Origin of the sequence: Aquimarina macrocephali (assembly GCF_051627225.1) — a bacterium.
Taxonomy (GTDB): Bacteria; Bacteroidota; Bacteroidia; order Flavobacteriales; family Flavobacteriaceae; genus Aquimarina; species Aquimarina macrocephali.
In genome coordinates this window covers 3287713-3345383 of the sequence record NZ_CP151795.1, presented here as the reverse complement: position 1 = coordinate 3345383, position 57671 = coordinate 3287713, and the positions used below count along the sequence as shown (strand labels likewise).

Annotated in this window: 57 protein-coding genes (1 of these 57 running past the window's edge); 41 read left to right on the top strand and 16 right to left on the bottom strand. The window is 32.4% G+C overall.

Translation table 11 applies throughout. From position 1 onward, the window contains the following. Positions 1-47, bottom strand: partial view of a DUF1801 domain-containing protein gene (locus AAFU52_RS14440; RefSeq protein ID WP_024768946.1) — the beginning only. 316 nt of this gene lie to the left of the window's left edge; 47 of the gene's 363 nt are visible here — the first part of the coding sequence; the start codon lies at positions 45-47; its stop codon lies beyond the left edge, outside the window. Positions 48-805: 758 nt separating this feature from the next. Between AAFU52_RS14440 and AAFU52_RS14435 the strand changes: the two genes are divergently transcribed. The 10 genes from AAFU52_RS14435 (at position 806) to AAFU52_RS14390 (ending at position 7931) form a co-directional block, all read left to right on the top strand. Further along, positions 806-2326 (top strand): catalase, encoded by a 1521-nt coding sequence (locus tag AAFU52_RS14435; RefSeq protein ID WP_035090544.1) that lies wholly within the window; start codon positions 806-808, stop codon positions 2324-2326. 76 nt (positions 2327-2402) lie between these two features. Next, the gene (locus AAFU52_RS14430; RefSeq protein WP_024768947.1) at positions 2403-2942 is read left to right on the top strand and encodes an ankyrin repeat domain-containing protein; all 540 of its coding nucleotides are present in this window, start codon (positions 2403-2405) and stop codon (positions 2940-2942) included. Between the two features lie 201 nt (positions 2943-3143). Further along, on the top strand, positions 3144-3764 hold the full coding sequence (locus tag AAFU52_RS14425) for a hypothetical protein (RefSeq protein WP_438422392.1): 621 nt from the start codon (positions 3144-3146) through the stop codon (positions 3762-3764). Positions 3765-3873: 109 nt separating this feature from the next. Continuing rightward, positions 3874-4167 carry a winged helix-turn-helix domain-containing protein gene (locus tag AAFU52_RS14420; protein WP_024768949.1) on the top strand — a complete coding sequence of 98 codons (294 nt, stop codon included), beginning with the start codon at positions 3874-3876 and terminating at the stop codon, positions 4165-4167. Between the two features lie 52 nt (positions 4168-4219). Beyond that, positions 4220-4681 carry a Coq4 family protein gene (locus tag AAFU52_RS14415; RefSeq protein ID WP_438422391.1) on the top strand — a complete coding sequence of 154 codons (462 nt, stop codon included), beginning with the start codon at positions 4220-4222 and terminating at the stop codon, positions 4679-4681. Next, the gene (locus tag AAFU52_RS14410) at positions 4678-4989 is read left to right on the top strand and encodes a hypothetical protein (protein ID WP_438422390.1); all 312 of its coding nucleotides are present in this window, start codon (positions 4678-4680) and stop codon (positions 4987-4989) included. The genes AAFU52_RS14415 and AAFU52_RS14410 overlap by 4 nt, the downstream gene beginning before the upstream one ends. A 10-nt stretch (positions 4990-4999) precedes the next feature. Next, positions 5000-5284: a hypothetical protein gene (locus AAFU52_RS14405; RefSeq protein ID WP_024768952.1), complete on the top strand. Its 285-nt coding sequence runs from the start codon at positions 5000-5002 to the stop codon at positions 5282-5284. 12 nt (positions 5285-5296) lie between these two features. Continuing rightward, complete coding sequence (locus AAFU52_RS14400; RefSeq protein WP_438422389.1) at positions 5297-5944, top strand: DUF1361 domain-containing protein; 648 nt, start codon at positions 5297-5299, stop codon at positions 5942-5944. A gap of 30 nt (positions 5945-5974) precedes the next feature. Further along, positions 5975-7330 (top strand): cell envelope integrity protein CreD, encoded by a 1356-nt coding sequence (gene creD, locus AAFU52_RS14395; protein ID WP_438422388.1) that lies wholly within the window; start codon positions 5975-5977, stop codon positions 7328-7330. Between the two features lie 103 nt (positions 7331-7433). Next, on the top strand, positions 7434-7931 hold the full coding sequence (locus AAFU52_RS14390) for a DUF192 domain-containing protein (protein WP_024768956.1): 498 nt from the start codon (positions 7434-7436) through the stop codon (positions 7929-7931). A 117-nt stretch (positions 7932-8048) separates the two neighbouring features. Here the strand turns inward: AAFU52_RS14390 and secDF are convergent, their stop codons facing one another. The 5 genes from secDF to gyrB form a co-directional block, all read right to left on the bottom strand. Beyond that, positions 8049-11087 carry a protein translocase subunit SecDF gene (gene secDF, locus AAFU52_RS14385; protein ID WP_438422387.1) on the bottom strand — a complete coding sequence of 1013 codons (3039 nt, stop codon included), beginning with the start codon at positions 11085-11087 and terminating at the stop codon, positions 8049-8051. A 176-nt stretch (positions 11088-11263) separates the two neighbouring features. After that, complete coding sequence (locus AAFU52_RS14380) at positions 11264-11884, bottom strand: hypothetical protein (RefSeq protein WP_438422386.1); 621 nt, start codon at positions 11882-11884, stop codon at positions 11264-11266. 248 nt (positions 11885-12132) lie between these two features. Further along, positions 12133-13059 carry a malate dehydrogenase gene (mdh, locus tag AAFU52_RS14375; protein ID WP_024768958.1) on the bottom strand — a complete coding sequence of 309 codons (927 nt, stop codon included), beginning with the start codon at positions 13057-13059 and terminating at the stop codon, positions 12133-12135. A gap of 86 nt (positions 13060-13145) precedes the next feature. After that, positions 13146-14147, bottom strand: a complete 1002-nt coding sequence (locus AAFU52_RS14370) for a DUF6588 family protein (protein ID WP_438422385.1) — start codon at positions 14145-14147, stop codon at positions 13146-13148. An 89-nt stretch (positions 14148-14236) separates the two neighbouring features. Continuing rightward, positions 14237-16177, bottom strand: a complete 1941-nt coding sequence (gene gyrB / locus AAFU52_RS14365; RefSeq protein ID WP_024768960.1) for a DNA topoisomerase (ATP-hydrolyzing) subunit B — start codon at positions 16175-16177, stop codon at positions 14237-14239. A gap of 446 nt (positions 16178-16623) precedes the next feature. Here gyrB and AAFU52_RS14360 point away from each other — a divergent pair, with 446 nt between their 5' ends. Next, positions 16624-17640, top strand: a complete 1017-nt coding sequence (locus AAFU52_RS14360) for a M12 family metallopeptidase (RefSeq protein ID WP_438422384.1) — start codon at positions 16624-16626, stop codon at positions 17638-17640. 182 nt (positions 17641-17822) lie between these two features. Here the strand turns inward: AAFU52_RS14360 and asnB are convergent, their stop codons facing one another. Next, positions 17823-19502, bottom strand: coding sequence for an asparagine synthase B (asnB, locus tag AAFU52_RS14355; protein WP_438422383.1), 1680 nt, complete (start codon positions 19500-19502; stop codon positions 17823-17825). A 260-nt stretch (positions 19503-19762) separates the two neighbouring features. Here asnB and AAFU52_RS14350 point away from each other — a divergent pair, with 260 nt between their 5' ends. Next, positions 19763-20296, top strand: a complete 534-nt coding sequence (locus AAFU52_RS14350) for a DUF2911 domain-containing protein (protein WP_024768963.1) — start codon at positions 19763-19765, stop codon at positions 20294-20296. Positions 20297-22247: 1951 nt separating this feature from the next. Here the strand turns inward: AAFU52_RS14350 and AAFU52_RS14345 are convergent. Next, on the bottom strand, positions 22248-22877 hold the full coding sequence (locus AAFU52_RS14345) for a 7-carboxy-7-deazaguanine synthase QueE (protein ID WP_024768964.1): 630 nt from the start codon (positions 22875-22877) through the stop codon (positions 22248-22250). Between the two features lie 139 nt (positions 22878-23016). Beyond that, a complete protein-coding gene (locus AAFU52_RS14340; RefSeq protein ID WP_438422382.1) occupies positions 23017-23433 on the bottom strand; it encodes a RidA family protein in 417 nt (138 codons plus the stop codon). Positions 23434-23586: 153 nt separating this feature from the next. On the opposite strand from AAFU52_RS14340, the gene AAFU52_RS14335 reads away from it, so the two are divergent. The 11 genes from AAFU52_RS14335 (at position 23587) to AAFU52_RS14285 (ending at position 34098) form a co-directional block, all read left to right on the top strand. Further along, positions 23587-25122, top strand: coding sequence for a helicase HerA-like domain-containing protein (locus AAFU52_RS14335; protein WP_438422381.1), 1536 nt, complete (start codon positions 23587-23589; stop codon positions 25120-25122). Between the two features lie 40 nt (positions 25123-25162). Further along, positions 25163-25732, top strand: a complete 570-nt coding sequence (locus AAFU52_RS14330) for a hypothetical protein (protein WP_024768967.1) — start codon at positions 25163-25165, stop codon at positions 25730-25732. 11 nt (positions 25733-25743) lie between these two features. Continuing rightward, a complete protein-coding gene (locus AAFU52_RS14325) occupies positions 25744-26112 on the top strand; it encodes a cupin domain-containing protein (RefSeq protein WP_438422380.1) in 369 nt (122 codons plus the stop codon). Then, on the top strand, positions 26109-26948 hold the full coding sequence (locus tag AAFU52_RS14320; RefSeq protein WP_438422379.1) for an alpha/beta hydrolase: 840 nt from the start codon (positions 26109-26111) through the stop codon (positions 26946-26948). The genes AAFU52_RS14325 and AAFU52_RS14320 overlap by 4 nt, the downstream gene beginning before the upstream one ends. Positions 26949-27076: 128 nt before the next feature. After that, positions 27077-28090, top strand: a complete 1014-nt coding sequence (locus tag AAFU52_RS14315) for an SIMPL domain-containing protein (protein WP_438422378.1) — start codon at positions 27077-27079, stop codon at positions 28088-28090. Positions 28091-28155: 65 nt separating this feature from the next. Further along, positions 28156-29025: a 23S rRNA pseudouridine(2604) synthase RluF gene (gene rluF / locus AAFU52_RS14310; protein WP_024768971.1), complete on the top strand. Its 870-nt coding sequence runs from the start codon at positions 28156-28158 to the stop codon at positions 29023-29025. Between the two features lie 98 nt (positions 29026-29123). Beyond that, on the top strand, positions 29124-30080 hold the full coding sequence (locus AAFU52_RS14305) for a YybH family protein (RefSeq protein ID WP_161635243.1): 957 nt from the start codon (positions 29124-29126) through the stop codon (positions 30078-30080). 21 nt (positions 30081-30101) lie between these two features. Further along, on the top strand, positions 30102-30527 hold the full coding sequence (locus tag AAFU52_RS14300; RefSeq protein WP_024768972.1) for a VOC family protein: 426 nt from the start codon (positions 30102-30104) through the stop codon (positions 30525-30527). Positions 30528-30749: 222 nt separating this feature from the next. Continuing rightward, positions 30750-31571, top strand: a complete 822-nt coding sequence (locus AAFU52_RS14295) for a hypothetical protein (RefSeq protein WP_152538471.1) — start codon at positions 30750-30752, stop codon at positions 31569-31571. A 190-nt stretch (positions 31572-31761) separates the two neighbouring features. After that, entirely contained in the window at positions 31762-32682 is a 921-nt protein-coding gene (locus AAFU52_RS14290) for a sterol desaturase family protein (RefSeq protein ID WP_035090552.1), read from the top strand. A 51-nt stretch (positions 32683-32733) separates the two neighbouring features. Further along, the gene (locus AAFU52_RS14285; protein ID WP_438422377.1) at positions 32734-34098 is read left to right on the top strand and encodes an aldehyde dehydrogenase; all 1365 of its coding nucleotides are present in this window, start codon (positions 32734-32736) and stop codon (positions 34096-34098) included. Between the two features lie 57 nt (positions 34099-34155). On the opposite strand, the gene AAFU52_RS14280 is transcribed toward AAFU52_RS14285, so the two are convergent. After that, entirely contained in the window at positions 34156-34956 is an 801-nt protein-coding gene (locus AAFU52_RS14280; protein WP_438422376.1) for a class I SAM-dependent methyltransferase, read from the bottom strand. A gap of 144 nt (positions 34957-35100) precedes the next feature. Here AAFU52_RS14280 and AAFU52_RS14275 point away from each other — a divergent pair, with 144 nt between their 5' ends. The 18 genes from AAFU52_RS14275 (at position 35101) to AAFU52_RS14190 (ending at position 50728) form a co-directional block, all read left to right on the top strand. After that, entirely contained in the window at positions 35101-35922 is an 822-nt protein-coding gene (locus AAFU52_RS14275) for an SMP-30/gluconolactonase/LRE family protein (RefSeq protein ID WP_438422375.1), read from the top strand. Between the two features lie 312 nt (positions 35923-36234). Then, the gene (locus AAFU52_RS14270; protein WP_438422374.1) at positions 36235-36492 is read left to right on the top strand and encodes a hypothetical protein; all 258 of its coding nucleotides are present in this window, start codon (positions 36235-36237) and stop codon (positions 36490-36492) included. Between the two features lie 199 nt (positions 36493-36691). Then, complete coding sequence (locus tag AAFU52_RS14265; protein ID WP_438422373.1) at positions 36692-37540, top strand: helix-turn-helix domain-containing protein; 849 nt, start codon at positions 36692-36694, stop codon at positions 37538-37540. 108 nt (positions 37541-37648) lie between these two features. After that, positions 37649-38122, top strand: coding sequence for a hypothetical protein (locus AAFU52_RS14260; protein WP_024768978.1), 474 nt, complete (start codon positions 37649-37651; stop codon positions 38120-38122). A gap of 41 nt (positions 38123-38163) precedes the next feature. Next, positions 38164-38535, top strand: a complete 372-nt coding sequence (locus AAFU52_RS14255) for a DoxX family membrane protein (RefSeq protein WP_024768979.1) — start codon at positions 38164-38166, stop codon at positions 38533-38535. 490 nt (positions 38536-39025) lie between these two features. Next, positions 39026-39574, top strand: coding sequence for a carboxymuconolactone decarboxylase family protein (locus tag AAFU52_RS14250; RefSeq protein WP_024768980.1), 549 nt, complete (start codon positions 39026-39028; stop codon positions 39572-39574). 104 nt (positions 39575-39678) lie between these two features. After that, entirely contained in the window at positions 39679-40047 is a 369-nt protein-coding gene (locus AAFU52_RS14245) for a cupredoxin domain-containing protein (protein ID WP_024768981.1), read from the top strand. 87 nt (positions 40048-40134) lie between these two features. Next, on the top strand, positions 40135-40860 hold the full coding sequence (locus AAFU52_RS14240; RefSeq protein ID WP_438422372.1) for a hypothetical protein: 726 nt from the start codon (positions 40135-40137) through the stop codon (positions 40858-40860). A gap of 217 nt (positions 40861-41077) precedes the next feature. Beyond that, on the top strand, positions 41078-42346 hold the full coding sequence (kynU, locus tag AAFU52_RS14235) for a kynureninase (RefSeq protein WP_024768983.1): 1269 nt from the start codon (positions 41078-41080) through the stop codon (positions 42344-42346). Next, entirely contained in the window at positions 42346-43743 is a 1398-nt protein-coding gene (locus AAFU52_RS14230; RefSeq protein WP_438426641.1) for an FAD-dependent oxidoreductase, read from the top strand. Before kynU ends, AAFU52_RS14230 begins: the two co-directional genes overlap by 1 nt. A gap of 98 nt (positions 43744-43841) precedes the next feature. After that, on the top strand, positions 43842-44258 hold the full coding sequence (locus AAFU52_RS14225) for a RidA family protein (protein ID WP_024768985.1): 417 nt from the start codon (positions 43842-43844) through the stop codon (positions 44256-44258). 33 nt (positions 44259-44291) lie between these two features. Continuing rightward, positions 44292-45059, top strand: coding sequence for an IclR family transcriptional regulator (locus AAFU52_RS14220; RefSeq protein WP_024768986.1), 768 nt, complete (start codon positions 44292-44294; stop codon positions 45057-45059). A gap of 18 nt (positions 45060-45077) precedes the next feature. Continuing rightward, positions 45078-46520: an aldehyde dehydrogenase gene (locus tag AAFU52_RS14215; protein WP_024768987.1), complete on the top strand. Its 1443-nt coding sequence runs from the start codon at positions 45078-45080 to the stop codon at positions 46518-46520. 31 nt (positions 46521-46551) lie between these two features. Then, positions 46552-47331, top strand: coding sequence for an SDR family oxidoreductase (locus tag AAFU52_RS14210; RefSeq protein WP_438422371.1), 780 nt, complete (start codon positions 46552-46554; stop codon positions 47329-47331). A 132-nt stretch (positions 47332-47463) separates the two neighbouring features. Beyond that, positions 47464-47994 carry a 3-hydroxyanthranilate 3,4-dioxygenase gene (locus AAFU52_RS14205; protein WP_024768989.1) on the top strand — a complete coding sequence of 177 codons (531 nt, stop codon included), beginning with the start codon at positions 47464-47466 and terminating at the stop codon, positions 47992-47994. Between the two features lie 45 nt (positions 47995-48039). Next, positions 48040-49122, top strand: a complete 1083-nt coding sequence (locus AAFU52_RS14200; RefSeq protein WP_084050098.1) for an amidohydrolase family protein — start codon at positions 48040-48042, stop codon at positions 49120-49122. A 192-nt stretch (positions 49123-49314) separates the two neighbouring features. Then, positions 49315-49521, top strand: coding sequence for a hypothetical protein (locus tag AAFU52_RS14195; RefSeq protein ID WP_024768991.1), 207 nt, complete (start codon positions 49315-49317; stop codon positions 49519-49521). A 565-nt stretch (positions 49522-50086) separates the two neighbouring features. Beyond that, a complete protein-coding gene (locus AAFU52_RS14190; protein ID WP_024768992.1) occupies positions 50087-50728 on the top strand; it encodes an O-methyltransferase in 642 nt (213 codons plus the stop codon). Between the two features lie 66 nt (positions 50729-50794). On the opposite strand, the gene AAFU52_RS14185 is transcribed toward AAFU52_RS14190, so the two are convergent. From AAFU52_RS14185 to AAFU52_RS14160, 6 genes are all read right to left on the bottom strand, one after another. Then, complete coding sequence (locus AAFU52_RS14185) at positions 50795-52294, bottom strand: S8 family peptidase (RefSeq protein ID WP_438422370.1); 1500 nt, start codon at positions 52292-52294, stop codon at positions 50795-50797. Positions 52295-52640: 346 nt separating this feature from the next. Further along, complete coding sequence (locus tag AAFU52_RS14180) at positions 52641-52934, bottom strand: Sec-independent protein translocase subunit TatA/TatB (RefSeq protein ID WP_024768994.1); 294 nt, start codon at positions 52932-52934, stop codon at positions 52641-52643. Positions 52935-53023: 89 nt separating this feature from the next. Beyond that, complete coding sequence (locus AAFU52_RS14175; protein WP_024768995.1) at positions 53024-55333, bottom strand: M1 family metallopeptidase; 2310 nt, start codon at positions 55331-55333, stop codon at positions 53024-53026. Between the two features lie 64 nt (positions 55334-55397). After that, the gene (locus AAFU52_RS14170; protein WP_024768996.1) at positions 55398-55907 is read right to left on the bottom strand and encodes a DUF6702 family protein; all 510 of its coding nucleotides are present in this window, start codon (positions 55905-55907) and stop codon (positions 55398-55400) included. Between the two features lie 141 nt (positions 55908-56048). After that, positions 56049-56744: a hypothetical protein gene (locus AAFU52_RS14165; protein ID WP_024768997.1), complete on the bottom strand. Its 696-nt coding sequence runs from the start codon at positions 56742-56744 to the stop codon at positions 56049-56051. Between the two features lie 170 nt (positions 56745-56914). Then, complete coding sequence (locus tag AAFU52_RS14160; RefSeq protein WP_438422369.1) at positions 56915-57670, bottom strand: hypothetical protein; 756 nt, start codon at positions 57668-57670, stop codon at positions 56915-56917. Position 57671 lies beyond the last annotated feature (1 nt).

Sequence of the window (57671 nt, the reverse complement as noted above, 5' to 3'; positions counted from 1 at the left end):
TTAAAAGGTTCTGATTGTCTTAAAATATATTCTTCTGCTGGATTCATAAATCAAACATATTTTGAAGTTAAAATACTATTAAATTCACATTTACGAATTTTTAAGTCCTAAAATATCAATAAACAACCTCGGAGCAAGTCTCCTAGTAGGTTACAAAATAAAAAACAATACTTACGAAAAGAATTTAATAAAAAAACATCAACCTAACTGTATTTAAACGACCCCAATAATACAATAATCTACATTTATTTATGAAAAATCTTTATAAAAAACCTCTGCCGAAGTTCCATAAAACTTAACAAAACCTATCTTTTCATTCAAAAGATATGTATGCCATGTTATGTATAAATCATCATAAGACAAACAACCGTTTCTAAAGGATTAGAAAGAAAAGTCATAGAATCTGCATTATCACTAAGTCTCGAAAAAGGAATAAATGATTACACTATTTGGTCTGCAGTTGGCCTTGCGGTTAGAGAACAACAAGGTCTCAAACCATGTATAGAGTTCTAGTGATTCTTACAAATTGGATTCTATCGAGTATAGGTTTTTATTTCCTTTATATCTATCATCTATTAGAAACATATTCTTTACCATAAGATCCATAAGCAACTTTAGGTTTTTACATTAATTCTGCTAAGATATCCTTCAAAATTTATTGTCAATAATCTAAATTTATTAATTTATAAATATCAATAGATTTTAGCTATACTTTTATAATTTTTCAATACCAAAATAGAAGCTATTGGTTTTGTTTTCAAACTATTTTTGTTTTCAACTTTAATATGTTTTAAAAATCCATTTTATGATCACACAAAAGAAAACTTTAGCACTGTTTTTGGGATTAGGCTTCTCTTTGATTGGTTTTTCTCAAAAGATGACAACAAATTTTGGAGCTCCGGTTGGAGACAACCAAAATTCGCAAACTATGGGTGCAAGTGGCCCAGTCTTACTACAAGACATTCACTTAATAGAAAAACTTGCTGCTTTTGACAGAGAACGTATTCCAGAACGTGTTGTACATGCAAGAGGTACAGGGGCTTTTGGATATTTTGAAGCTTCTGCCGATATGTCTGAACACACCATGGCTGTTCCTTTTCAAAAAGCAGGAAAAAAAACAGAAGTCGCGGTTAGATTCTCTACAGTAGCACACGGTAAAGGATCTGCAGAAACAGCAAGAGATCCAAGAGGGTTTGCAGTTAAGTTTTATACAGAACAAGGTAATTATGATATTGTAGGAAACCATCTTCCTATATTTTTTATTAGAGATGCGATAAAGTTTCCTGATTTCATTCATACCGTAAAACCTTCTCCTGTAACAAATAAACAGGATCCAAATCGATATTTTGATTTTTGGAGTCTTTCCCCAGAGGCAACTCATATGGTTACACGATTATTTACTGATTTAGGAATTCCTAAAGGTTACCAGTATATGGATGGAAGTAGTGTTCATGGTTATAAATGGGTTAATAAAAAAGGAAAAGTGGTTTACCTTAAATATACATGGAAAACCAAACAAGGAGTACAAAACCTAACCCCTGCAGAAGCCTCTGCGATTCAAGCCAAAAATATTGGTCATGCTACCGAAAGTTTACGAAAGGATATTGAGGCAAAAAAATTCCCTCAATGGGATTTATTTGTACAATTCATCAAACCAGAAAATTTAAACAGTTTTGATTTTTGGCCTCTAGATGATACGAAACACTGGTCAGAAGAAAAATTCCCTTTGGTAAAAATAGGGACTATGACATTAAACAGAAACCCTGTTAACTTTTTTGAAGAAGTAGAATCAATAGCAATGGCTCCTGGTAACCTAATTCCCGGTGTCGAACCTTCTGAAGACAAAATGCTGCAAGGACGATTATTTTCATATTTTGACACTCAACGCCATAGGCTTGGTGGGAATTTTCAGCAGATTAAAGTTAACCAACCAAAAAACAAAGTAGTTAATTATAATTCTGATAGCTGGAATAGTTCTAGAAATAGTAGTTTTCCTAATCCAGACATAAATTACGAACCTAGTAATCATGTAGCTGTTTCTGAAGATAACAAATACAGAAATGCATCCTACAGCTCTTCTGAAAAAACTATAATTGTGCAAGCTCCAATAGAGAAAACAAATAACTATGGGCAAGCAGGAGAATTCTACCGTTCCTTAACCGATATAGAGAAAGAACATTTGATTTCGAACCTAGCTGGAGATTTAGGTCAGGTAAAAAGTAAAGATATTCAAAAGAAAATGATTACTCATTTTTATCGAGCCGACAAAGATTATGGTATGAGAGTAGCTAAAGCACTTGGCTTTTCTGCTAAAGATTTTAAATAAATAGCAACAATATAATGACCTTTAAAGAAATATAGTTTTATTTCCTTAAAGGTTTTTATCTCATAATTCTTCCGCAATGACAACAAACATAAATATAATTTTTAGTATACTCTTTTTACTCCTTATTACTCCTAATATTGTAAAAAGCCAAGACTTTACAGCTTTAGAACAAGTTATACGTGAAGGAAAACTAGATGTATTAAAAGAGGCTGTAAAAAGAAACAACGACTTATTAAGTTACCAAAATTCAAAAGGGTATTCATTATTAATACTTGCAACATATAATAATCAGTTAGAAATAGTGAATTATCTAATTTCTCAAAAGATTAATATTAATCTTTCAGATAAATCAGGAAATACCGCATTAATGGGGGTTGCTTTTCAAGGACACATAGAAATTGCAAGAACATTAATAAAGAATGATGTAAAAATAGATCAGCAAAATTATAACGGAGCCACTGCCCTTCATTTTGCTGCGACTTTTGGTAATAAAGATATAGCGGACCTCCTTATAGAAGCAAGAGCAAATAAAACTATAAAAAATAGTTTTGGAGACACCCCTTATGATGTAGCCATTAAGCAAGCCAATACAAAACTCGCGAGTATATTAAAATAAATTATCCTTGTGTTAAAAGAAAAAGAACCTGGTCTATTGGTTTTTTTTTTTATACATCCACACCTCCTATCCTTATTAAGTATTATAGTTTATTGGTGGTTATTTTAGTAGCTTCAGAATATCTTAAAGAACTTAATTCATTCGAAAACTTGCACAATTCAATATTTTGATTTTACTTTGTATTTCAAAGTACTTTTTAATATGAGCACAGAAGAATACTTAAAAGACATCACCGAGATCAAAGATATGATGAACAAATCATCCCGTTTTTTCTCGCTTAGTGGTTTATCAGGAATAATGGCAGGAATCTATGCACTTATTGGTGCTGCTGTTGCTTTTTATTTAGACAGTATTATCGGTAGAGGGTATCTAATTCTAAACAGTAAGCTTTTTTATTATATCCTGATAGATTTAGTCATCATAGCATTACTTAGTATTGTAACTGCTATTATTTTAAGCGTTAGAAAAGCCAAAAAAAATAATGAAACCTTATGGAATAGTGCTTCAAAAAGGTTGCTCACTGCTTTTTTAATCCCTTTAATCACAGGAGGTATATACATTATTATAAAAATATCCAGTCACCACTATGGTCTTACTGGTTCGTTAATGCTTATTTTTTATGGTCTTGCTCTGGTGAATGCTTCAAAATATACCATTGGTAACGTAAAATATTTGGGGTATACAGAAATTGTATTAGGTTTGATCTGTGCGCTCTACCCAGGATATGGTTTTTGGTTTTGGGTGCTTGGATTTGGTGTAATGCACATTATATATGGAAGCTTGATATACTTTAATGAGAATTCAAATTCGAAATCTGCATAGACAAAACATTAAATCTGATACGATACATTAGTTTTGATCTATACCTGAGTATTATCAAATAAGCCTGAATATAAAATTTGAAAAGTCTCTTCCCTTATGGGAATAAAGAATGAAAAATATAATTAACAATATAAACAAAGCTTTTGATCATCGAATTCGATTAGGAATTATGTCGATTTTGATTGTAAACGAATATGCTGATTTTAAAATGCTAAAAGAGCTTCTGGGAGCTACCGATGGCAATCTGGCAAGTCACACCAAAGCTTTAGAAAAAGACGAATATATTATGGTAGAGAAATCATTTATTGGCAGAAAACCTAACACAAGGTATAGTGTAACCAAAAAAGGTCGAGAAGCCTTTAAAAAACATGTAGAAGCTATTGAAAAATTACTAAAACAGTAGCTATATTTTTTTATCATTTTACTTTGAATTTCAAAGTACTTTTAACATCGCAATGAGAGCATATATATTAGAAACAATTTATGAATTAAGTAAAAAACCGTATCAGAAATGGTTTAAAAAACAACCTTCCTGGGATATTTCGGCAAAAACACTTATTACGTATCCCAAAGGAAGCCTTGGGTTTCATTTAGGCTGCTTTTTGCTACAACATGATTTTAGTCCACAACCAAAATTAGAAAACCATGATGTGTTTCATGTCTTAACCAGCACAGGTATCTCTGTCCCAGAAGAAGTAGCCATGCAATACTATCTTTTAGGCAATGGTAAACGCAGCATATATCTAATCTCTGTCATTTTTATAGGCACCCTACTTTACCCAGACAAAATCAAGCTTTTTAAAAAAGCATATCGAAAAGGCAAAGCTGCTTATCCTTTTCACCAACTGGATTACAAAAAGCTTTTACATCAACCTGTACAAACCTTAAAAACCACATTTTTAATCTCATCATTATGAAAATCATACAACCTATTAACAAGAGCGCTCTTATCGTAGCAACCATAAGCTTTCTTTTGGGAACTTTACTATTACTGTTTTTTCTAATTTCTCAATCTAGCATAGTTTTAGACATAGGTCTTTTTTACGTCATCATAGCATCAGTTCTTAATATAATCGTCTTTGTAGGACTCATTACTAATGCCATTATCAACTATCAGTACTACAAAGAGAATCTAACAACAATCATATTGGTTATTCTTAATATCCCAATTACTATTGGGTACATCATCATTGTCGCCAACAACCCTTTTCTAACATTTTTTTAATCTTATCATTATGAAAATAGAACACCCTATCAATAAAATTGCTATCACTTTAGCCTTAGTTAGTTTTCTTATCGGAACCTCTCTATTGCTACTTTATATATTCTTTAAATGGAGCACCCTTCTATATATAGGAATTAATTATGTTAGAATTGCTTTCCTTGTTAATGTAATTTTTTTGGCATTTCTAATTATCAATGCATTTTTCTTTTCAAAAGACACCAAAGAGAATCTAATCACAATTCTACTCTTTTTACTTAACATCCCTATTACACTTTTATATATCCAAATCGTATAAATACTAATTATTATGAATATTATAGAAAAACAAATGCCATTCATAAAACTATTTACGTTTTCAGTAACATTTAGTTTACTATTATTGGTAATCAGAGCCTTAAAAACAGAATCTTTTTTTTATCTATTCCTGGTCTGGAACCTCTTTTTGGCATGTATACCTTATGCTATTACGATACTACTAAGCATACGCAAAACAAATCAATTCATTTTCTGGCCAGGTTTTATGATATGGCTGGTATTTTTACCTAATTCTCCATACATCTTAACCGATTTACAACATATTAGATTAAGCAACTTACAATCAGTTTGGTTTGATGTTTTACTTATCCTATCCTTTGCCATCAATGGCTTGATCATCGGCTTTGTTTCTTTATGGATGATGCAGACATTGCTTCAGGAAAAATTTTCTAAAAAAATCACAAACCTCATCTCGTACTGTATTCTGCTATTGTGTGGTTTTGGGATATATCTGGGAAGAGTATTGAGATGGAACAGTTGGGATATACTTCAAAATCCATCAGGGATTTTATCAGATATCATAAAAAGAATCCTATTCCCTACCCAACATATTAATACCTGGGCATTTACGATAGGTTTTGGTGGTTTTTTGATCATCACATACCGAATGATTCAATATTATCAAGAAAAAAATAATTAAAAAAATACAATCACTATAAATATTATATCTATGGAAACCCAAAAACAAAAAAAGTCCTTTGGTCAATGGTTAAAGACCTCAATTACCGTTCGAATGTTAATGGTAGGAATACTAATCTTAGTATTATTAATCCCCCTTTCTTACATTAAAGATTTAATACGAGAGCGCTCCTATAGACAAGAAGAAGTTGTTAAAGAGATCAATCAAAAATGGGGAAATGAAGTATTACTATATGGTCCCATTCTTAAAATTCCTTATCAAATACATACCCTAAAAAAAACCTGGGATGACAAAACAAAATCGTATAACGAAGAAGATATTATTACGATAAAACATGCTTTTTTCTTCCCCAACACATTAGATATAAAAGCCAATATCGAATCTGAAACTTTAGGAAGAAGTATCTATGAGTCTGTAGTGTATACTGCCGATATGAAAATAACAGGTTCTTTTACTACTCCAAATTTTGAAACGCAGGATATTGCAGCGGCAGATATTTTATGGAATAAAGCTACTGTGCAAGTGAACTCAACAAACTTAAAAGGTATACGAAGTAATCTGGAACTAAAACTAGGAACAGATCAATATCCTTTACGATCTCGATATGCACAAAACTCATATACAAATACTCTGGAAACTAAATTTTTAAAAGAAAACTCTTTACCAAAAGAGAGTACGATCGACTTTAGCCTGGATCTCCTGATTAACGGAAGTGAACAATTACGATTCATCCCTGTGGGTCGTGAGACCAATGTATCCATGACATCAAATTGGGCCTCCCCGAGTTTTAATGGTAATTATCTACCCAATACCAAAACCAAAGAGATCTCTGACCAAGGTTTTAAAGCCAACTGGAAAGTATTACAAATCAATAGAGAATTTGAGCAAGAGTTTTTTGGAGAATTACCACATATTAACGCTTCTGCCTTTGGTGTGAAATTACTGATTCCTGTAGATGAATATCAAAAAAGTGAACGCGCTGCCAAGTATGGATACCTTGTGATTGCCCTTACCTTTCTGGTATTCTTTTTAATCCAGGCAATTAGTAAAATTCATATTCATCCATTTCAATATTTAATGGTTGGATTAGCATTAACCATGTTTTATACATTATTGATTTCTATATCAGAACATTCAAGTTTTTTACAAGCATATGCTATAGCTGGTAGCGCAGTAGTTTTACTAATTTCTATGTATTCGAAAGCAATACTTAAAAGCTACAAATTTATGGGGTTTATAGCCGCTTCTTTAGCAGCACTATATGCGTTCATATTTGTGATCATTCAATTAGAGAGTTATGCGTTATTAGTAGGAAGTATAGGATTATTCCTAATTCTGGGAACTATAATGATGATATCACGTAAAATTGATTGGAAAAACGATTAAACAAGACATACAAAATTAGCTGGTTAGTTAGTTGATAAAAGTCGTGCTTCAGATTTTTGAAGTGCGGCTTTTTTATCTACTTTTAGTTCTTATAAAAAAACAGATGAAAAAAACCATTTATATCTCTATCATAGCATGTACTACATTAAGTATGTTTTCGTGCAAAACAGATTCTAAAAACAATCAGAACCTGACTAAAGAGGTCACATTTACCAAAGAAGGTGAACTTTCTTTATTTGATCTAAAAGATTCAATCCCAAATCCAATAACCAAACTAGATATCGAAATTGCCGACTCCGACTACGAAAGAGAAACAGGTTTGATGTATCGCAAATCTATGCAGAAGGATCGGGGTATGTTATTTATATTTTCTGAAGAAGCTCCACATTCGTTTTATATGAAAAACACAAAGTTCCCTTTAGATATCATATTTATAAATGCAAAAAATAAAGTAGTAAGTATCCAAAAAAACGCACAACCTCTTAATGAATCTTCATTACCATCTGAAGGACCAGCACAATATGTGTTAGAAGTTAATGCTAAACTTACTGATACCTGGAATCTTAAAGCTGGTGATTCTATTTCTTTCACCAAGATGTAAAAAAAACAATCAAACCTCATAGATTTTCTAAAACCTATGAGACCTGATAATAACAATAAACAAAAATCCTTTCTAATTGCTTAGAAAGGATTTTTATAATTATAATTTCAAAAGAGATTACTTCTTCTCTTCGGTTTCTTTTTCTTTAGTCTTTAAACCAACTTTACGTACTGTATCATACATTACCGGAGTTGCGATAAATAGTGACGAATAAGTACCTATAATCACACCAATAATTAATGAGAACATAAACCCTCTTAAAGGCACTGCGAATATAAAGATCGCGATCAGTACCAATAATGTGGTTAAAGATGTATTTAAAGTACGACTTAACGTACTATTTAAAGCTCCATTAACGTTTTTATCTAATGGTCTTCCAGTATGCTCGTTGAAGAATTCCCTAATTCTATCAAATACAACCACGGTATCATTTAACGAGTATCCAATTACAGTAAGTATAGCTGCAATGAATGCCTGGTCAATTTCCATATTAAATGGCATAAATTTATAGGTTAGAGAGAATATCCCTAGTACTATCAATACATCATGGAATACTGCCGCAACCGCACCTAAACTAAACTGCCATCTTCTAAATCGCAATAAGATATATAGGAATACAACTATAAGAGACGCAAATACAGACCAAAATGCTGCTTGTTTAATATCATCGGCAATTGTTGGCCCTACTTTCATAGAATGCATAATACCTACTTGCTTATCATCCCCACCATTAGCAAATTGATCATAAGTTAATCCATCTGTTAAATACGGTTTTAAAGCTGTAAATAATTTGTTTGAAATTTCTGTATCTATTTCCTCTCCTGTTTCATCAACTTTATACTTTGTTGTAATCTTTAGTTGATTATTTGTTCCGTAGGTCTTTGCTTGTGCGCTTTCAAAAGCAGCAACAAGATCTTTCTCTACTACAGCAGGAACAACATCTTTTGCAAAACGAACAGTATACGTTCTTCCTCCTACAAAATCTACACCTTGATCCAATCCATTCGTAAATAAAGAACCAATACCTGCTACGATAATAATACCAGAAATGACATACGCAATTTTACGCTTCTTTAAGAAATTAACATTAACGTTCTTAAATAAGTTTTTGGTTGCTCCTGTAGAAAAAGCCAGCTCTTTACCATTTTTACCATAACCATCTATAAATAATCTGGTTACAAAAATCGCTGTAAACAATGAGGTTAAAATACCTATTAATAAGGTAGTCGCAAATCCTTTAATTGGTCCTGTACCAATAACTAATAAAATAAGACCTGTTAGACCTGTAGTTATATTTGCATCAAGTATTGATGATAATGCATTACTAAATCCATCCTTAATAGCATCTACCTGAGATTTACCTTTTGCTAGTTCTTCTCTAATTCGTTCAAATATTAATACGTTTGCATCAACCGACATACCAATCGTTAATACAATACCTGCAATACCAGGAAGCGTTAATACCGCTTTTAATCCTGCTAATACTCCAAAAATAAATAAGATATTAACCACCAAGGCCACATCTGCAAAAAGTCCTGCTTTACCATAGTAAAACACCATCCAGATCAGAATTAATACTAATGCTATTGCAAAAGACATTACACCACTATCAATAGCTTCTTGACCCAATGATGGCCCTACTACTTCACTTTGTATAATATCTGCAGAGGCTGGTAACTTACCTGCTCTTAATACATTTGCCAAATCCTGACCTTCTTCTATAGAAAAGTCTCCAGTGATTTCACTTCTTCCTCCACTAATCGCTCCTGTTGTAACTCCTGGAGCAGAATATACTATATCATCTAATACAACTGCTATCTGGCTACTTTGACTAAAAGCACGACCAGTCATTTCTTCCCATTTTTTAGCCCCTTTACCATCCATTTGCATGGTAACTGTTACTTTACCTAATTGGCTATATTCTTGTCTTGCATCTGTAATAACGCCACCACTTAGTTCTGGCTCATTATCTCTATTTCCTTTTATAGCATATAAATCTAAAAATTCAGAATCTTTTTCAGGTTTTCCCCAGGCAAACTTCACAAAACGTTGCTCTACCGGTAATAAAGCTTTTACCTTAGGGTCATTAAGATATGCCATAAACTGGTCTGCATTCTTCTTTTCTACAGTAGCTACTACGGGCCCACCTTGTCTTCCTTGTCCTACAATTAGGTCAAACAATGGATTTACCTGTGCTTCAATATCTGTAGAATCTTCTGCATCTTCTAATAAGTTTTCGATAGCTGCATCAGCATCAGTTGTTGTAGAATCAACTTTTGCAGTATCTACCTGAGTAGAATCCACAACCGTTTCACTAGTTTCAGTAACTTTTTCCTTTATTTTATCTACACCTTCAAGATCTTCTTTAATTAAGTTATTGGCAGCAATAAGATGATTAAAGACTTCTTCCATTTTATATACGTCCCAAAATTCTAATTGAGCTGTACTAGTTACCAAACTTTTTACTCTCTCTATATCTTTAGCACCAGGAAGTTCTACCAAAATACGACCAGATTCTCCTAAACGCTGGATATTAGGTTGTGTAACTCCAAACTTATCAATACGCTTACGTAATACTTCGAATGCAGATATTACAGACTCGTCAATCTTACGTTTCAGGATAGGTTTAACCTGCTCATTGGTCATATCATAAGTGATATCATCACTTAGATTTTTGTTTGCAAAAATATCTGGTGATGCTAACTTTGCATCTGGAATTTTTTCAAATTCGGTAAAGAAATCATCGATATAATTATTTTGACTATTTTTCTGCACCTCATCGGTAGCAAGCAAAGCTTGATTAAACGATGGGTCTTTAGATTTATTAGCTAGCCCACTTAAAATATCTTTTACAGAGATTTGCAGAATAACATTAATCCCTCCTTTAAGGTCAAGCCCTTTATTAAGTTCTTTGTCCTTTGCATCATTATATGTAATACCGGCAAAAATTTCTTCTTTACCAATAGAATCCAAATAATTACGCTCTGCGGTCTCCCTTAATTTCGAATAATCTTTTACGCTTTCCGGATACTTTTGCTGTGCATAAACTTCAGCTTCTGCCTCTTTTGTGTAGGCCATGTATGTATATGACAATTGGTAAATACATACCAAGCCAAATAAAATAGCAAATACCCTAACAAGTCCTTTATTTTGCATTATTTATTTATTTTGGTCAAACCTGTTAAAACGAGTAATTATATAATACACTCAAGGTTTGACAATTATTTTTAATTATTTAATACTGTGTGATTAAGCTTTATCAAACTATTGACAAAAGCTCTATTTAAAATATGATTAGTTTTTAGGAATTTCTTAAAAGCTGTGAATTCCAATCAAGAGATTGGTCCAGCTCTTACTTCTGGAATGTTATGCGAAGTATTATCTATTGCAATTGCAATATTTGTATTTACTTTTTGAGCTATTTTTACAAGCCTATCTATATAATCGGTATCTATTCCTTTAACAAAACTATACGAGTTAGAGCCAGAATAGCCATCACGTTCATGTTTTACTTCTAAAACATACTTACCATTAAAGTCAGCATCAAAATCTGTACTTTTTTGGATTTCATAAACATCGAGATTATAGTCTTTAGAATTTTTATTTAAAGGAAACTGGTTGTCATCTTCATTTTGGTCGTAAAAAACGTGATCAAGCTCTACATCTTGTGCTTCAGAAAGTATTCTTTTTATATATTCTACATCTGCATCGCTGTAATAAGCAATTTTAAGCTTGCCGTTTTTTAATCCTTTTGATATTCTGGTGTGTTCAACTCCAATGGATTGCAATTGTTTCTTTACACTTGTGATCGCATTTTCGGCTTCTAGAGAAGTAACATCATCATTAACAAACTCTAATACAATTTCCTGATTAGGTACAACAGTTTGTTGTTGAATAACAACAAGTAATGCAAATGCACTGATTAAAGTTCCGAAGTACCATTTTTTCTTCATCCGGCAAATATAAAAAAATTAAAACTGCATTTCTAAAGTCTTCAAATAAATATCTGTTGCAATCTTTGAACATCAAAACGTATAAGTTTCAATTTTGGTATTTATCGCTATTCAAAATAGCATCAAAACCCGAAGTTTGTTCTATAGCAAAGGCTTTATTTATTAGTAAAACGTATATCAGTATAACTATATTAAAACAGTAAGAGCTGCCTAAAAAAGCAGCTCTTACTAAATATATTTAGGATGTATTATAATTCTAATAATCCATTTGTCTTCTTAACACCTTCTGCACTTTCTGCAAGTTTAGCTTTTTCTGCATCGCTAAGTTCTATTTCTACAATCTTTTCGATTCCGTTTCTACCTAATACAACTGGCGCACCAATACAAAGGTCATTTAATCCATATTCTCCTTCTAATAAGGTAGAACAAGGGAAAATTTTCTTTTGATCACAAGCAATTGCCTGCACTAAACCAGATACTGCTGCTCCCGGAGCATACCATGCAGATGTACCCAATAATTTGGTTAATGTAGCTCCACCAACTTTAGTATCTGCAGCTACTTGTTCTATTCTTTCTTCTGAAATAAATTCTGAAACAGGTACACTATTTCTTGTAGCCAATCTTGTTAATGGTACCATACCTTTATCACTATGACCACCAATTACCATCCCATCAACATCAGAAATAGGAGCACCTAATGCTTCTGCTAATCTGTATTTAAAACGAGCACTATCCAAAGCACCACCCATACCAATAATTCTATTTTTAGGAAGGTTGGTTGTTTTATGTACTAAATAGGTCATTGTATCCATAGGGTTACTAACCACAATAATAATAGCATTAGGAGAATGCTCTATCAAACTTGAAGATACTGTTTTAACAATACCTGCATTAATACCAATCAATTCCTCTCTTGTCATTCCTGGTTTACGAGGAATTCCTGAAGTAATTACAGCAATATCACTTCCTGCAGTTTTAGAATAATCTCCTGTAGTACCAGTAATTTTGGTATCAAACCCATTTAAAGAAGCTGTTTGCATCAGATCCATTGCTTTTCCTTCTGCATATCCTTCTTTAATATCTAACACGACTACTTCTGAAGCAAAATTCTTTATTGCTATGTATTCAGCGCAACTAGCACCTACTGCACCAGCTCCTACTACTGTAACTTTCATGGTATATTTTTTTGAATGTAATTAAACTTATTTATTTCGCGAAAATACAAATTCTTTGATGAATTAATTAACAAATAGAGTGTTAATTACCAGCCAAAATTAAGTCCTAAAGAAAGGTTATTATAGTTTTGCAATGTATAATCCAAATTAGCTCTAAAAATACCAAACTGTACTTTTGCACCAATTGATGCTTTAACTCCTTTTGTTTTGTTTTTCACACTTATTGGATCTATTACCGTTTGTGAATTCAGTGGTCCATTTTGGATTTGATAAGTACCTAATAAATCTGCATCACTCGAACCAAAATAATACCCCAGACCCCCATAAAAGTTTAAAACTGGTAATTTGGTGGATACAATACCTGTGATTAACCATGAATTAGTATTTAGACGTACTTCTTGGTCAGCGCCTTCTATCCCACTGCTGGCATTAATATCATAAAAACCTTTTACATTGGTATATCCTAACAAAGCAGATAGCCTAACTGGCCATCTCTTTAGTGGAAAAACCCAATCGGTAAACTCATGCTGAAATGCAACACCGTATAACTGTATTTCGGCATCTTGTACTGCTTTAATCCTAGGTAAAAATCTAAGTTTTATTTCTGTACTTTTTATTAACCCCATTGATCCTTGAATAAATCCGCTTGGTAAAGAATTAATTTCAGAATCTCCAATACCATTTGGCAAAACAACTTCTAATTCTGTAGCTTGACCTCGATTTATTACGACTACTACCTCTTCTTGATTTACACCTAATGCATTTGCAACAGTCTGACTGGTTTGCCCGTTTCTAAATGTTAAATCTGTATAATCCTGCACATTTAGAATAAAAGATTGTTTCTCTTCTCTTATAAAAGAAAGGTTACCTACAATCCCTGCTTCGAAGTGCCATAATTTTTTTGTTTCTGCTGTATTATACCAACCATTTGACATAGCGTTTACTAAGGACTCTCCTGCAGATGCAAAATAATCTTCACTAAATCTCTGGGCATTTTCAATTCCTATTTCAAGAATTTGATCGATATCTGTTTGTGAAAACGTAGCGTGACCTAGAAGTAATGCCAACAGCAAAGTACATTTTTTCATAAGATTTGGGTTTAATGGGCATTGCAATATAAAAAAAATCCGCTATACCTATTATATAGCGGATCTTAAATATAATTTTAAACTATTATTTATGCATCAATATTTGCATACACAGCGTTCTTTTCGATAAACTCTCTACGTGGTGGTACTTCATCTCCCATTAACATAGAAAATATGCGATCTGCTTCTGTAAGATTATCAATGGTAACCTGACGCATCGTTCTAAATTCTGGATTCATAGTAGTATCCCATAACTGCTCTGCATTCATCTCTCCAAGACCTTTATATCGTTGTATTTTCGAACTTTCTCCAAATTCTTGTACAATCAAATCTCGTTGATCATCATTCCATGCATATTGTTTTTTGGCTCCTTTTTTCACCAAATATAATGGTGGTGCAGCTATATAAATGTGCCCTGCCTCAATCAGTTCTTTCATATAACGGAAAAAGAATGTGAGGATCAATGTAGAAATATGACTACCATCGACATCGGCATCACACATAATCACCACTTTATGATAGCGTAACTTTGACAGGTTTAATGCTTTACTATCTTCTTCGGTTCCGATAGTAACACCAAGAGCAGTAAAGATATTTTTGATTTCTTCATTTTCAAAAACCTTATGATGCATTGCTTTTTCGACATTCAATATCTTACCACGTAGTGGAAGAATTGCTTGAAACATACGATCACGTCCTTGTTTTGCTGTTCCACCTGCAGAATCTCCCTCAACCAAAAACACTTCACATAATGCAGGATCTTGTTCTGAACAATCAGAAAGTTTACCTGGTAAACCACCAATACTCATTACCGATTTACGTTGCACCATTTCACGTGCTTTTTTAGCAGCGTGACGTGCCTGAGCAGCAAGAATTACTTTCTGAACAATAGTTTTAGCATCATTCGGATTCTCCTCAAGGTAATTCTCCAGCATTTCAGAAACAGCTTGCGAAACTGCAGAAGTAACTTCTCTATTTCCTAATTTAGTTTTGGTCTGCCCTTCAAATTGAGGTTCCTGAACTTTTACTGAAATAATAGCTGTTAATCCTTCACGGAAATCATCTCCAGCAATCTCAAATTTCAATTTATCTAACATCCCTGAAGCGTCTGCATACTTTTTAAGTGTAGCAGTTAAACCTCTTCTAAAACCTGAAAGATGTGTTCCTCCTTCATGGGTATTAATATTATTCACATAAGAATGTAAATTCTCTGCATAAGAATCATTATAGATCATCGCCACTTCTACAGGAATATCATTTTTCTCGCCTTCCATAGAAATCACATCTGCTATAATAGCACTACGACTTGTATCAAGAAATCGAACAAATTCTTTTAATCCTTCTTCAGAATGGAAAGTTTCGGTAACATCATTACCTTCATCATCCTGATGACGCTTATCTGTTAATGTAATTTTTATTCCTTTATTAAGGTATGCCAATTCACGCATACGACTTGCCAGAGTATCATAATTATATTCCAGAGTCTGCTGAAAAATTGTGGGGTCTGGTCTAAAAGTAACTATGGTACCATTAAAATCTGTATCTCCTGTAGATTTAACTGGATATAATGGTTTACCTTTTTCATACTCCTGCTCCCATACTTTACCATCTTTATGAACAAAAGCATGCAAGTGAGCTGATAATGCATTCACACAAGATACTCCTACCCCGTGAAGACCACCAGAAACCTTGTAAGAATCTTTATCGAATTTTCCTCCTGCACCTATTTTGGTCATTACAACCTCTAAAGCAGAAACACCTTCCTTTTTATGTATACCTACAGGAATACCCCTACCATTATCTCGTGTAGTAACAGAATTATCTTCATTAATAGTTACCTGTATAGCATCACAATGCCCTGCCAGTGCTTCATCAATTGAGTTATCTACTACTTCATACACCAAATGATGCAACCCTCGAGATCCAACATCACCAATATACATCGATGGACGCATACGTACATGCTCCATTCCTTCGAGTGCCTGAATACTATCGGCGGAGTAATTATTCTTATTAGCTTCTTCGCTCATAAATCCCTTATTAATTATTTTATTTTTTTGACAACAAACAAAGATAAAAAAAGAGTAAAAGGATCAAAGAGTTTTATCAAGAAGGATTTAACGAGTTATCAACAATTAATTAAGAATAGTACTAGAAAATCAAAAAACGCTCTTAAAAACGATAAAAAACCCCTTAAATCGATTTTTAAGATAATTTGTGTTTTGCCTGATATTTATTAAATCACTCTAACCTCTTTTAAACAAACAAGAATTGATAAATTTCTTTTCGATACCTCATTCTAAATTATAATATAAAAAACCAGTCATCATATTAACGCTTTCTTAATACAATTTACATCAATCTTAACATCTGCTTTATAATACCAAATACAAAACACTGTTTTAGGTGATCGAACAATCAAGTTCATTATTAACCAAATTAAGTATTAACACAAACTTATCTAACAAAAAAGATTATGAAATTCAAAAAAGAATTTAACGCATTTAAAGCTGTAGCACTATGCACAGTATTATTTTTTACTTCTTGTCAAAAAGACAACATCAATGAGAACGTAGATGAAAACACAACACCTACGAATGGAAAAACTATTGAAAAATACTTTCAAGGTAATTTAGTTACCGTAGAAGATATAGGAAATGGAGAATTTCTTTATAATTCAGACATTATCCTTTCTGCCAATATGTTATCCGACACGCCTCTTCCAATTTTTGACCCAAAATCACCTCCGAGTATTGAAGGTAATCAAAAATTAGCATTGTGGGGTTCGACTAAAAAATGGCCAAACAACACTGTAGTTTATACATTAGGATCATTAAATAGCACTTTGCGTACTAACTTAACAGCAGCTTTCAAAAGATGGTCTGATAAGACTAATATAAAATTTAAAGAAAGAACTAATGAATCTGATTATGTAACTATTTATGAATCTACAAACGTTTGTTCGGGATGTGGTCGGGCTTCTTTTGGAATACAAAGAAACGGAAGTGTGCAACTAGGTCGTAATGCTAGTGTTAGTCTAATAGTTCACGAATTAGGACACACTCTTGGTTTTGTACATGAGCAAACAAGATCAGATAGAGATGATTACGTTATTATAAAATGGGAAAATATCCAATCGGGTATGGAAGGTAACTTTAGAAAAGATCAAAATGCTCAATTATTAACTGGCTCATTTGACATTAAATCTATAATGATGTACTATTCATACGGTTTTTCTAAAAACGGAAAACCAACCATTACTTTACTTAATGGTCAAACGTACACCGGAGCGCAACAAACTATATCTGCTTTAGATATCGAAGGAACCAACAAAGCATATCCATCTAATGATAACCCTAGTGATCCTTGTGCAGGTGTAAGCCCATGGGTTTCTGGACAATCGTATTCTGAAGGAGATCAAGTAACCTACAGTGGTTATTTATATACTTTACAAAATAATAGCTGGGTAAGTACAGGAAAATGTGGAAATTAAATTAATGCACATTCCTTCATAAAAATAAATCGAATTTGTAAAGAAGGCTACAATTAATTGTAGCCTTCTTTTGCATTTAATTTTGACCTTAATAGTTATTATACAAAACCCCAAGAAATTTTCTCAGGGTCTCACATCTCAATTAACTCAACTTTCAGCTAAAATAAACTGTAATTTTCATATCATATATTGACATCGTCGTAAGCTTCTTCGTGTACATTAGCAATAGCTCTACCACTTGGATCATTCATATTTTTAAATGCTTCGTCCCATTCTAAAGCAATTTTTGTACTACATGCTACCGATGGTTCTTGAGGAACACTCAATGCTGCTGTATCACTAGGAAAATGCCCTTCGAAAATAGTACGATAGTAAAATTCTTCTTTGTTTTGAGGAGTTTGTATTGGGAATCTAAAATGTGCATTTGCCATTTGCTCATCTGTAACTTCGATCTCAACAACTTCTTTCAATGTATCAATCCAACTATATCCTACTCCATCAGAAAATTGTTCTTTTTGTCTCCAGACTACACTTTCTGGCAAATAAGATTCAAAAGCTTTACGAATAACCCATTTTTCCATTCTCTCTCCATTGATCATCTTATCTTTTGGGTTAATTCGCATTGCAATATCCATAAACTCTTTATCCAAAAACGGCACTCGCCCTTCGATTCCCCATGCTGCAAGCGATTTATTTGCTCGTAAACAATCATACATATGTAATTTATTGAGTTTACGCACAGTTTCTTCATGAAATTCTTTTGCGTTTGGTGCTTTATGAAAATATAAATATCCACCAAAAATCTCATCAGCTCCTTCTCCCGATAGTACCATTTTTACTCCCATAGATTTAATAACCCTAGCCATCAAATACATTGGTGTAGAAGCTCTTATGGTAGTAATATCATAGGTTTCCAGATTATAGATCACATCTTTTATCGCATCAAGACCTTCTCGAATGGTAAATTTTATTTCGTGATGAATAGTTCCGATATGATCAGCTACTTTTTGTGCAGCTTTCAAATCCGGCGAACCTTCTAATCCAACAGAAAACGAATGTAACTTTGGCCACCATGCATCTTTGGTGTCATTGGATTCTATTCGTTTTTCTGAATATTTTTTTGCAATAGCAGAAGTTACTGAAGAATCTAATCCGCCGGACAATAGAACACCGTAAGGAACATCAGACATTAATTGTCTATGAACAGCTGCCTCTAGAGCATCTCTAAGTTCATCGATACTGGTTTGATTTTCCTTTACTGTTTCATAATCAGACCAATCTCTAACATACCATCTCTTTAGAGTTTCTTCTTCACTTGATAAATAATGTCCTGGAGGAAACAATTCTATTTTAGTACAAACTCCTTCTAGAGCTTTTAACTCAGATGCCACATAGAAAGTACCATTTTGATCCCATCCCATATAAAGAGGGATAATTCCCATATGATCTCTTGAAATGAAGTACGTATCCTTTTCTACATCATATAATGCAAAAGCAAAAATACCATTAAGGTCATCTAAGAAATCTGTGCCTTTTTGCTCATATAGTGCTAAAATTATCTCACAATCAGATTCTGTTTGAAAATCATAAGTTCCTTCGAACTGTTTACGAAGTTCTCTATGATTATAAATTTCTCCGTTAGCGGCTAATACCAATTTATTATCTGCACTAAACAACGGTTGTTTACCAGAAACTGGATCAACAATAGCCAATCTTTCATGTGCTAGTATTGCATTTTTGTTGGAGTATATCCCACTCCAATCCGGACCTCTATGTCTAATTTTTCTTGACATCTCAAGTAATTGAGGTCGTAACATCTCTGAATCTTGCTTTATATCAAAAGCACAAACAATTCCACACATATTCTTCGTTTTCTATTATTTGAAAAGTCAAAGATTGATTTATAGTTACAAAATAAAAACAATAAACACTATATGACTTACATATTGAAACAACAAATACAATAAAATATAACAAAAAGAAACTTCATTAAGGATATAATATTATATATACTATCAAATCGTCATCTCAAACATTTAACACAATTTATAGACTCGATTAACATTTCAATTGTAAGTTCAACAATATCTTTACGTCTGTCATAAAAATTAAAATCACCATTATGAAAAAATCACTCTTATTAGTTATTATTATGTTTTTGGGTACGTTGTCAAGTGTAAATGCTCAAAAATTTGTAGGACTGCAGAAAAGTCCAACGGATATTTCTTACGCTAAGAAAGACAGAAATGCCAAACCAGAGATTAAAGTTGTTTATAGTCGTCCACAAAAGAAAGGGCGTAAAATTTTTGGTAGTTTAGCTGCATATGATAAAGTATGGAGAACTGGAGCTGATGAAGCAACCGAAATCAGATTCTCTCAGGATGTAAAAATGGGAGATAAAACTATCAAAGCAGGAACATATTCATTATTTACTATTCCTGGTGAAAAAGAATGGACTATTATTATCAATTCTGATCTTGATAGTTGGGGAGCTTACTCTTATGATAAAAGTAAAGATGTGGCTAGAATTAATGTTCCCGTTGGAAGTGGTGATGAACTAGAAGTTTTTTCTATAGCTTTCAAAAAAGTAGACAAAGGATACCACATGGTACTTGGATGGGATACTACTCGTGTAGCCGTACCATTTAATTTATAATAACAATTTACTTCATAAAAAAATAGCTTGAAAATATATTTTCAAGCTATTTTTTTCCTCAACTATTGTGTTTGTTCTTATCCCCAACAGAGATAATTAGTTCTTTTGTTATCTGTGAATAGCATGACCAGATGCTCCAGGTAACTCTCTTAGAAAATCCATTACAATTCTAAAAGTTAATCTAAATTTTGTGTAAAATAGCCCCATATGTTACGTTTAAAAATTAATATAATTATTACTCAAATATAACACCGATATAACTCGATGTCAATAAATTTATATATATTTTAGATATAAATCAAGATTTTATCGACAATAAGCACTAAAAACTCAATTCTAATAAATCTCCCCCTAATGCTTTGTCTTTTTATACAAGGAAAATAGGGTAATTTTCCCCGGTTCCTTAACATAAATTTTTAAAAGTTTATTCTTTTTCATTTCATTTAATTTTTAAAATTGTCCCTCAACAATTTCAAAAAAATCTTATCTATGGATTGCATTACTGCAAGCCGATGGTAATTGTCTTAAAAAGGTTTTTAAAGCCTTTATGTCAACAAAAAAAATACCGTAAAATAGCTTCATAATCTTTAGATTTAAAATTGTTATACAAAGATAATATCTATCTTACTTGGCCAATAAAAATTAACATCATCAAAACAAAATTTTAGACATAAAACATCTTAAGACGCTATAATATCAAAAATAGATTTAATCATGTTAATTTTTGAAGTTTTTTCTTACATAATAAAAGTGAAATTTAGGGGTTTTCTCCCCCTTTTTTATCTTTAAATCCATTCAGTTAAGTTTTCTTCAACATACAAAACAACAAAAAAGCATAATTACACCTATATACTATTCTAAAAACACGATTATTCTTTCCTTCTCATAAATGCAAAAAGCGATCATACCTAAATGATGTTAACCTCTATTTTATATTTTTTGAATATTTTTCCTTTCATTTAAATACCTCCGTAATGAGAAATTAAAGAAAGAAATGAAATCTAACAATTAAACTAATTATAGTGTATATGTGTTAAAAAACTCAAAATTAAGTTGGTCACTAAATGTAATGAGGTATTTCTAAGAAGTTATTAGTTTTACTAGGCAACTGAAGTGTTTGCGTTTATCCTAAGTTAAAAACAGTAATCTTTGAAAAGAGATATTTATATTAGATTAGGTATAGTCCTTTTCTTATACACTATATCATCCTTTTCTTACTTATAAAAATTAGTAAGAGAATGTTTCTCAAAACAATCTCTTACTAAGGATCCAAAAAATAAAACGACAGATAATAATAAACTACGATACCTATCATTATTTATTGATTGCATATTGAGATGCTTCAGGAAGATCTTTTAAAAAATTAATTACTACGTTAAAACTTAATCCGAAAATTGAGATAAAATATTTCATAACTGTTTGGTTTTTAATTACAGTTATAAATTTATACCATATTTACATTGGTAAGTTCAAAAAATCGTTAACCAACCTAAAAGAATAATTAAAACGACCTTTACATTCGATGAAAGGTAAATTTCGCGTTCATATCAAAAAGTATATATATTACCTTTATGTGATACTTATCTGCGCATAGCATATAGAGATGCCCCTGGTAATTCCTTTATAAAACTGATAAAAGTTCTAAAAGTTAATCCAAATGTAGTGTAAAAATTTTTCATAAGAAACTGATTTTAAATTGTTCACATAAATTTAAGCACTACTAAAATAAGTGGTAAAACAAAAATGATAATTTCGATATAAATACTTAAAGAGCTGGGTAAAAAGTATATGAAATATTGAAAAACCACAAAGTGGGTAGTCTTTTTCCTTCAAAACAAAAAATGAAATACGGGGAATTATCCCCAATATTATGGAAAAACCACAATGTATTAACGATTAAGTACTTGTATTTTTATTCAAAAAACCTTAAAAATCAAACTGATAGGTTCTTTTAAGGGATATTTAAGTATTTATGAGTTTGAAGAGAAACTTTCCATTTTGGATTTTTCATAACATAATCCACAATCAGAGGAATGATTTTTTCGCGAACACTCCACTCGGGTTGAAGATACAATACACAATTATCAGAAACTTTGTCTGCTTGTCCTTCTGCAAATTCAAAATCACTTTTGTTATAAACGATGCATTTTAATTCATCAGCTTTTTTATAAACTTCTTCTTTTGGAAGTTTTACTTTTTTGGGAGAAAGACAAATCCAGTCCCATTCTCCTGTTAGAGGGTAAGCGCCGGATGTTTCAATGTGGGTTTTAGCCCCTTTATCTTTAAGTCTCTGAGTTAGCAATGTCATATCCCAGGTAAGAGGCTCCCCTCCAGTAACTACAATTACATTACTATATTTTAAAGCATTTTCTACAATAACATTTGTATCTGTTGGAGGATGTAGATCTGCATTCCAGCTTTCTTTCACATCACACCAATGACACCCAACATCACAACCACCGATTCTAACAAAATATGCTGCCGTTCCTTTATGAAAACCTTCTCCCTGAATAGTATAAAATTCTTCCATCAAAGGAAGCATCTTGCCATCATTTACCAATTTTTGTATACTCTTTTGCATAAGGCTGCAAATGTAAATAATAATAAATTACGATTTCAGAATAATTACACCTTAAAAGATTCTTCTAATCAAAATTAAAAAATACTAATAAAAAAATAGCTTAATCCGTTATCTATAAAGGCATACTACACCATTAGCTCTATTCAGATTTAACAGCAATACATTCTATTTCGATCTTAGCACCAACTGCTAATCCTTTTGCTGCAAAGGTAGTTCGTGCTGGTTTTTGAGGGAAATAAGTTTTATACACTTCGTTAAAAGCAGAAAAATCTTCTATATCAGCCAGAATCACAGTACATTTCACTACATCCTCCATATTCATATCATGGTGTTCTAAAACTGCTTTGATATTTTCCAGAGTTTGTTTTGTTTCGGGTTGTATTCCTCCTGTCACCAATTTTCTTACACTATGATCCATTCCTACCTGACCAGACAGAAAATATAGATTTCCTACCTGTACGGCATCAGAAAAAGGAGCGGTTGATTTTTTGGGTTCGTGAGTTTTATGAAAAACCACCTCATCTACAGGCTTTATAACTTCTGTATTACAACTCATAAAAAAAGCAAAAAGGCAAATTATCAGTATTATTTTTTTCATGGATCTGGAATAATAAAAAATTAGTATTGTGATTTACTTTATATTAAAAGTAACTTATAATTTCTATAGAAAAGTTAAGATTCCTATTTTTATGCAAAATTATATTTAATTATGAGCGATAACCAGGCATTTCTTGAACATATTAACGAAGGTTATAAAACCAAAGGTGATTTCCTAACTATGGGAGCAGCCATGTACAATGGCGAAACAGTAACCGATGCTCATGTAAAAATCCCCTTAAAAACATTAAATCGCCACGGGTTAATTGCTGGCGCTACTGGTACGGGCAAAACTAAGACTCTACAAGTACTAGCAGAAAACTTAAGTGAGCAAGGAATACCTGTACTTTTAATGGATATAAAAGGAGATCTTAGTGGGATTGCAGCTGCCAGTCCTGGTCATTCTAAAATTGATGAACGTCATGAAAAAATAGGTATCCCATTCGAAGCCAAAGATTTTCCTGTAGAGATTTTATCTCTTTCTGATCAGGATGGTGTTCGGCTTAGAGCTACAGTAAGTGAGTTTGGACCAGTTTTACTATCCAGAATTCTTGATGTTACTTCAACACAAGCTGGGATTATCTCTATTATATTTAAATATTGTGATGATAATAAATTGCCACTATTAGATTTAAAAGATCTAAAGAAAGTTTTACAATTTTCCACTCAAGAAGGCAAAAAGGAATTAGAGAAGGATTATGGACGTATTTCTACTGCTTCTACTGGTTCAATTTTACGTAAAATAGTCGAATTAGAACAACAAGGAGCAGATCTCTTTTTTGGCGAAAAATCTTTCGAAGTTCAGGATTTATGCAGGATCGATGAAAATGGTAGAGGTATAATCAATATCATTAGGTTAACAGACATACAGGATAAGCCAAAGTTGTTTTCTACATTTATGCTTAGTCTTCTTGCCGAAATATATGGTACTTTTCCAGAACAGGGAGATAGCGGAAGACCAGAACTAGTTATCTTTCTTGATGAGGCTCATCTAATTTTTAAAGAAGCTTCTAACGCACTTATGGGCCAGATCGAGAGTATCGTAAAATTAATACGATCCAAAGGTGTAGGTCTTTATTTTGTAACTCAAAATCCAACTGATGTCCCTGATGGAGTTTTGAGTCAATTAGGGCTCAAAGTTCAGCATGCACTAAGAGCGTTTACTGCCAAGGATAGAAAAGCGATTAAACTTACTGCAGAGAATTATCCAATTTCAGAATATTATGACACTAAAGAAATACTTACTTCCTTAGGAATTGGTGAAGCTTTGGTATCTGCTCTTGATGAAAAGGGACGCCCTACTCCACTGGCAGCAACTATGCTACGCGCTCCTATGAGTCGAATGGATATACTAAATGATGGTGAACTAAAAACTTTACTTAAAAAATCAAAGCTTATCCCTAAGTATAATGAAGAAATAGATAGAGAAAGTGCCTATGAGTTGTTAAATGAAAAAATTGAGAAAGCGGAAGCAAAAGAAGCAAAAGCTGCCGCCAAAAAAGAAAGAGAAAAGCTAAATAGAAGCTCATCCAGCTCTCGATCAAGAGGCAGAAGAACCAGTGCTACAGAAAAAGCAGTAATCAAAGTACTAACTAGTGCCACTTTTATTAGAGGGGCTTTAGGAGTGCTGAATAAGTTATTGAAATAATTTACGTTTATAGTTTAACAAATCATTTAATCATCTAGTTATGGCAAAGAGAATGTTGAAAATCCTTCTTATTTCACTATTAATGTATAGCTGTCAGAAAGAAAAAAAACAAAATCCTTTTGAGATTACCAATAATAGAATAGGGTTATTAACCAACGAAATACAAGTCAAAGAATTAGACTCTATCTATGCCAATGATTCTATTGCAAAGAGAGCTACAGGAGGTCAGTTTCTAAATAATGCAAATGAAATAGAGGTTTATGAAAAAGGAGGAGTGAAACTATTAGTTTTAGAAGCTCAAAAAGAATCAGACCCAACGTCTACTATAGAAAATATTCAAATTGTAGACCCTAGATACAAAACTGCTTCGGGCTTATCTTCTAATGGTATTTTTAAAGATATCAAAGACCATTACAAGATCTCAAAAATTAACAATACACTAAGTACAGCAGTGATATTTGTAGATAGTATCCAAGCTTATTTCACTATTGATAAAAAAGAATTATCAAAAAAGTTTCAATCTACTACAGATATAGAAATAACAGCTACAGATATACCAGATGCTGCAAAAATCAAACACTTCTGGATAAGTTGGGAGGCAGCGAATTAAAAAGTAAAAAAATGAGTAAAAAATATCATATCCAAAAATCCCCTTTTATCGTACCCACTACCGATGGAAAATTAATAGAAGAGCATTTTGGCATGGCTACTGATCAGAATTCCCAAATTAGCATAGCGCATATGATTGCCCCACCTCATTGGAGTGAGCCTTTTCAAACTCCAGAATTTGATGAATACACCTATATTATTAGAGGCAAAAAGCAATTTATTATAGACGGTGAAAAAATAATACTAGAATCGGGACAATCTATTAAAATCAAAAAAAACACAAGAATTCAATATACTAACCCTTTTAATGAAGAATGTGAGTATCTTGCCATTTGTCTCCCTGCATTTACTATGGAAGCAGTACATCGTGAAGGTGAATGAAAGAAAAATATAAAAAATACTTGCCTCATATAATTGGAAAATACATCCAGTTTCTTTTCTTTTTTTATCCAAAAAAGGCAATCAATAAAGCATACATCTTATTCTGCACCCCTAGAAAAGGTAAAATATTACCCGAACAAGAAGATTTTCTAGAAGAAGCAGAAGACGAAATGGTTCTTATTGATACTATTTATATACAGACCTATAGATGGTCAAGTATGGGGGAAACGATTTTATTAGTTCATGGATGGGAGAGCAATACGCATCGATGGAAGGTACTTATACAAAAATTACACAAAAAAGGATTTAATGTAATTGCTTTTGATGCACCGGCACATGGTAATTCTACAGGAAAAATACTAAACGTTCCTTTATACACTAAGTGCCTTCAAAAAATAGTTGAACTCTATCGGCCTAATCATATGATCGGGCATTCTGTAGGTGGTATGACAACTATATTTCATCAATATACCTACCCAAATAAAGAAATAGAGAAATTAATAGTACTGGCACCGCCTTCAGAATTATCCAGGATCATGAAAGGATATCAGGAAATATTAAAGCTTTCTCCAAAGTTCATGAAGGCATTAAATCAATATTTCAAAGAAAAACATGGTTTCTATTTTGAAGAATTTTCGATGACAAGTTTTGCTAAAAACCTAGCGCTTAACGGACTTTTAATTCATGATAAAAATGATGGTATCGCTCCTTATAGCGAAGCCGAAGGTATTAGCAAAAATTGGAACAATGCCCAATTTATTACTACAGAAGATTATGGTCACTCCCTGTTTTTTGATGAAGTTGATAATATGATTATTGATTTTTTGAAAGCATAAGACATAAACAAATTCTAATAGCATCATTTTTTAGAAAAAAAAGCACTTCCCTCATTTAAAAGCACCGTTTACTCATTACTGTTTTCCTAAAACCCATCTTCAGCATAGATTTACGATAAATCTAAATCATGAAAAATTTAATATACATCTTCTTAATATTCTCTAATTCTTTCGCCTTTGCACAAATTAGAGGAAACGCAACAATTATTTCCAGACAAAATATAATTGCTCCTGCAGAATTGGCAAATGCTGATATTTATGGAAATCAAATACAACAATTCAGGCAAAAGGATTTAATACCAAATCCAGTAATAACAATCGACGCTAAAGTGTTAAACAATATTATTGCCGATTCGTATACCGCAATTTTTAATATCGTTCAAATTGGAAAAACATCTCAAGAAACCAATACACTAATGAAAGAGAGAGTAGCAAAGGTAAAAGATGGATTGCGTACTAAAGGTATTTTAGAGGGAGATATTGTTATAGATGTCATATCATTTGTTCCTGTATACGAAACTGTAGTAGAAAAAAAGTTATTTAGCAAAAAATACAATGAAGTTCCTAAAGGTTTTGAATTACAACAAAATATCCATGTAAAATTCACTAATGTAAATCAATTTGAAAAAATACTTGCTACCTGCGCAAATAACGAAATTTATAATCTTGTCAAAGTAGATTATTTTATAAACGATATACAAACCGTATACAAACAACTACGTACAGAAATATTGAAAACCCTAAAAGAGAAACAACAATTCTATACTGATTTAGGTTTTGACTTAACATCATATCGTCCAACAATTGCAGATACTAAATATTGTCATTTTCCAAAAGAATTTTATAAAAACTACCAGGCTTTTCATAGCACCTCTTTAGAAACTCTTAATAAAAAGCAAGGGATTGTAACTGCAAAAAAACAAACCACATATTATTATGATCCTATCACTTATAAAGATTATGATATGGTTATAAATACATCAATAGTTGAACCTGTAGTGCAAATAGGTATGGAAATAAAACTACAGTACACACCTATACCAAAAGAGCAAAAACCAATTGAAAAAGAAATTACAAATCCGAAATATTTCTTAATCTCACCAGATGGAAACATCGATATTAAAGAATTAAAATTAAACTAATACCATTTATCATTTTGTTATAACCGTTATCTTTAAATGTTATCTTTGTACACTATTTATATTTTATGCTTGAAAAAACTTTCACAAGACTTAATAAATATCTAAGCGAAGTTGGCTATTGCTCACGTCGTGAAGCAGATAAATTAATTGATCAGGGACGTGTAACCATTAATGGTAAAGTACCAGAAATGGGAACCAAAGTTACTCCCGATGATATTGTTCGGGTAGATGGTGAATTAATAAATAAACCTAAAGAAAAACACGTATATCTTGCTTTTAATAAACCTGTAGGCATTGTTTGCACAACAGCACAAAATGAAAAGGATAATATTGTTGATTACATAAATTATCCTAAACGTATTTTTCCTATTGGTCGGTTAGACAAACCTAGTGAAGGGCTTATTTTTTTAACTAGTGATGGAGATATAGTTAATAAAATTCTTAGAGCAAGAAATAATCACGAAAAAGAATATGTAGTAACAGTAAATAAATTGATTAGTCCATTATTTATAAAACGAATGAGTAATGGAGTACCTATTCTCGATACTATAACCCGTAAATGCGAAGTAGAACAAATTAGCAAATATGATTTTAGAATCGTGTTAACCCAGGGGCTTAATCGCCAAATTCGTAGAATGTGCGAATACCTCGGGTATGAAGTGGTAAAGCTAAAGCGAATTAGAATCATGAACGTCCCTCTTGATGTTCCTACAGGAGAATGGAGATATTTAACAGAAAAAGAATTAGGAGTTCTTAATGCTGATGTTGGAGATTCGAGTAAAACAGAAGAAGCTTCTGTACTTGAAGATACCAAGCCCAAAAAAAACACAAATAACTCGAGACGGTTTACCACTAAAAACGATAAAAAGGGAAATTCTGACAAAAGAAATTCTCGTACATCAAGAGATAAAAAACGAAGAGATCGAAGAAACTAACCATTTTCTCGCTGTTAATTATATCTTAATTTCCCCTTTCCAAAGTTTTTTCCTTTTTTAAAATACCTAAATTGTCTTACTAATCAATTCTCAATCCCATGACCCGAATACTGTTTTCTTTATTTTTTTTGGTAAGCATTATAACCTGGAGTCAGTCAGAATATGAACCTTCAGAAGCACATCCTTTTGGGCAACCAAATCCCAAAGCACCAAAAGAAATTCTGGATTTTGCACCTCTAATAGGAAAATGTAATTGTATCTCACAAACCAGAAATCCGGATCGTACCTGGGGAGAACCGAATAAAATGACCTGGGAATTTAAGTATATTATGAACGGAATGGCCATTCAAGATCAAACATTAAAAGCAGATGGCCGACACTCTGGTAGCATAAGACAATTTAATGCAGATAGTAGTCAATGGTATGTACATTATTATTCATCAACAAGAGCCACTCCTCTACTTTCTTCCTGGAAAGGAAATAAAAAAGAAGGAAAAGTTATTTTATATCGTAAACAAAAAGCTCCTAATGGTATGGATGGTTTTTCTAAACTTAATTTTTATGATATTAATGACAATGGATTTAAATGGCTTGGCGAATGGGTAGATACAAATGAGACCATTTCTTTTCCGACCTGGAAAATCGAATGCGTTAGACAAGAAAACACAGAACAACTCTTTGATGAAGAACTAATAAGAGCTGAGGCAAAAGCATTTTCTGATGCTTACCTAAGGCAAGATTATGAAGCTATTGCAAAAGCATATACTGATAATGCAAAAATATTTCCAACCAATGCACCAATTATTAAAGGATATGAAGCTATTAAAAAAAGGTGGTCAGGATCTAGCGGCTATACTCCGATTGAACATGAAATTATTCCTGAAGAAATTGTAATTCTTGGAGATACAGCTCATGATTATGGAATATATAAAGGAAAAAACAAAAATGATGATGGAACAGAAATAACATATGAAGGAAAATATGTGGTTATCTGGAAAAAAGTTGACAATCAATGGAAAATGTATCTGGACATCTGGAATAGAATAAAAAAATAACCATAATAATTACATTAGAAAATGAATATTTTATCTCCTTTCCATCTGGCGATTCCTGTTCATAACTTAGAAAGTGCCAGAAATTTTTATAAAAATATTCTGGAGCTTGAAGAAGGTAGAAGTAGTGACCACTGGGTTGATTTTAATTTCTTTGGTCATCAATTGGTCATCCATTACAAACCAAAAACAGGTTTAGAAAATAATCATAACAATTTGGTAGATGGTAAAGATGTTCCTGTTCCTCATTTTGGAATTATTCTAGAATGGAGTACCTGGCAAAATTTTGCAAAAAAACTATCTGATAAAAATATTCAATTCGTTATTGAACCATATATCAGGTTTAAGGGGGAAATTGGGGAACAAGCTACTATGTTCTTTTATGACCCTAGCGGTAATGCACTAGAGTTTAAGTCATTTAAAGATGCATCTCAAATTTTTGCAAAATAGAAAATCCCTATATCCCCAGTAAGAGGTTAAAAAATAATATTTCATTAAAAAATGTAAGTATATTCCTACTCAAGCCTTAAGATTTAGGTATAAATTACGTATTATAAAGGATTTTCATTATATTAGGGCTAAAACCAACTTTTTTATTGTTTTTTAACACATTTAACATAAATATAATTTTGTTTTAAACAATTAGTAACCATAATTTCAAAAAGTTTAGTAATGAGAAGAATTATACTTTTTAATATTTTAATGACTTTAATTCTAGTTAGCTGTGGTATTCCTCAGGCTGATTTTGATAAATTAAAGGAAGAAAATGATAAATTAAAAAAAGAAATTGCAGAATGCCAGCTAACTCCTACTCAAATTCTTGAGCAAGCTCATGAATTCTATGACGCCTTAGATTATATCAGAAGTAAAGAACGACTTGAAGTTCTAGTCGATAAATACCCTAATTCTAGTGAGACTAAGAAAGGAAAAAGCTTATTAAAAAAGGTCAAGAAAGAGATTCTTCAAGCTGAAAAAGCACTAAATAAAGATAAATTAACCGAAGAAAGTAATCCTGAGGATTATAAAAAAGCATTTGCAAAAATGCGGAAGAAGTATGATGCTGTTAATGAAGTAACCTGGTATTCAGATAAATCTTCTATACAGGTAAATACTAAAAGTTATTTTCAGACTTATATTGGTAAAAAAGATAGTCGTAAACCATGGTTAGGGTTTTCTATAAACTATTTCACTAAAAAAGATTGGTTATTTATTCAAAGAATCGAAATAGATGTAGATGGTAAAATCTATGATATAGAAGAAGATACACCTGGAGAATTTAATTCGAAAGAAGAATCCGGAGGAAAAAGAGAATGGATTGATCGTGTTGTAAAACAACTTGAGATGCCTATGATAAAAGCGATTGCTTCTGGGAAAAAAGTTAAAATAACATTTTTCGGAAAAGAAAATGTTGATTCGAGAACCGTAAGTAAAGCAGAAAAGAAGGCTATGAAAAATGTTTTGGTAGCTTTTGATGTACTTAGAGAGCTTAAATAAATTATAAAATAACCTAAAGTAAACGGTTTGAAAAGTAGATTGATAACATATTCATTTGCTTTTCAAACCGTTTATTTTATGCAAACTAATACTAAAATAAGGTTCGTAATCGAATACTTCAGTTTTGTGAATGATATCCTAAAAATTCTCCCTATATTCCGCCCCTATTGAATAAAATAGAAAAAGAAAAATGGAATTTATTAAACCCTTGACCTATGGAGTGCCTCTTTTTTTGGCACTAATTTTATTAGAGCTCACCTACAGCAAAACTCATAATCAAAAGGATCTATATAATTGGAAAGACTTAACTGCCAGTTTAACTATGGGTATAGGATCAGCGATCTTAGGGCCATTAATCAAGACTATTTTTTCTATTGTACTCTTTCATTTTGTTTATGAACTTTTTAATCCTGAAATTAATGGGATTCGAACTAATATAATGGGCTGGAAATCCTTTGGATTTGCATGGTATGTTTGGCTTTTATGTCAACTCGCAGATGACTATACCTATTATTGGTTTCATAGACAAAATCATATGGTAAGAGCTTTGTGGGCTGCACATATTGTACATCATTCTTCGGATAATTTTAACTTGGGTACTGCAGTAAGAAATGGGTGGTTTACTCTTCTTTACAAACCATTGTTTTATATGTGGTTACCCGCAATAGGATTCCCTCCAGGGATGGTAATAGTTTGCCTGGGTATTGAAGCCCTATGGCAATTTCAACTCCACTCGGTATATATTCCAAAAATGGGAATAATTGAAAAAATATTCAATACGCATACTATGCATCAGGTACATCACGCCAAAAACATAGAGTACATGGATAAAAATCATGGAGGATTTCTCAATATTTTTGATAAAATATTTGGCACCTGGAAAGAACTAGACGAAGATATAGAAATAAAATATGGTGTTACACATGCTCCTAATTCATATAATCCATGGGTGATCCTCACTCATGAATACAAGGACATATGGAATGACACCAAAAAATCAAAAAACTGGTATCATAAATTCATGTATATTTTTGGCCCTCCCGGATGGAGTCATGACGGTAGTACTTTGACCGTAAAACAGATGCAACGAGAACTTAAGCTTAAAAAGTAAAAAACTTGACAAAAATCCTTATTTTTAAGATTCTTAAGAATATTTATCATTATGGATTATCAAGGTGTCATAGATCAACAACGTTTATTTTTTAATACAAATACGACGAAAGACACCTCTTTTAGAATTAAAGAACTAAAGAAGCTAAAAAATATATTACAAAAAAATGAGAAGCTACTTTACGAGTCTATCTATGCCGATTTTAAGAAATCCGAATTCGAAACTTATGTTACAGAGTTATCCATAATTTATCATGAAATTGATCTTGCTCTAGTAAAAATTAAAAAATGGGCTCGTAAAAGAAAAGCCTCTACAGGATTAGCTAACCTTCCTGGAAGAAGTTATATTATCCCAGAACCATATGGGAATATTCTTGTAATCGGAGCGTGGAATTATCCATATCAATTATCACTTTGCCCAGCGATAGCAGCAATTGCTGCAGGATGCACTGTTATTCTTAAACCAAGCGAAGTGCCATCTCATACCTCTGCGACAATGGCTTCACTTATTAATCAAAATTTTGATCCTGCTTTTTTTAAAGTGATTGAAGGCGGAGTAAAGGAAACATCTGATCTTTTAAAAGTTAAATTCGATAAAATATTTTTCACAGGTAGTGTATCGGTAGGAAAAATCATTTACCAGGCAGCTGCAAAATACCTTACTCCGGTTACTCTCGAATTAGGAGGTAAAAGTCCTGCTATAATTACTAAAGACGTACATATAAATATGGCTGCCAAAAGATTGGTTTGGGCCAAATTTCTTAATGCTGGACAAACTTGTATTGCTCCCGATTATGTTTTAGTAGAATCCTCAATATACGATCAATTTTTATCGGCGATGAAAGATCATATTAATAAAGCTGATTATGAAGTAGCTCATCATAACTATACGCAGATCATTAATGATAAGAATTTTGATAGACTCAATAATTTAATAGATCCCAACAAAATATATATAGGCGGCTTAGGTAATCCTGAAGAGCGGGTGATACCTCCTACAATCCTAAAAGATGTATCTTTTTCTGACAAAGTAATGCAAGAAGAAATATTTGGCCCTATTTTGCCTGTACTTTCATTTGATTCTATCGAAGAAGCTATCACAAAAATTAAAACACTATCCAAACCTCTTTCTTGCTATGTTTTTACCAAAAACAAAGCTGTAAAAAACAAAATTCTAAACGAAATATCCTTTGGAGGCGGTGCTGTAAATGATGCTGTAATGCATTTTGCAGAACAATCTCTCCCTTTTGGAGGTGTTGGTGATAGTGGCATCGGAAATTATCATGGAAAATATGGATTTGATACTTTTTCTCACTTTAAGGGTATTCTTCAAAAACCATTTTGGATAGAACTTAATTTAAAGTATGCTCCATATAGTGCAAAAAAATTGAAATGGTTAAAACGAATTATCGGGTAAATACACCTTAATTAGTCTGAATGATTTTCAACAATTTGATAAAAAAAGCAATTAAGCCTATCGTCGGGCTTTGATCGCAAAGACTAGTGGGTATAATTTCTCTTTTGTAGCAAACATCTTGTTTTCATCCTTAATTAAATCAGGAAAAACCTCATAAGGCGATCCGTCATATTCATTTAAGTATTCTATAGTTAATCCGGCTTCTGTAAGAGAAGATACTACTTCTCCTAATCCATGATTCCATCCATACTCTTTACTAATCATATTAGATTCTGGATTAGCATATGTTCCCTTATATTCTTCATAGATGACATCTTTTTGATGATATCCATATTTCATTATAGGCTTCTCTTTTAAATAATCAAACATCCATACTATAGGGTGAAACTCAACTATATAAAAAACACCGCCAGGTTTTAGTCGTTCAGCAATCATTTTGCCCCAGGGTTTTAGATCAGGTAACCATCCAATAACTCCATAACTAGTAAAAACAATATCAAACTTATTTTTAATGTATTCTGAAGTATCCAACACATTACAACATACAAATTTTGCACCCAGATCCAGCTCTGCATTTAAACTTTTGGCCAATTCGATTCCTTTTTCTGATAGATCAACACCAGTACATTTTGCTCCTAACCTACTCCAGCTTAAAGTATCCTGCCCAAAGTGACACTGAAGATGTAATAATGACTTACCAGACACATCTCCTAGCGCTTCTAGTTCATATTGTTTCAATGAAGTTTTTCCTTTTTTAAAAGCTTCTATATCATAAAAATCACTTCTGGCATGAATATCAACTTTTTTATTCCAGGTCTGTTTATTGGTTTCAAAATAATTGTGTAGTTCTTTAGACATTATGAGATTAATTTAACCAAGTATATTTATTTTTCATAAATATAATAAAGTCAATTTTATTAAAATATATGATAAAAAAACAATGGCATGTATTAAACAAATACAAAACCGTAACTTTGAAAAATCAGTTTTCAACCTATTACTATGAATAATTTCTCTACTACATTTTTTGTTTTTTTTGTATGTATTTCATTTTCGGTAAAATCACAATCTTTTGATACTCCAGAAAGTATAACATTTGATGAAGCAACAGATTCTTATTATATTTCAAATATTGGTAGTGGAGAAATCCTTAAAATAGATAAAACAGGTAAAAAAACATCTTTTGTCTCGGGATACACTTCATTTCTGGGTGTAAAACTACACGACGGAGTTATTTATAGTGCAGAAGACAATAAATCCGGAGATGACTTTATTCGAGGATTTGATGTATCGACAGGGAAGTTAGTATTTTCATTAAACATACCAAACACTAAACAGCTTAATGATATCGAATTTGATAATAAAGAAAATTTATATGTTTCAGATCGTGAAGGGCATATAATCTATAAAGTATCTATTAGTGATGCCTCTTATGAAACTCTTGATGATACTATTAACACTCCAAATGGGCTTTATTTTGACAACAAAAAGAATAGATTATTAGTCTGTAATACGATTGATAAAAGTGTAGTATATGCAATAGATATAGAAAGTAAAAAAACTACACTAGTTGTTAAAACCAATTATCCACATTTAGACGGAATCACAATGGATAAAGATGGATTACTTTATCTTACTAGTTGGTCAATTGATTGGAAAAATAGCATCCTTTTAAAATATGAGGGCAAAGAATTTACAGAAATTGCAACTAATAGCAATGGGATGGCTGATATAGAATATAATCAAAAAACAAATGCTATAGATATCGCACAATTATTTGACAACTCGATATTACATTTTAATCTTTTGAATAAAAAAAAGTAGTATCGTACATACATAAAAATCTAATCTATTTCCCTAGTCATAAAACAAGCAAAAAAACCCATAAAACATAGGGTTACGTGTGACACAAGAGTTATTTACACTTATAATTCAATTCAAAAAAAACTTATTTTTTTCTATTTTTTTTCATAGGTTGAGGTTTCCCGTAAGAATTCTAAAAAAATCTGTACTAAATTAGTAATAGAGAAAAAATAATAAAAAATACACTTCTCATTATACGTCAGTTTACCGATCAATAATTGCTTATACTTACTATAACTAACTATGAATGACTTAATTTTAAAAGACACAAATATGAGTTTAAATAGAATAGCTAGAAAAAGTGGTGTAACATTAAACACACTTAGAGATCTTACTCAAGGAAATGTAAGATCTGGCATAGCAAATAAGCTTGGGGTTGCAACTTCTTCATTACAAACATTTGTAGATGGAGGTACTAGTAATGCACTTGCTACTAAAATAGAAACAACCTCAACAAGTTTACAAGAACTTAGAAACATGATTGGACAAAGAGGTGCAATTGGATTAATCGTTAGATTATTATTAGTTTAAACACTAGTTATCCTAGTTCATCATAATCGATTTCATAACAAGAATATCGATCACCTGCATATACTTTCCCAGTTTCGATAGAATCTCATTCTACAGATATCCAATACATCAAAAGAACTTACCAATGAGGTATAAATTATAGACTTAAGTCTTTTACATTGATTTGTAATAAAATCGCATAAAAAACGACCTATCATATATGATAAAAGAATTTAAAGAATTTTCGACCGGTGCTGTATTAAAAATTGCTAACGAAGAGCTATTGCAGACCTACACTACATCAAGACTTATAGAATTATATACTTTTATCTGGGTTAGAGATACCAATATTAATGTAGAGATTGATGGAATTTCTACAACAGTAAAAAAGAACAAAATTATAGTGTTAACTCCAAATCAATATTTTAAATTTATTGATGGGTCAAATGCCTTGGTATATCAGTTTAACAGGGAGTTTTATTGTATCAAAGATCATGATAAAGAAGTAAGCTGTGTTGGAGTACTTTTTTACGGTAACACCACTATCTCTATTGTAAATTTAAATATAAAAGAACAAAACAAATTAGATCAATTACATAAAGTTTTTCTGGATGAATTAGATACTGTAGATACTATACAGGCAGAAATGTTACGCATGCTAATGGCCAGGTTTATAATAACGACTACACGTCTTATCAAACAACAAAGCAACTATAATAATCTTGGAGACCAGGTAGATTTGATCAGGAATTTCAACATCCTGGTTGATACTCATTTTAGAAAAGAGCATGCAGTTGGTTTTTATGCTCAAAAACTATTTAAATCCCCTAAAACGTTATCAAATAATTTTGCAAAATTTGAGAAAAGCCCTCTACAGATTATTCATGATCGAATAATTTTAGAAGCCAAACGCCTACTTATCTATACTGATAAATCTGCCAAAGAGATTGCTTATGAAATCGGTTTTGAAGATGCATCTCATCTTAGCAGAATGTTTAAGAGACATACATCTCTTTCTCCTTCAGAGTTTAAAAAACAATTAAAACCAGAACCCGAAGGGAAATATTGACAAGTATATGGGAAAAAAATCCATATATTAGTATTCGTTTTTGCCCCAACTTTGTATCCTAAAAGTAAAACAACTTACCGAAGTGTTTTCGGATAAAGTATATTAGATATGAAAAGTTTAATTCACACAATCAAAACAGCAATATTTAGCATTTTATTTCTCTCTCTCTCGATAAGTAATGCTCAAATAATATATGAAGATCAATTAGAAACCATATATCTAAATAAAAATGCAGAAGAAGTAGTATATACAAATAGCTTCAGCAATTTTAACAATGATCTTATTGCTACAAACAAAATTAATTTCAAGAGTCAAATTCAAAAAGCCAACCAAAACAATGATCGTTTGTTGTTCTTATCAGAAAGGAGTAATCTGCAAATTCTAACCGTAACTTACTTAAGAACTATACGTAGAGGAGCCAACCAAAGTAACAATCCTGAGTCTTTTAAAGCTTTTATTAACAATAAATTACCAGAGCTAATTAATCAATTTAAAAAAGATAATAATCTAGAAGAATTGTATATTATCTCAAGAAAGAATACTTTTAATGGGAAAATCGATGCTTTACCCAGTGTTTTGTAACGTGTTTACCACACTAAAAAGCTAACAAACAACAACCTAACATGAAAAAGATTCTACCCCTATTGTTACGAATCATCGTAGCATTGATCTTAATTCAAACACTAAGATTTAAATTTACCGCTCATCCAGACAGTGTGTATATATTCACAAAAGTTGGATTAGAACCTTATGGGCGAATAGGAACGGGAATAACCGAACTAATCGCAGGAGTTTTATTATTAATACCAAAAACAGCGTGGATTGGTGCAATGTTAACTCTTGGTATTATAGGAGGAGCTATCATGATGCACCTGACTAAACTAGGTATTGAAATTAATAATGATGGCGGAATTCTCTTCATCACTGCAGTAGTGACTTTTGTATTAAGTGCAGTTATTCTTTGGATTAGAAGAAAAGAAGTCAAGTTTTTTTAATCCTAATTCGGTTAGATACTAATACATAGTATTTAAAAAAGTATTCAAACACTTCTTTATAATAGAGGTGTTTTTTTATATTCGGGAAAAATCGACAAGTCTCAGGGAAAAACTACCATTTCTTTCCCCTCTTCTATGGCGCATCTTTGTACTGTTAATTTAAAACTATATAAAAATGACAGTACAACATAAATCGATTTTCAATTTAATTGAAATTTTTAGTAAAGGAAGAAAAAAAATAGCCGCCTCTATTCATCCAAAAACACATTGTGAACAAAAAGGCATTCACGATTTTTATTGTGATACCAAAAAATCTTTTGTCCAAAGATAAATCTTAAAAATAGATCGGGAAAATTTGACAAGCAATCGGGAAAAACGACTATTCTATCCCGCCTATTTCCACACGATCTTTGCCTCGTTAATTTAAAACAAAATAACAGAAATCTGAAAAGGTTTCAATTTCAATAAAATAACTAAAAATAATTATATTATGAGCACATTTAATGTACCAACAAGAGAAGAAGTAAACGCTAATAATCAAGCGATATTTGACAACCTAAATAAAGCATTAGGATTCGTACCAAATCTATACGCAACCTATGCACATAGTGAAACAGCACTAGAAAATTACCTAAACCTTTCAAATGCAAAAACATCACTTTCTGCTAAAGAAAAAGAAGTAGTGAATTTAGCAGTAAGCCAGGTAAATGATTGTATCTACTGTTTATCTGCTCATACAGCAATAGGAAAAATGAACGGGTTTAACGATGAGCAAATTTTAGAACTTAGAGCTGGTCGTGCTTCTTTCGACACTAAACTTAATGCATTAGCAGGATTAGCCAAAAACATCACAGAAAACAGAGGTAAAGCTAATCAGGATGTTGTAGACAACTTTCTTACTGCAGGATATTCTAAAGGAAACTTAATAGACACTATCGTATTAGTAGGAGATAAAACTATTTCTAATTATTTACATAGCACAACTCAAGTTCCTGTAGATTTTCCGGTTGCACAACCACTAGAAGCTACAGAAGTCTAATTACCCCGATTGAACCTCACAGACTAATATCATACTCGATCTGGTATTTCTGTGAGGTTTTAAAAAATAATTTCAAAAACAATTTAAATATAAAAATCAAAATCATGAAAAAGTTAATTACCGTATTCTCATTTATTTTAGCAATCACATTTAGCGCTCAAGCACAAAAAGTAAAAAATGTTTCTTTAGAGCAAACTAAAGGAGAATTCACTCAAAAAGAAATAAAACTATCAGAAGGAAGCTACGTATTCAATATTACCAACAACAATGCGGGAACAGATGTTGGATTTGTATTAGTTCCAGAAGGAAAGGATGCTTCTAATGCCGAAAATCACATCAAAACAGCATATGTAACTAAAGTAGTAGCCGAAGGAAAAACCGAAAGCTCACAAACAGTTGCATTACAAAAAGGAACCTATAAATATTTTTGTCCTTTAAATAAAACCCCTCAATATACTTTAGTTGTAGAATAGTTCTCTATATCTTTTTAAAACCTAAAACCTTGTTAATCTCGATTAGCAAGGTTTTTCTTTTTATATTTTAGCCAAAAATAACCCACAATGAAAAAAGTCTTAGTAGTACTATCATTCATCTTATTATGTGTCGCATGTAACACCAGTACTAAAAAAGAAAATAAATACGAAGAGGATATAGAAGTAAGAGACCCAAAGCCTGTGGTAGACAACAATCAAAAGAAAATACCAACAACAGCAGAAGCAATTGCTAATGCAAACGGATTACAGCATTGGGACAAGGTAAAAGAAATTAAATTTACCTTTAATGTTGATCGAGACAGCACTCATTATGATAGATCATGGAGTTGGAAACCAAAAAATGATATGGTAACCCTAACCTCTGAGCAAGATACTATAACCTACAACAGAACTCAATTAGATAGTATTTCTATTAAAGCAGACCAAAGGTTCATTAATGACAAATATTGGTTATTAGCTCCTTTCAATCTTGTTTGGGATACCGCAAGTTTTACTTCAAAACATGAAGTAAAAGCCATCGCTCCTATAAGTAATATCGAAATGCAAAAATTAACCATCGTGTATAAAAACAATGGAGGATATACTCCCGGAGACGCTTATGACTTTTATTTTGAAGGAGATTTTAGCATCAAAGAATGGGTGTTTAGAAAAAGTAATCAATCAGAACCTTCTATGATTACTTCCTGGGAAGATTATCAGAATTTTAATGGTATTAAAATTGCCAAAACCCATAAACTACACGAAGGAAACCGAAAGCTTTATTTCACGGGGATTGAAGTAATTACCGAGTAAAACTGTAAGCAAGCACCATAGACCTTTAAAACCATTTATATTACTTTCTTATACATCTTCTCAAGATTTATTTAGAATGTAACTAATGCTATTGTATTAACACATATTATTTCTTCTAATTTGATCTTCTAAATATCAAAATTAAGTTTATTGCTTCTAGTATCATTTTATTTTTGTAAATTAGTGAAACACTGTTTCAATTATTAAAACACTTAAAATGACCATAGCATCAAAAGCTAGTTTAGAATACGCAAAAGAGCTTGATCAAAAAGACAAAATAGCACAGTACAGAGATCAATTTCATATTCCAAAAGATGATAACGGAAAAGATTGGATATACATGTGCGGTAATTCTTTGGGGTTGCAACCAAAAACTACGCAAAAATACATTCAGCAAGAACTTGAGGATTGGGCAAATTTTGGTGTAGAAGGTCATTTTGAAGCCAAAAATCCTTGGATGCCTTATCACGAGTTTTTAACAGATACCATGGCAAAAGTGGTCGGTGCAAAACCTCTTGAAGTAGTTATCATGAATACGTTAACTACCAATTTACATTTGTTAATGGTATCTTTTTATCAACCTGATAAAACTAAATATAAAATTGTAATAGAAAGTGATGCATTTCCTTCAGATCGTTATGCTGTAGAGTCTCAATTACGATTTCATGGTTTTGATCCTAAAGAAGGACTAATAGAATGGAAACCACGTTCTGGGGAAGAATTACTGAGATTAGAGGATTTAGAAACTATTCTCGATCAACAAGGTGACGAAATTGCTTTATTATTAATTGGAGGCGTAAATTATTATACCGGTCAATATTTGGACCTCAAGAAAATTGCTGATCTAGGACATGCCAAAAACTGTATGGTTGGTATTGATCTGGCACATGGTGTTGGTAATATTCAACCAGAGTTACATGATTCTGGAGTCGATTTTGCAGCATGGTGCACTTACAAATATTTAAACTCTGGCCCTGGCAGTTTGGGAGGATTATTTGTTCATGAAAAACATGCATATAATAAAGACTTAAAACGTTTTGCTGGCTGGTGGAGTCACAATAAAAACACTCGTTTCAACATGCGTCAGGAATTTGATGTTATGCCCGGTGCAGAAGGTTATCAATTAAGCAATCCTCCCATTTTATCTATGGCAGCGATTAAAGCCTCTCTAGATATTTTTAATGAGGTAGGAATGGTTGCTTTAAGAGAAAAGTCTAAAGCACTAACAGCATATTTCGAATTTTTAATTAATGAGATGGATACCGATAGAATCAAAATCATTACTCCTGCCAATCCAGAAGAAAGGGGATGTCAATTATCCATACAGGTTAAGAATGCAGATAAAAGCCTACATCAAAAACTTACAGATCATCATATTATTACAGATTGGCGAGAACCTGATGTTATTCGTTGCGCTCCAACGCCACTATACAATAGCTTTGAAGATGTATACAGGATGACCGAAATATTAAAAACATTAGTATGATGCAAAAAGAAGAAAACATACTTATTATCGGTGCAGGCCTATGTGGTTCTCTCCTGGCATTAAGAATGGCACAAAGAGGATATCATGTAACTGTTTATGAAAGCAGACCTGATTTAAGAACTACCGATATATCTGCAGGTCGTTCTATCAACCTCGCATTATCCGATCGAGGGTTAAAAGCCATGAAAATGGTTGGTATTGAAGATAAAGTAACTCCGTTTTGCATTCCGATGTATGGTAGATTAATTCACGATATTGAAGGAAATACATTTGCCTCTAACTATTCTGGAAGAAAGGGAAAATATATCAATTCTATTTCTAGAGGAGGTTTAAATGGGTTACTGCTAACTGAAGCAGAAAAATACGAGAATGTAACCATACATTTTAACAAAAAATGCACTGGTGTCGACATCGAAAATACAGTTGCAAAATTTAAATGTTATACTACCAAAGAAAAATTTGAAGTACATGCAGATATTATCTTTGGTGCAGATGGCGCAGGTTCTGCTCTTAGAAAGAGTTATTATCTCGAGAAAAAGTTTCTGTTTAGCTACTCTCAGAATTACCTGACACATGGATATAAAGAATTAGAAATTCCTGCAGGTAAAATCGGGAATCATCAAATAAGCAAAGATCATTTACATATCTGGCCCCGTGGCGAATATATGCTTATTGCCTTACCAAATTTAGATGGTAGTTTCACAGTTACATTATTCTTGTCTTACGATGAAGGGGAGTACAATTTCAATAATTTAACGAGTATTGAAAAGGTGACAGAGTTTTTTAAAGTACAATTCCCAGATGCTCTAGACTTAATTCCAGATATTGATCAAGAGTTTTTTAACAACCCTACAGGAGCGCTAGGTACTGTAAAATGCTCCCCATGGTACTATAAAGGAAAAACATTACTAATTGGAGATGCCGCTCATGCAATTGTACCATTTTATGGTCAGGGTATGAATGCTTCTTTTGAAGACGTAGTCGTTTTTGATGAAATTTTGGAACAACACAAAGGAGACTGGAATGCTACTTTTAAAGCATATCAGAAAGCAAGAAAAGAAGACACAGATGCCATTGCAGATTTAGCAATCGATAATTATTTCGAGATGCGTGATCATGTAGCTAATCCTCTATTTAAAGAAAAAAGAAAACTGGAAATGGATTTAGAAAAAACATTCCCAGATACATATTTCTCAAAATATTCTATGGTCACTTTTGATAAAAACATAGGATACGCCAGAGCTATGAAAATTGGTAGAGCGCAGGATAAAGCTTTACTAAATCTAATTGCAGATAGTGAAATTGATATATCAAAAGATTTAAAAAACATATTTGATCAGGTACAACAAGAAACCAGTGAAATACTTGAAGAAGATAAAATTGCTGGATTAAAATAGATAAGAAAACCTAAGATTTCTAAATTAAAAATGAATACGTAATAAATGAAAATTATAGATTCTCAATACTCAATACTAACATTTCAACGCTATTAACCATGAACAAAGGAAAATTAATACAAGGTAAAGCCACTCCTAGAGGCAAGTTTCCGCATGTAAAACGTGTTGGTGATTTTATATTTGTTTCAGGGACAAGTTCCAGAAGACCTGACAATTCCTTCGAAGGCGTAGAAGTAGATGAGTTTGGAACGACAAATCTAAATATCAAAGTACAAACAAAAGCTGTTCTTGAAAATATTAATGATATTTTAAAAGAAGAAGGTGCTAATCTAAAAGATATTGTTGATGTCACTTCTTTTTTAGTCAATATGAACGATTTTGGAGGTTATAATGAGGTCTATGCTCAATATTTTGATTATGACGGGCCAACAAGAACAACCGTAGCTGTGCATCAATTGCCGCATCCTCATTTATTGATAGAAATAAAGGTAGTTGCCTATAAAAAACAAAACTAAATAGTTTGTAATCTCAAAAAAATCAAGGTAATCATGAGTAATGCCATAGATAAAAAAATTCTAAATACTTCTGTTGAAAAAGCGTTCAATATTCTAGACTGCTTTTCAACAGATACAATAGAATTGGGTGTTACCGAAATTGCTAAGCTAATGCACACCAATAAAAGTGCAGTATACAGGATGTTAGCAACTATGGAAGCCCTTAATGTAATTCAACAGAATACAGAAAATGGAAAGTATAGATTGGGGCTTAAATTATTCGAATTAGGGCAAAAAGTAAGCATCAATAAAAATTTTATATCCAAGGCAAGGCCATTCATGGAAGAATTAGTAAAGCGTGCTGGCGAGACCGCTCATTTAGCTATTCATAAAAATCAAAAAGTATATTTCTTAGATAAAGTTGTAGGAAGACACGATTTACAAATCAACTCACAAATTGGCACAGAAAGGCCACTGCATTGTACTGGATTAGGAAAAATTATGCTCGCGTTTGTAGAGCACGATTATAAAAAAATCATTAAAAATCTTGATTTAGAATCAGTCACTAAAAACACAATAACGGATAAACAAAAATTAATCACCGAAGTGGAAAACATTAAAAGTAATGGTTTTGCTTTGGACCTGGAAGAAAATGAAATAGGATTAGTATGTGTCGCCGTTCCTGTTTTTAATACTAAAGGAAAGTTTATTGCCGCAATAAGTACTTCTGGTCCTTCGGCTAGATTTAATGAAAATGAAATTCAAACCTATACAGGAGATTTAAAACAAACGGCTGAGCAGTTAAAGTACATTTTCAGTTAATTAAAAAATTGAGAACGCATGAAAAAAATTAAAAACTATATCAATGGGGAGTTCAAAGCTCCTATACAAGACCAATGGCTAGATAATTACAATCCATCTACTGGTGATATATATAGTTTAATTCCTAACTCTTCGGCTGCAGATGTACAGCTCGCTTATGAAGCTGCCGCACAAGCATTTCCTACTTGGTCAGAAACCCCATTACAACAACGCAGCGAAACCTTAGCCAGGATAGCCTCGTTGATAACAGAAAATTTGGATCAACTTGCCCAAGCAGAAGCTATAGATAATGGTAAACCTTTAAGTCTATCTACCAGTGTAGATATCCCAAGAGCATCTTCAAACTTTCAATTTTTTGCTAATGCAATTACTCAATTTGCAAGTGAAGCGCATGAGAGCACAGGTTTAAATGCTATTAATTTTACCCTAAGACAATCTATAGGTGTAGTTAGTTGTATTTCTCCATGGAATTTACCGCTCTATTTATTTACCTGGAAAATTGCTCCTGCCCTAGCTGCTGGTAATACGGTAGTAGCCAAACCTAGTGAAATCACACCAATGACAGCCTATTTACTAGGTGACATTTGTACTAAAGCCGGACTACCAAATGGTGTTTTAAACATTGTTCATGGTTTAGGAAATACTACAGGACAGGCTATAATAGAACATCCAAACATTAAAGCTATATCATTTACCGGAGGAACAGCAACAGGTGCACATATTGCCAGAACCGCCGCTCCTATGTTTAAAAAACTATCCCTGGAATTAGGAGGTAAAAATCCAAATTTGATTTTTGCAGACTGTGACTATGACAAAATGCTTAGTACAACAATAAGATCATCATTTGCCAATCAAGGACAAATATGCCTCTGCGGTTCTCGAATATTTATTGAACGAACTATTTATGATAAGTTTAAAACAGATTTTATAGCAAAAACCAAAGCATTAAAAGTTGGCGCTCCACTTGATCCCGAAACGAACTTAGGGGCATTAGTTTCAAAATCACATCTGGAAAAAGTAAAATCATATATCGATATCGCAAAAGAAGAAGGAGGCACTATTCTTTGTGGCGGTAATTATGTAACGGTAAATGGTTATGAAAAAGGGTACTATTTACAACCCACTATTATCGAAGTCAACTCTACAGATTGCAGATTGGCTCAAGAAGAAATTTTTGGACCTGTTGTTACAATCATGCCATTTGACACCGATGATGAAGCTCTGGCCATGGCAAATGATATACGCTACGGATTATCCTGTACAATTTGGACAAATAACTTAAACAGAAGTATGCATTTGGCAAAACATATACAAGCTGGTATTGTTTGGATAAATACATGGATGATGCGTGATTTACGTACTGCATTTGGAGGTACTAAAGACTCTGGTGTTGGTAGAGAAGGCGGATTTGAGGCCTTAAGGTTTTTTACCGAACCTAAAAACGTTTGTATACAATATTAAAGAATAATATAAATTTTAAAAAACATCCATAATGAATCTAGGTCTAACTCATAAAAACGCATTAGTTTGTGGGAGTACTCAAGGTATAGGAAAAGCATCTGCTAAACAATTAGCCGAATTAGGAGCTAATATTACCTTAGTTGCCAGAAATGAGGAAAAGCTTCAAAACGTTCTAACAGAATTAGCAACAGATCAGGGGCAATCGCATAATTATATCGTAGCAGATTTTCAGAATCCTGAAAGCTTACAACAAAAAATTTCTGCTACAGAACAGGTTTTTCATATTTTAGTAAATAACACTGGCGGGCCGGCTGGAGGACCAGTATTTAATGCCTCTATAGAAGAATTTGAGCGCGCCTTTACCCAGCATCTAAAATGCAATCATATCTTGGCACAAACCGTAGTGCCAGGAATGAAAAAAGAAGGATATGGAAGAATAATTAACATTATTTCAACCTCTGTAAAACAACCATTGAATGGATTGGGTGTTTCTAATACTATTCGCGGTGCAGTTGCAAACTGGTCTAAAACATTAGCAAATGAACTAGGTGTATTTGGAATTACGGTAAATAACGTATTACCCGGTGCTACAGCAACAGAACGACTAAATGAAATTATTAATAACAAAGCAACAAAATTAGGTAAATCAATAGAAGAAGCTTCTAATAGCATGAAGAATGAAATACCAGCAAAACGATTTGCCAAACCACAAGAAATAGCATATGCCATAGCATTCTTGGCATCTGAAGCTTCATCTTATATCAACGGAATAAACCTTCCTGTTGATGGAGGGAGGACAAAGTCCTTATAGTTAACTATTTGTTATTACTAAATACCGATCATAATAATTAAATTTAATACAAAATACTAATCAACAGTGTGGATTGTAATGATAGTATTAGCCCTATTGAGTAAAACAACACATATAAATTAAAACAAGCATATGAGCAATCTAGTTTCACCGTTAAATTTTAAAGCCTGGATAGACGAACATCGCCATTTACTAAAACCTCCTGTTGGCAATAAATGTGTATGGAAAGATGGAGATTTTATTGTAATGGTTGTTGGAGGGCCAAATAATAGAAAAGATTATCATTATAATGAGACGCCAGAGTTTTTCTACCAAGTAGAAGGAGATATGGTGTTAAAAATAATAGATAATGGTGAACCTAAAGATGTTCATATCAAAGAAGGTGATATTTATCTATTACCTCCCAAAGTTCCGCATTCTCCACAACGAGGAGCAAACACAGTAGGTTTGGTAATTGAATATCCTCGAGAAGAAAAAATGATGGATGCTCTGGAGTGGTATTGTGAAAATTGCAACACACAACTATATAGAGAAAAATTTGCATTGGATAATATAGAAACTGATATGCCTGTAATTTTTGATAAATATTATAGTGATAAAACAAAATGCACTTGTTCTAATTGCGGAAGTGTAATGGATGCTCCAAAAAAGAAAAAACAATAATCGATTAAAAAGATCCCTGTATAAATAACAGGAATAACATCTATAATGAAAAGAAAACTTCGCATAAACGGTCATTCACATTTACTTCCATACCCAGAAGAGATTCCTCAGTTCATGAAAGACAAAGAGATCTTTTGGGTAGATGACGAACGTAAGTACATGTTACAAAAAGGATGGAAACGCCCGGTTACTCATTCTAGTTTTTTCTTAAATGAAAAATTAGAATGGATGGAGCAAAATAAAATTGATCATGCAGTAGTATTAAACCTTTCTCAATTATATGGTAACGGTTTACGTCTAGAAGAAATGAAGCATGCATTACGGTTTCAAAATGATTTTAATGCTCACGTACAGAGCGATCATCCAGATAAGTTCTCCTGTGGTTTTGTAATACATCCCGGGTTCATTAACGGAGCACTATGGGAAATGGAGCGTTGTGTAGAAGAATTAGGAATGCATGTACTATGTCTACCAACCCACTTTATGGATTCTATCGGGCAGTGGCGATGTATTTTTGATGAAGAAAATGATCCGATTTTTGAGCTAGCAGATAAGTATAAATTGGCTATAGAAGTTCACCCCTATGATGGTGATAAAATGATTAAATTAGAAAATGTTTCCTGGCGTTTTCATTTAGTATGGATGCTTGCACAATGTGGTGACGCTTATCATTTTTATACTCTTAACGGAATGCAAAGTCGTTATCCCAACATAAGAACTTGCTTCGCACATGGAGGGCAATTAGCACAAATGAATCTAGGAAGACGTATTCAAGGATTTGACGGAAGACCAGACTTGTTTGAAGGGAAACAACATCCTCGAAAAGCTGTGGGACATCCTAACATATATTTTGACACTCTAGTACATGACACAGATTCATTAAAACTAACTGTAGACCGACAAGGTAGTAATCAAGTAATTATGGGGTTAGACGATCCTTATCCATTGGGAGAAATGGAAAGTGCACCTCAATCATCCTACCCTGGGAAAATACTGGATTTAGCACTGGATCGTAATATTATAACTCCACAAGAATATGATGACATCTGGGAAGATAATGTCCTACGTTGGTTATTTGGTGATAATGAAAAAGCAAAACAAGATTTAATTGATAAAATTTTGAAGTAAAGTTATTCAAAAAACACATCATTTGCATTTTGTAACAACAAAGTGAAAAACAAACATTAAGTACTGTAAATCTGATTGTTACACAGGTTCTGATATACTAATTTTAGAAAAATACCGTTATTTTCATGAAGTAAAGACATAAGCCTTGAATGTCTATAATAGCTCAAGGAAAAAATCTTAAAACCTTTTCACATGAAAAAAGAACTTTTAAAATTAGCAGGAGCAAAACAATTAGCTAAAGAAACTCAAAAAACTATTCTTGGAGGTAAACCAAAACCAGCTTCAGATTGTGGAGGTCGCGGCGATATCGAATGTTGTGGTGATGGACCAGGGCAATGCGGATCAGACCCTCACTGTAGTGGAGGTATGTTAAGTGGTGGTCGTTGCGTTTGCTTCTAAACTAATTAGTAATACCATATACAAAAGGCAAAACAATTTGTATGTTTTAACAAGTTGTTTTGCCTTTTGTATTTTATAAAATCATATAAAAAATAAATTCTATTGTAACATTTATACTATCCAGGACATTCATTATACAAATACAATAGTTTGATTATAATGAAAAGCTTTTGAAGTTATTAAATGCATAGACACAAAGCCTGAGTGTCTACACATATTCAGGCATAACCAATTTAATATGTTACAAACCATTTTATATTTACAAGGGGTTAAAAAATTAAACAAAAATGCACAATCATCAATTCATGGTGGAGATGAACATGGTTCTTCCGAATGCAGCAGTGATTCAGCATGTCAATCAGGAAATGGGCATCAGAATGGGTTTTGCGTAGATGGAGCTTGTATGTATATTATGCATTAGCATTATCCCTTAGATTTGGTTTTCAATATAAACTAAATCAATTTCGTGTATAGCTAGTATTTAAGTAATCAAATAAATACTAGCTTTTTCAATTTAACAAGAGATCTCATCTTAATTTTCTAGATTTGCAAAAAAGCGAATCATATGCATTTTATTCCCGAAGAACTGGATACTTACGTAGTAGATCATACTCAAAAAGAACCAGAATTACTACAACAACTAAATCGTGAAACGTATCAAAAAATATTACAGCCCAGAATGCTTAGTGGTCCCTATCAAGGACGTGTTCTGAGTATGTTATCCAAACTTATTCACCCAAAAAACATATTAGAAATAGGAACGTATACAGGGTATTCTGCTATATGTTTGGCTGAAGGAATTCAAAAAGATGGAGAATTACACACCATTGATATTAATGAGGAGTTAGAAGATTTTCAAAGAAAATATTTTGATCTTTCTGATCATGGAAAACAAATTCATCAACATATTGGTGATGCTACCGAAATTATTCCAAATCTGGATATGAAATTTGATCTGGTGTTTATAGATGCTGATAAACCTAATTATCCTACTTATTTTGAATTGATTATTAATAAAATGAATTCTGGTGGTGTAATTTTATCTGACAATGTATTGTGGAATGGTAAAGTAATCGAAAAAGTTGATGATGAAGATATTTCGACAAAAGCACTTTTAAAATACAATACCCTTTTAATTGAAGATAAACGAATAGAAACTGTATTATTACCTATTAGAGACGGGTTAACGATTAGCAGAGTGTTATAATTTTAAATAAAACAAAGTGGAAAATTATTTATTTTCCACTTTGTTTTATTTAAAATTTTTTTTATGTTATTGAACTGCTTTTAAGGCATCAATATTACCGTATCCAAATTTACTATTCCGATTAGGGTAAAATTCTCCTGCTCTCTTTAATTTATCAAGCACTTGAGCTCTAGTCATATTAGGATTACGTGCCCATACTAAAGCAGCAATTCCTGCTGTGGTAGCTGTCGCTACAGAAGAGCCTCCTACATAAGTTTGTGTTCCTGTATTAAATCCTATAACAGGCACATTTCTACTTGCATCTCCAGCTCTTTCCATTACAATGGTAAAATCAATTTTACTTCCATCATGGCAGATATTACAACGATTATATCCATTATCCTTTATTCCAGTAACAGCTACTGTTTCAGACATGCTTGCGGGAAAAATAACTCCGTACCAATTTGTAAACGTAGTAGATGTTCCGCCTGCAGCAACAATCATTTTACCCTTGCCGTAAGCATACCTTACAGCATCTTTTACATTACCAATAGACCAGGGATATCCAACAGACATAGAAATAATCTTAACATCTCCCCTATTTCCTAACGCTTTTAAAGCATTACTAACTCCTTTTCGTTCATGATAATCATTTAATACTACATCTTCTGTCCCTCTATAGGCAACCAGATTACAGTTATATGCTACACCTACAGGCATAAAATCATTGTTACGTGGTGATGCTATTGCTGATGCCATTGAAGTACCATGCCCACATTTATCATTTGGGCCATCCAGATTATTAGACCACCACCATGGAGAATCGATAAAAGTACCAAATCGTTGTACAAACCTTCCATTAGAGGCTCCATCATTAAATCCACCACCAAGTAAATTTTGACTTGCAGAAATTCCTGTATCAATCAAACCAACAGTTATACCTGCCCCCGTACTATAATTCCAGGCCTGTGGTACTTTATGAATATCAAAATTCCAAGGTAATCGTGCATTGGGTGAAATTACTCTATAATCCCCGCTATTTATAGATTGTCCACTTTTACTACATCCTGCAGATTTCTGTTGGTTTGAATTATCTTCTTGTAGGTAAAAGCCATAACCAATTGGGTCTAAGTAACGAATTTGATCTGCCTTTTGTAAAGCTTTTATGGTCTCTAAACTAGTAACTTTCACATCGGTTACATTAAGTATTTCATCGGCTGATATTACAGAGCTAGATTTACTCGCTCCTTCTTTAGACTGTATAATATTATATACATTTTCCCTAGCTTCATTTAATCTTGGTGATCTTTGGATAGAGAAGCTTTCATCTTTTTCTCCAAAACCAACACTTAAAACTTCTCCGCCATGCACTACAGCGCTCCAAAGTACAGCCGAGGGTGCTTTCATCCAGTTTACATCGCCATTTTGTTTTAATTCGCCTTCGATGTACGAATTAACTTCTGGTACAGAAAGTAATTTTTGAGATTCAGAAACTTCTGAATTTGGTTCTACAATTTCATTAGGATTTTCTTTAGAGCAAGAAAATGCAAGAATTAGTCCTAAAGCTAGAAGAGTAATCTTTTTCATTTTTAGAATAAGTTTTAAGAGTTTGTGTGTAAAAAGTTGATAGATGACAATTTTGTAAAAATTACAAATAATTATCATTTTAATAATTTCATAGCTAATGTATTAAATTATATTTAAATATTTAGCAATTAAATTATCATATAATCAGAAAAAAGATCAATATTATGCTTGCATAAGACTAAAAAAAGCTACTAAAGCCTTGTAACAAGTCAGTGTTCACGGGGAGTTTAATCGTTTGCTATTAAAAATAAAAATGTTTTAAAAAAATATTCACTTTTTTGAATATTAATTAGAATTTACAAGGAGAAATAAACAAAAAAATACATTTATGAAAGGATATCGCAATTTAGAATTTGCGTTTTATTGGACCAGTAACTTTATCAATATCATCTTTTACCTGGTCGATCTCCTTTTTTATATCAGACGTAATAGAAGTAGGAATATCGGTATCAATACCATGCTTTTCTGCACTTTTGGTAATCTCGGTTTTGATATCATTGGTAGCGTCTTTAACTATGCGCATTCCTTTACCTAATCCCCGTGCAATCTCAGGAATCTTATCTGCACCAAAAACCATTACCAATATAAAAACAATAAAGGCTATCTCGGTTCCGCTAATAAATAAAGGTAAGGTTGTCATAACACTGCAAATATAATCAATATTGTGTAAAAAAGCCATCCCAAAAAGATTTCGGGACGGCTTTTATTTATCTTTTGTAAAAGAATGGATTACTGCCCTTTTACTTTATTTTTGAATTGCTCAAATTTCCCTAGCTTCTTTTTTTGAGGCCAACTATTATTAGAGGTATCAATATCTGCCGTCTCTTGTTTAGGGTCAACCACTATCTTAGAAATCGCTTTCTCAGAAGCCACTGCTCTTTTTACCTCAACATCATTTTTTCTCCAAATTTCTGCAGGATATGTTATTGTTTCTTTTGTTCCATCTTCGTATGTATATTCTACGATCAATGGCATTACAAGTCCACCTGGCTTCTCAAAGGTTATCTCATAGAAAAATTTAGGCTGCTTAAGTTTTTCACGTTCTTTAATAGAAAAATTATCCATTAGATATGCCTTTAATGTTTTAGCATCACTAATAATATTTCCATTCTTTTTAATCGTTTCATATTCCTCGCTTCCCTCTTTAACCATATATACAAGTGGTCCTAGGTCTTCTACTTTAGCACCTACCGATGCTGCATATTCTTTTACCTTTTCATTTGGTTCTTTAGAAACTACATATTTCTTCACTTCTCTCACCCCGATATCGGTATAGTCTGTAGTATAGAACCATCCTCTCCAAAACCAATCTAAATCAACAGCAGAGGCATCTTCCATAGTTCTAAAAAAGTCTTCTGGTGTTGGGTGTTTAAACATCCATCGCTGAGAATACGTTCTAAATGAATAATCAAAAAGATCTCTCCCCATTACGGTTTCTCTTAGAATATTTAGACCCGTTGCTGGTTTTGAGTAAGCATTAGGACCAAATTGATGAATATTATTAGATTGAGACATAATTGGAGATAGGAAATTTTGATTTCCACTCATGTAAGGCACAATCTTTTTTGCTGGTCCACGACGAGATGGATATTTTTTGTCTTTTCCTAATGCTTTTGGATACCATTCTCCAAAATCTTGTTCGGCAACATATTGTACAAAAGTATTAAGACCTTCATCCATCCAAGTCCATTGACGTTCATCACTATTAACAATCATCGGGAAAAAGTTATGGCCTACTTCGTGAATAATCACACTCATCATTCCATATTTTACACGATCACTATAGCTACCATCAGGTTTTGGTCTTCCGTAATTCCAGCAAATCATAGGATATTCCATACCTTGATTTTTTGCATGTACAGAGATTGCCTTGTGATAAGGATAATCAAAAGTCATTCGGCTATAAGATTTCAATGTACTGGCAACCACTTTTGTAGACCAATCTTCCCAAAGAGGGTTTCCTTCTTTAGGGTACATCGATACTGCCATTATATCTCTTCCTCCAATTTTAACTGCCATCATATCCCAAATAAACCTCCTGGAAGTAGCAAACCCAAAATCACGAACATTTTCGGCTTTTAGTTTCCATGTTTTCTTATTTTCAGAAAATGTTTTTTCTTTTGCTATAGCTTCTTTTTGAGTTACAATAACAACTGGCTTATTGTATGATTTCTTTGCTGCTTCATAGCGGCTCATCATATCTTTTGTAAATACTTCTTTTCTATTTACTAATACTCCGGTTCCATCTAAAATATGATCTGCAGGAACGGTAATATTCACATCGAAGTTACCAAATGGTAATGCAAACTCTCCTCTACCCCAAAACTGGTGGTTTTGCCATCCTTCTACATCATTATATACTGCCATACGAGGATAAAACTGAGCGATAACATATGCTCTGTTTCCATCTTCGAATTCTTCATATCCAGATCTACCTCTACCATTTACGTGATCATTAATATTATACCACCAATCAATTGAGAACACAAATTTCTCACCAGATGCCAAATCTTTAGGCATCTCTACACGCATCATAGTTCTATTGATTGTATATTTAAGTGGGTTTCCATTACTATCTTTTACGGCTGTAATATTAAATCCACCATCAAAAGGCTCTGCAAGATATTTTGTTAAAAAACCACCTGGTGTGGTTGCTGGATCAACTCCATTTGCCTGAATTAAAGGAGTTTTAGAGTCCTTAGCTCTCATATTCTGGTCTAATTGCACCCAAAGAAATTCTAAATTATCAGGTGAATTATTAGTATATGTAATGGTTTCTTTTCCAGAAAGTTTTTTGTTTTTATCATCAAGTTCAATATCCATTTTATAATCAGCTTGTTGCTGATAATATGCCGGACCTGGAGCTCCAGAACCTGTTCTGTACATATTCGGAGTTGCAAACTCGTCGTACATTTGTTTGAATTTGTTCTGATTAGTATGTCCTAATTCACGAACATTTTTAGCCTCTTCTTGATTTTGAGCATATGAAATACCTGATATCAAAAAAGTCACCGAAAGGACTAAAAGTATCTTTTTCATCGTAATGGTTTTGATTTTAGTGTTATGATTTCGCAAAGTAATTGTTTTTTAAAAGTTTACTGATTTATTCACTAAACTTTAACATCCCTAAGTCTTTTTCTTTTTCAAGGATAAGGCTTTTACGTTGATTTCCTTTTTTAACATGAACAATATTCTGTTGTTCTTCAAAAAGATCCATCAAAACTTGATTTGTGATTTCTATAGTATGTAAAGAAGTAACATTTTCTATTTCCAGATAGCAAATGATAAGATCGTCCTCATATTCTTTTCCCAAAAATGTAAAAGAGACTTTTTCCCCATTCACTACAAATTGTAGTTTCTGATTAAGATATATCGTTAAATTTTTATCTACTCCGGGGCTTTCTTCATCTTTATCCAGATTAGTAGATTCATCGTATCGTACTTTTAGAAGTTCTTCTATATCATCAACAAAAACTCTGGAAACAATCTGCAATGACTGTTGTTTTTCATTGTAATCCACCTGTGTTACACTTACATAAAATTTATGTGCTGTTTTAAAAGAACTTAACGAAACAGACATCACAAAAAGAAAGAGCAGTAAGATTTTATTCATCATCTAAAATTTGTAAAGCGTTAAATGTAATTAATTTTAATGTTATGCATTAAAAAATTATGCCAAACTTCGAATCATTAGAAATAAAGAGTTAAAATCTGTTCTCATATTAGTAAAACTTAGTTATCTCCAGAAATATGTTCATTGTTTGTTCACCACAAATTCTTTTCGCTTATCCGAGAATATCCTTAATACAACATTGTGATTTTCTTTACTAAATTCATATTGAATAGCACTCGTCTGAATACAGAATAATAAAAAATCATATATTTTCTCTTTGGGAAGTTTGTATACCGAGGATAAAAATTGTTTTCCATAAAAATCCTGAATAACCTCTAAGCTATTATTTTCTTTATCTAATTTTCTTGTTGTTTTTAAGGTTTTATAATATCCAGATAGATTTTTATAAGTTGCTTCAATATCTAGTCGAAATCCTATACCATAAAACATAATAGCTTTATTCATTGGTATAATTTCCTCCATCTGAATTCCGTCATAAACCGGTATTCCAACATCCTCAGGACTAAACAATTCTTCGGTCTTTATATCGTTAATATCGACATTCAAATTACCTGATAATTGTACTCCTACAATTACTTCATCTAATTCATTAAGGTTTTCTTTTAGCGTAAAACTAAATTCTTTATTGTCATACATATTTTTATTTACTACAATAACCTTTAGATCATATTGAACAGATGAAATAACAAATACATCTCCAATAGCTCCTTCTATAAAGAAAACTCCTTCTTTGTTTGTAATAGTAAATAGATTGGCTGTTTTATTAATTATATGAATTCCTTCTGAACTATCATTTCCTATTACCCCCTTTATCATTTTTCTTTGGCAGAAAACAGAAAGAAAGAAGAAATGAAATAAAATTATAGTTAAATATTTTTTCTGCACTTATAGTTGTTAAAATTCACTATTAAAGACAAACTATATCCAATCATGTTGCATTCATATAATTTTTTAGAAATCAAACTTTAGGCCATAACAAAAAGTAACTAATCCAGCTCTTTGTGTTCTTTATAAGATTTTGCCTTTGTCTGAAAAAACTCTAACAGTGTTAACCTTTTAGAGTTCTCAAGAAGGTTTTTAAAATATTCATCTTTTGCGCAGTAATACATAAAATCTGTTATTAAATCTTCTGGTAATTGTAGTGCTTCTACAAAGAAGGTAGTATTAAAAGTCGTTTCTCCTCTTTGTACTACTGCATCAAGATCTTCTAATGCTTTGATTCTCTTTAGTTTTTTTAATTTTCCGCTTAGATAATTAATGGGTCTATCAATTATCCCACTTCTTGCTGTATAGATTCTTCTTTCGGCTTTTGTTGGCTGTGGTTTATCGCTAAATGGAAGACCTAATGTTTTATTATCTACAAAAGATTGTAATTCTACAACACCTACATCTTTATCGAGGTTACCAGAAAGATCTGTAGTACTTATCTTCACTTGTTCTAATTGTTGCACTATAGGGTATAATACAATTGTAATCTTTTTGTCCTCAAGCTGATCCTGCTTAACTATAATTGATTGTATTTGATATTGAACAGAAGAAAAAACAATCGAATCTCCAGGACTTGCAGGTATTTCAAAAAATCCCTGCTCATCATTTGTTGTCCCAATTTCTTTAGTAAAATTTACAATATTAATAGCATATCCTTGTAGGGAATCGGCAACGATTTTTCCTTGAAGTTTTTCAGATTGACCAAAAGTTTGCAATGAAATAATAAAGAGTAGAAATGGTATAAGTTTTATCATA

What these genes read in the sequence shown, in the direction of transcription:
- AAFU52_RS14315 (WP_438422378.1), top strand. Translation starts at nt 27,077, where the DNA reads ATGAAAAATTTAATATACATCTTCTTAATATTCTCTAATTCTTTCGCC.
- AAFU52_RS14255 (WP_024768979.1), top strand. Translation starts at nt 38,164, where the DNA reads ATGAAAAAGATTCTACCCCTATTGTTACGAATCATCGTAGCATTGATC.
- AAFU52_RS14205 (WP_024768989.1), top strand. Translation starts at nt 47,464, where the DNA reads ATGAGCAATCTAGTTTCACCGTTAAATTTTAAAGCCTGGATAGACGAA.
- AAFU52_RS14215 (WP_024768987.1), top strand. Translation starts at nt 45,078, where the DNA reads ATGAAAAAAATTAAAAACTATATCAATGGGGAGTTCAAAGCTCCTATA.
- AAFU52_RS14220 (WP_024768986.1), top strand. Translation starts at nt 44,292, where the DNA reads ATGAGTAATGCCATAGATAAAAAAATTCTAAATACTTCTGTTGAAAAA.
- AAFU52_RS14250 (WP_024768980.1), top strand. Translation starts at nt 39,026, where the DNA reads ATGAGCACATTTAATGTACCAACAAGAGAAGAAGTAAACGCTAATAAT.
- AAFU52_RS14270 (WP_438422374.1), top strand. Translation starts at nt 36,235, where the DNA reads ATGAGTTTAAATAGAATAGCTAGAAAAAGTGGTGTAACATTAAACACA.
- AAFU52_RS14430 (WP_024768947.1), top strand. Translation starts at nt 2,403, where the DNA reads ATGACAACAAACATAAATATAATTTTTAGTATACTCTTTTTACTCCTT.
- AAFU52_RS14200 (WP_084050098.1), top strand. Translation starts at nt 48,040, where the DNA reads ATGAAAAGAAAACTTCGCATAAACGGTCATTCACATTTACTTCCATAC.
- AAFU52_RS14170 (WP_024768996.1), bottom strand. Translation starts at nt 55,907, where the DNA reads ATGAATAAAATCTTACTGCTCTTTCTTTTTGTGATGTCTGTTTCGTTA.
- AAFU52_RS14295 (WP_152538471.1), top strand. Translation starts at nt 30,750, where the DNA reads ATGAGAAGAATTATACTTTTTAATATTTTAATGACTTTAATTCTAGTT.
- AAFU52_RS14230 (WP_438426641.1), top strand. Translation starts at nt 42,346, where the DNA reads ATGCAAAAAGAAGAAAACATACTTATTATCGGTGCAGGCCTATGTGGT.
- AAFU52_RS14335 (WP_438422381.1), top strand. Translation starts at nt 23,587, where the DNA reads ATGAGCGATAACCAGGCATTTCTTGAACATATTAACGAAGGTTATAAA.
- AAFU52_RS14345 (WP_024768964.1), bottom strand. Translation starts at nt 22,877, where the DNA reads ATGCAAAAGAGTATACAAAAATTGGTAAATGATGGCAAGATGCTTCCT.
- AAFU52_RS14415 (WP_438422391.1), top strand. Translation starts at nt 4,220, where the DNA reads ATGAGAGCATATATATTAGAAACAATTTATGAATTAAGTAAAAAACCG.
- AAFU52_RS14210 (WP_438422371.1), top strand. Translation starts at nt 46,552, where the DNA reads ATGAATCTAGGTCTAACTCATAAAAACGCATTAGTTTGTGGGAGTACT.
- AAFU52_RS14420 (WP_024768949.1), top strand. Translation starts at nt 3,874, where the DNA reads ATGAAAAATATAATTAACAATATAAACAAAGCTTTTGATCATCGAATT.
- AAFU52_RS14185 (WP_438422370.1), bottom strand. Translation starts at nt 52,294, where the DNA reads ATGAAAAAGATTACTCTTCTAGCTTTAGGACTAATTCTTGCATTTTCT.
- AAFU52_RS14380 (WP_438422386.1), bottom strand. Translation starts at nt 11,884, where the DNA reads ATGAAGAAAAAATGGTACTTCGGAACTTTAATCAGTGCATTTGCATTA.
- AAFU52_RS14275 (WP_438422375.1), top strand. Translation starts at nt 35,101, where the DNA reads ATGAATAATTTCTCTACTACATTTTTTGTTTTTTTTGTATGTATTTCA.
- AAFU52_RS14360 (WP_438422384.1), top strand. Translation starts at nt 16,624, where the DNA reads ATGAAATTCAAAAAAGAATTTAACGCATTTAAAGCTGTAGCACTATGC.
- AAFU52_RS14180 (WP_024768994.1), bottom strand. Translation starts at nt 52,934, where the DNA reads ATGACAACCTTACCTTTATTTATTAGCGGAACCGAGATAGCCTTTATT.
- AAFU52_RS14390 (WP_024768956.1), top strand. Translation starts at nt 7,434, where the DNA reads ATGAAAAAAACCATTTATATCTCTATCATAGCATGTACTACATTAAGT.
- secDF (WP_438422387.1), bottom strand. Translation starts at nt 11,087, where the DNA reads ATGCAAAATAAAGGACTTGTTAGGGTATTTGCTATTTTATTTGGCTTG.
- AAFU52_RS14160 (WP_438422369.1), bottom strand. Translation starts at nt 57,670, where the DNA reads ATGATAAAACTTATACCATTTCTACTCTTTATTATTTCATTGCAAACT.
- AAFU52_RS14305 (WP_161635243.1), top strand. Translation starts at nt 29,124, where the DNA reads ATGACCCGAATACTGTTTTCTTTATTTTTTTTGGTAAGCATTATAACC.
- mdh (WP_024768958.1), bottom strand. Translation starts at nt 13,059, where the DNA reads ATGAAAGTTACAGTAGTAGGAGCTGGTGCAGTAGGTGCTAGTTGCGCT.
- AAFU52_RS14350 (WP_024768963.1), top strand. Translation starts at nt 19,763, where the DNA reads ATGAAAAAATCACTCTTATTAGTTATTATTATGTTTTTGGGTACGTTG.
- AAFU52_RS14370 (WP_438422385.1), bottom strand. Translation starts at nt 14,147, where the DNA reads ATGAAAAAATGTACTTTGCTGTTGGCATTACTTCTAGGTCACGCTACG.
- AAFU52_RS14190 (WP_024768992.1), top strand. Translation starts at nt 50,087, where the DNA reads ATGCATTTTATTCCCGAAGAACTGGATACTTACGTAGTAGATCATACT.
- AAFU52_RS14260 (WP_024768978.1), top strand. Translation starts at nt 37,649, where the DNA reads ATGAAAAGTTTAATTCACACAATCAAAACAGCAATATTTAGCATTTTA.
- gyrB (WP_024768960.1), bottom strand. Translation starts at nt 16,177, where the DNA reads ATGAGCGAAGAAGCTAATAAGAATAATTACTCCGCCGATAGTATTCAG.
- AAFU52_RS14410 (WP_438422390.1), top strand. Translation starts at nt 4,678, where the DNA reads ATGAAAATCATACAACCTATTAACAAGAGCGCTCTTATCGTAGCAACC.
- kynU (WP_024768983.1), top strand. Translation starts at nt 41,078, where the DNA reads ATGACCATAGCATCAAAAGCTAGTTTAGAATACGCAAAAGAGCTTGAT.
- AAFU52_RS14435 (WP_035090544.1), top strand. Translation starts at nt 806, where the DNA reads ATGATCACACAAAAGAAAACTTTAGCACTGTTTTTGGGATTAGGCTTC.
- AAFU52_RS14195 (WP_024768991.1), top strand. Translation starts at nt 49,315, where the DNA reads ATGAAAAAAGAACTTTTAAAATTAGCAGGAGCAAAACAATTAGCTAAA.
- AAFU52_RS14425 (WP_438422392.1), top strand. Translation starts at nt 3,144, where the DNA reads ATGAGCACAGAAGAATACTTAAAAGACATCACCGAGATCAAAGATATG.
- AAFU52_RS14330 (WP_024768967.1), top strand. Translation starts at nt 25,163, where the DNA reads ATGGCAAAGAGAATGTTGAAAATCCTTCTTATTTCACTATTAATGTAT.
- asnB (WP_438422383.1), bottom strand. Translation starts at nt 19,502, where the DNA reads ATGTGTGGAATTGTTTGTGCTTTTGATATAAAGCAAGATTCAGAGATG.
- AAFU52_RS14165 (WP_024768997.1), bottom strand. Translation starts at nt 56,744, where the DNA reads ATGATAAAGGGGGTAATAGGAAATGATAGTTCAGAAGGAATTCATATA.
- AAFU52_RS14285 (WP_438422377.1), top strand. Translation starts at nt 32,734, where the DNA reads ATGGATTATCAAGGTGTCATAGATCAACAACGTTTATTTTTTAATACA.
- AAFU52_RS14175 (WP_024768995.1), bottom strand. Translation starts at nt 55,333, where the DNA reads ATGAAAAAGATACTTTTAGTCCTTTCGGTGACTTTTTTGATATCAGGT.
- rluF (WP_024768971.1), top strand. Translation starts at nt 28,156, where the DNA reads ATGCTTGAAAAAACTTTCACAAGACTTAATAAATATCTAAGCGAAGTT.
- AAFU52_RS14245 (WP_024768981.1), top strand. Translation starts at nt 39,679, where the DNA reads ATGAAAAAGTTAATTACCGTATTCTCATTTATTTTAGCAATCACATTT.
- AAFU52_RS14340 (WP_438422382.1), bottom strand. Translation starts at nt 23,433, where the DNA reads ATGAGTTGTAATACAGAAGTTATAAAGCCTGTAGATGAGGTGGTTTTT.
- AAFU52_RS14280 (WP_438422376.1), bottom strand. Translation starts at nt 34,956, where the DNA reads ATGTCTAAAGAACTACACAATTATTTTGAAACCAATAAACAGACCTGG.
- AAFU52_RS14225 (WP_024768985.1), top strand. Translation starts at nt 43,842, where the DNA reads ATGAACAAAGGAAAATTAATACAAGGTAAAGCCACTCCTAGAGGCAAG.
- AAFU52_RS14300 (WP_024768972.1), top strand. Translation starts at nt 30,102, where the DNA reads ATGAATATTTTATCTCCTTTCCATCTGGCGATTCCTGTTCATAACTTA.
- AAFU52_RS14400 (WP_438422389.1), top strand. Translation starts at nt 5,297, where the DNA reads ATGAATATTATAGAAAAACAAATGCCATTCATAAAACTATTTACGTTT.
- creD (WP_438422388.1), top strand. Translation starts at nt 5,975, where the DNA reads ATGGAAACCCAAAAACAAAAAAAGTCCTTTGGTCAATGGTTAAAGACC.
- AAFU52_RS14320 (WP_438422379.1), top strand. Translation starts at nt 26,109, where the DNA reads ATGAAAGAAAAATATAAAAAATACTTGCCTCATATAATTGGAAAATAC.
- AAFU52_RS14240 (WP_438422372.1), top strand. Translation starts at nt 40,135, where the DNA reads ATGAAAAAAGTCTTAGTAGTACTATCATTCATCTTATTATGTGTCGCA.
- AAFU52_RS14265 (WP_438422373.1), top strand. Translation starts at nt 36,692, where the DNA reads ATGATAAAAGAATTTAAAGAATTTTCGACCGGTGCTGTATTAAAAATT.
- AAFU52_RS14290 (WP_035090552.1), top strand. Translation starts at nt 31,762, where the DNA reads ATGGAATTTATTAAACCCTTGACCTATGGAGTGCCTCTTTTTTTGGCA.
- AAFU52_RS14405 (WP_024768952.1), top strand. Translation starts at nt 5,000, where the DNA reads ATGAAAATAGAACACCCTATCAATAAAATTGCTATCACTTTAGCCTTA.
- AAFU52_RS14325 (WP_438422380.1), top strand. Translation starts at nt 25,744, where the DNA reads ATGAGTAAAAAATATCATATCCAAAAATCCCCTTTTATCGTACCCACT.